Source organism: Micromonospora arida, assembly GCF_003857035.1.
In the GTDB taxonomy this organism is placed as follows: domain Bacteria; phylum Actinomycetota; class Actinomycetes; order Mycobacteriales; family Micromonosporaceae; genus Micromonospora; species Micromonospora arida.
Genome location: NZ_QGSY01000136.1, coordinates 1 through 57,671, shown reverse-complemented (window position 1 = coordinate 57,671; position 57,671 = coordinate 1). Strand labels below are relative to the sequence as shown.

Here is a 57,671-nt window from a genome sequence, read left to right as displayed (position 1 = left end):
CTCGATCGACTCGACCTGTGGGCGACCCACCACCACGAACTTGTCCGCTGGGATCTGCACTCCGGCGCGGGCGTACCGGTCGATCGCCGCCTGCCCGGCCACGAAGATCCGGTCGAAGATCCCCGACACCGGGTTGGCGCTCGGCGCCTTGTCGCTGTCGCCGTGGTGCAGCTGGATGTGGGTGAGCTGGGTGAAGCGGACACAGTGGCTGTTCTTCGCACCGTGGTTGACGTAGAACGCCGCCCGCAGGCTCGGCACCAACGCCTCGTCCATCGCCCCCAGGGTGGGGCAGTAGACCACCGGCGCGTCGGTGGCCGCCGCGATCGGGGTCAGGAACTCCGGCTCACGCAGCACGACCAGGAACGGCCGGCCGATCCGTTCCAGGTAGGGCAGCCACATGGTGACCTGGTATTCCGAGCCGGGAGGCGCGGAGAAGTAGAGCAGGAACTCCGGCTGGTGCCGGCGCAGCGCGGCGGCCACCGACCCGCCACCGGCCCGCGGCCGGAACCGTCGCCGGGCCAGGTCCAGCGCGACCGCACCGGCGCCTGCCCCGACCAGCAGGCTGGCGGCCAGGGCCACACCGGCCGGCAGGGCGAGCGCGGCGGCGAGCGCCAGGGCGGCGAGCAGCCCGAGCAGGGCCGTGCCGAGCCGGTCGGCGATCAGCGGCGTCCAGGCGCGTACCGGCAGATTGGCCGTCCGGATCTCCAGACCGCCGGCGGTGCGCAGCGGCCCCACCAGCAGCACCAGCCCCAGCAGGACCAGCCCGGTGGCGACCAGCGCGAGGTTGAGCCCCTCGTCCAACCGCCGGGAGTAACCGACCAGGATCGCCGCGGCGATCAACGCGGTCTCCGCCACCAGCTCGGCGCCGGGCCGGATCCGCTGCTCGGCGGCCGAGGCGGCCAGCGCGGCGACGGCCAACGCCAGCCCCCAGCCGGTGGCGCCGGTGAGCGCCAGCACGACAAAGGCCAGCACGGCCAACCCGGTGGTCAGGCACCGGGCGGCCAGCTTTCGGACCAGGTCGCCGCGCATGTCGCTCCGTTCGTGGTTCCGCCGCCGTCGGCGTCAGTTCGCGGACGTCGCGCCGGCCGGCGTCTCGACCCGACCCGACCCGGACTGCGCCGGCACGCTCGGCGTGGGCCCGTCACCGGGTGCCCGGCGTACGTCGATCACCTGGCCGGTCAGATCGGAGATCAGCACGTCCAGCGACGACTGGGCGACGGCCTCCGCGGCGAGCAGGGTGTGCTCCGGCTCCTCGCCGAAGGCCCGCGTCCGCATCGGGGTGGCGGTGCGCTCCGGGTTGATGCAGTTGACGCGGACACCGACGTCGGCCCACTCGTCGGCGAGCGCCTGGGTGAGGTTGACCAGGGCGGCCTTGGTGGCCGAGTAGAGCGCGTAGCGGGCCCGGCCCCGGGTGTAGGAGCTGGAGGTGTAGAGCAGCAACTGGCCCTTGGTCTGCTGGAGGTACGGGAGGGCCTGGCGGGCGATGGTCACCGGGCCGACGAAGTTGACCTGGAGCAGCCGGTCCATGGTCTCCTCGTCCATCTCGGCGAGGGCGCCCTTCTCCAGGATGCCGGCGGTGACCACCACGTGGTCGATCCGGCCGGTGGCCTCGAAGGCGGTCGTCAGCGCGGCCTCGACGTCCTCGGCCCGCTCCACGTGGGTGCCCGTGCTGGAACGGCTGAACGGGAAGACCTGGGCGCCGTAGCGCCGGGCCAGCTCGGTCAACTCGTGGCCGATGCCGTAGCTGCCGCCGAACACCACGATGGTCCGGCCGGTCAGCTCCTCGCTGTAGCTGCGGTGGTCGGTCAGTCGGGGCGCCTGCGCGGCGGCGAGCTGGAAGAGCTTGTCCGCCAGGTGCACGTCGACCGGGTGGGTGACCTTGATGTTCTCGTCCGAACCGTCGATCACCTTGATCGGGGTGCCGGGAAGGTAGCGCAGCACCACGCCGCAGTCGTCGGTGGCGGCGAAGTCCGGGTCGTCCTCGGCGATCTGGTACGCCGCCCGGATCGTGGGGGAGCGGAACGCCTGCGGGGTCTGACCCCGGCGCAGCCGGGAGCGCACCGGGATGTCGGTGATGCAGTCGTTGTCGTCGACCTGGATGATCGTGTCCGCGGAGGGGATGGCCACGTCCACGGCGTCGTAGCTCCAGAGCGCGTTGACGCACTCGCGCACGATCCGGCCGCTGAGCAGCGGGCGCACCGCGTCGTGGAAGAGGATGTTGCAGTCTTCCGGGCCGACCGCGTCCAGGGCGATCCGGGTGGTGGCGTTGCGGGTGTCACCGCCCTCGATCACCTTGGTGACCTTGCGCAGGCCGGCCTTCTCGACGATCTGCCGGGCGTCCTCGACGTGGCCGGTGGCCATCAGCACGATGATCTCGTCGATCTCCGGTGCCGCCTCGAAGACCGCCAGGGTGTGCTCGATGATCGGCTTACCGGCGATCTTCAGCAGCTGCTTCGGGATGCCGAGGCCCAGGCGGGTCCCGGTGCCGCCGGCCAGAACCACCGCCACTGTCCGTGAGGGCCGCCATGGCGTCGGGGTCTCCGCTTCGGCGTCCGGGCCAGGGGTCTGGTCCTGCGTCATTGCCGGATCCTCACTCTCAGGGATGCGTTAACGGAAGTTTCCGCCCGAGCGGCGACGGAATGAACCTTAACGCGCGGACCGCGTCGCCCCAACGCGGGCGACGCGGTCCTCAAGTGCATGTCGATGCCGGACGTTCGCTGGAACTCTACTTGCTGTTCGCGTACGCCTCGTAAGCCCGGATGACCTCGTCGGTGGGGCCATCCATCCGGATGACGCCCGATTCCAGCCAGATCGTCCGTTCGCAGGTGTCCCGTACGGAGGAGAGCTGGTGGCTGACCAGGAACACCGTCCCCGCGCCCTCCCGCAGCTCCCGCACCCGCTGCTCGCTGCGCTTGCGGAAGCCCTTGTCGCCGGTGGCGAGCGCCTCGTCGATGAGCAGCACGTCGTGCTTCTTGGCGGCGGCGATGGAGAACCGCAGCCGGGCCGCCATGCCCGACGAGTACGTCCGCATCGGCAGGCTGGCGAAGTCACCCCGCTCGTTGATCCCGGAGAAGTCGATGATCCCGGCGGCCTGCTTGGCCACGTCATCGGGGTGCATGCCCATGGCCAGGCACCCGAGGACGACGTTGCGTTCCCCGGAGAGGTCGTTGAGCAGGGCGGCGTTGACGCCCAGCAGCGACGGCTGACCCTGGGTGTGGATGGCGCCCCGGTTCACCGGCAGCAGACCGGCGATGGCCCGCAGGATGGTGGACTTGCCGGAGCCGTTGCTGCCGATCAGCCCGATCGCCTCGCCCCGGTACGCGGTGAACGAGATGCCCTTGACCGCGTGCACCTCCCGGACGTTCGGCGCATGAGTGCGCTTGACCAGCCGGCGCAGCGCGGCCACCGGCGTGGTGCCGCCGGCGGCGCCCTGGTGCACCCGGTAGATGATGTGCGCGTCGTCCACGACCACGGTCGGGATGCGCTCCTGGGTTCGGGTCATCGTCGCGCTCGCCTCGGTGGGGGCGTCGAAGTGCTCAACCACGGCCGTACTCCTGTTCGCCGCGCCAGAAGTAGATGAACCCGCCGATGCCGGCCACCAGCGCCCAACCGGCGCCGACCAGCCAGAGCTGGGTCAGCGACTCGTTGAGCAGCGGCGCCTCCTCGAGCAGCGCGTACCGCGCCAGCTCGATGTAGACCAGCAGCGGGTTGTACTGCACCACTGTCGTCGCCCAGCCGGGCAGCCGGTCGAAGAGGGTGACGCTGTAGAGGACGCCGGAGCCGTACATCCAGGTTCGCATGATGAACGGCATGACCTGCTTCAGGTCGCTCGACTTGGCGCCCAGTCGGGCCACCAGCAGCACCACGCCGGCGTTGAACACGGCCTGCAGCAGCAGCGCGGGCACCATCAGCAACCACTCCCAGGTGAGCGGCTCGCCGGTGACCAGCACGATGCCGACCAGCACCACCATCGAGGCCAGCAGTTGCTGGAACTGGGTGATCGTGGTGGACAGCGGCAGGCTGGCCCGGGGGAAGTGCAGCGCCCGGATCAGCCCCAGGTTGCTGCTGATCGACTGGGTGCCGGCCAGCACCGCGCTCTGGGTGAAGTTGAAGATGAACAACCCGGTGGTCAGGTAGGCGATGAAGTTCGGGATGCTGTTCTGTGCGAGCACCACCCCGAAGATCAGGTAGTAGACCGCCGCGTTGGTGAGCGGGGTGAGCACCTGCCAGAGCTGACCCAGCTTGGCGTTGCTGTACGAGGCGACGAGCTTGGCATTGGCGTACGCGGCGATGAAGTGCCGGTAGGCCCAGAGTCGGCGGCTGTACTCGACGAGGCTGGGTCGCTCACCGGCGACCCGTAGCCCGTGCCGAGCGGCCAGCTGCGCCTGGGTCAGGCCCGTGTCGGGGTCGACCAGCGCGGTGGTGGCCATGGAAATGGCGCTCCGATCTTTCGTGCAGACGGGGGTTGCTCGCGACGATCGAATCCTAGTGGGAAATTTGCGCGGGGCGCCGCCTCGTCGCTGCGAGGACAGTAGTCCGAAACACGTCGGGACGCAACCGTACCGTCGTTGCGCTACGCTGTCCGGCGTGACCTGCGATAAGAGCCCTCGATGACCACCGAAAAGAGGCGGGCACCGGCCGGCGCGGCGGTGCTGCGCGACGAGATCACCACGGCGATCCGCCGGGCGCTGATGCAGGAGCTCGCCGCGGTCGGCTACGGCCGGCTCTCCATCGAGGCGGTGGCCCGGCGGGCCGGCGTCAGCAAGACGGCAATCTACCGACGGTGGAGCTCGAAGCTCGACCTGGTGCTGGAGGTCGTCGCCGCTGCGGCACACGGCAAGCTCCCCGCACTGGACACCGGCTCGCTGCGCGGTGACCTCGCGCTGCTCTTCCAGGTGGTGGCGCACGCACTGCGGCACCCACTGGCGTCGCAGATCATCCCGGACCTGCTGGCGGAGGCCGCCCGCAACCCCAGCATCGACGCGACCCTGCGTCAGGTGCTGCACGCCCGGCAGCAGGAGATCGGCGGTCACCTGGTCACCCGGGCCGTGCAGCGTGGCGAACTGCCCGCCGACACGGAGCTGGACGCCGCCGTCGACCTCATCGTGGGGCCGCTCTACTGGCGGCTCGCCATCGCCCGTCTCCCCCTCACCGACGGCTACCTCGACAATCTGGTCGAATCCGTGGCGGCCGGGCTCGGCGCCGCCAGCGTGCTGCCCCGTCCCCGGGCGGCCCCGATCTCCGGCTGACCAGCCCTCCGACACCCGGTCGCCGGCAGCACCGGTCTCCCCGCCCGATTCCGCTACGCTGCCCCCTTGACACCCGGCCGTCACCGTGCCGATGCCCCTCATCCGCCTGACGAGTAAGGACGCCCGTGGCCAACGTCGACAGCATCGCCGTAGCGCCCGCCGAACCGGATCCGACGCCGCGGACCGGGCAGGCATCCCGACCCGTCGGCGCTCGCGCGGGGCTGTCCCGGGTACGCGCGCTGGTGGCCGCCGCCCCGGCGATGCTCACCGACGGCGCGGTGATCGCGTTCGCGCTCTTCACGGTGCTCTACCACCTGGCCTTCCTGGGAGACCTGCGTCCGTCGGTGACCTTCCGGATCTGGCTGCTGGCCTGTGTGGTGCTCGCGGTAGTGGCCGTGCTGCGCGCCCGCCGCCGCGCCCGGGCCGGCAGCGCCCCGGCCGACGAAGCGCCGGCCGCTGCTGAGGAGCCCATCAGCGCACGGCCCGCCACCGACCGTCGTCTGCTGATCGGGGTCCTGGTCGCCGCCGCCGTGGCCGCCGTGTCCGCCGGGGCGGCCGGGACCAGCGTCAACGTTTCCTGGTGGATCCCGGCGGTGGCCGGCCTGCTCGCCGCCGTCGGTGGCCTCCTGCTGGTGCGCCAGGCCTGGCTGAGCGGCCCCGCGCCCGCCCCGGCCGCCCCGGCGCCCACCACGGGGCAGTCGGCGTACGCGCTGGTCGTCTCGGCCCTGGTCGGCATCTCCTCGTTCTTCATGGCCCGCAACACCCCGGACGACGTCTACTACGTCGGCAAGTCGGTGTGGATCGCCGAGCGCGACCTGATCCCGCTCAACGACTTCCTGTTCTCCGACAACGTCCTGCCGGCGATGGGCTCGCAACCGCCCATCCCGTCGATCGAGGTCTTCGACGGCGCGTTCGCCAACGTCGTCGGCATCCACGCCAGCTCGGCCCTCTGGTACGTGCTACTGCCGATCATGGCGGTGATCGCGGCGCTGGCGCTGTGGCGGCTGACGCACCGGTGGGCCCCGCGCCGTCCGCTGCTCGCCTTCACGGTGGCGATCGCGTACCTCTACCTCGTCGCCGGTGACGACGCCGCACTGGGCACGTTCCACCTGCTGCGGTTGCACGAGGGCAAGGGCATGTTCGTCTCGGCGGTCATCCCGCTGATGTGGCTGTACCTGACCGAGTGGTTCGACAACCGGTCGCGGCGCAGCCTGCTGCTCATCGTGGCGCTCTCGATCACCGCGATCGGCCTCACCAACACCGCGGCGATCATCCTGCCGATGCTGGTCGGCGCCGCCGGGTTCGCCATGCTGCTGGTCGGCCGCTGGAAGGCGGCCGTGGTCGCGGCGGTCGCCGCACTCGCGTACCCGATCGGCTCGCTCGTGGTCTCCCGGCTGGTGCTCGGCGGGATGACCGCGACCGGTGCGGACGACGCCTTCTTCGACGCGGCGTACACCTACAAGCGGACACTGCTGTTCGGCGTGGTCGGGGTCATCAGCGGTCTGGCGCTGTGGTGCGGCGCGTTGCTCGCCCGTCGGCGTACGCCGGCCCTGCTCGCCGCCGGCGCCGCCCTTGCGCTGAGCGTGCTGTTCGTGCCCGGAGTGCTGGAGTTGCTGAGCGCGTTGAGCGGCATCTCGGTGGTGCTCTGGCGCGTGCCGTGGCTGCTCGCCCTGCCGACGCTGATCGGTCTGCTCTGCACCGTGCGCGTGCCGGCACCGACCCCGGCGCTGCGCCGGGCGGCGTCCGGGGGGATCGCGGTGCTGCTGGTCGCCTCGTTCGCGCTGTTCGCCACCCCGATGTGGTCGTCGAAGAGCTGGGTCGAGGTGCACCCCCGCCCCACCTGGAAGCTCCCGCAGCAGCGTCAGGCGATCGCGTTCTGGATCAAGGGTCTGGACCGTCCGCAGGGTCTGCTGCTCGCCCCGAAGACGATCATGCGCACCACGCCGATCGTCACCAGCGAGGTCCGGGTCGTTCTGCCCCGCGACTTCTACCTCGTCGAGTACGACCTCAACTCCCAGTTCGCCAAGGATCGACTGCTGCTCTCCGACTTCGCCGACGGCACCGCCAGCCCGACGCCGGCCGAGCTGACGCCGGCACTGGACCGCCTCGACGTGGGCACCATCTGCGTCTACAACGGCAACCAGTACGCCCGCGACACCGCGTCGCGGCTGGGCTACCAGGAGTTCGCCAAGCGCAAGGCACCCGGTGCGATGACCTGCTTCCGGCGGCTCGGCTGAGCGCTTCACCCGCGGCGAGCGCCCGACCCCGTGATGGGGGCGGGCGCGCCCCGGTGCGGAACTTTGCCCGAAATGGTGCCGGATACCCGAGCGACACCGAGCTGTCCCCTCGCGTTAAGGTCGCAGTCACACGCAGCCGGCCGCGACTGAGCCGCTGTGCGACGGGGGAGTGACGTCGGTCCATCACGGGCACTGCCCGCAACGAAACCTTGTAGGGAGCGAACTCGTTTGTTCGGCACGTTGACAGGACGCCTCGGGGTGGCCGCCCAGAGTGCGCTGCTGGTACTGGCCTACCTGGTCATGCTCGTCGGTGGCGTATTCGGCTGGGTCGGCCTGTTCGCCGTCGCCGGGCTGGCCGCCATCATCGGCGAGTTCGCCGTCGCCCGCTGGTCACCTCCGTCGCAGTTGCTGTTGGAGAAGGTGGGCCTGCACTGGTCGTACCGACAGTTGACCCGCGACCTGGCCGCCGTGTTGCTGGTCGTCGCCGAGGTGCGGCTCAACGGCGGCGAACTGACCCTGCTGCTCGTTCTGCCGGCGGCGGTGTGGGTCGTGTCGGTCTTCGCCGGTGCGCTCTCCACCATGATCGAGCGTCGTAACCCGCTCTCCGCCATGGTGCGCAACATCGATCTGGGTCCACTGTCCAGCGCCCCCCAGCCGCCCGTCTGGGCGGCGGCGGTGGCCGGCGACCGGATGCCCCTGCTCAACCTGCTGCTGGTGCCGGCCGGCGTGGCCGCCGCGGTGCAGCACGACCCGACGCCGTTCTTCGTGGCCGGCGCGGTGGCGGTCGTGGCGACCGGTCTGGTGGGCGCCATCATCGCGCTGACCTGGCTGCGGGGTCGGGGCGCGGGGCAGGGTCCGCTGCTACCGGCGGTCCAGCGTTGGCTGGACAGCTACCGGCCGGAGGTGGCGCTCTACTTCGCCGGCCCGGCGAAGGACGTCTACCAGGCGAACATGTGGCTCGCCCCGACCGAGGCGCTCCAGCAGCGCGCGGTCGTGCTCATGCGCAGCCGGGAGGCGTTCCTGGAGCTGGCCGACACCCGGCTGCCGGTGATCTGCGTACCGGCCGGGGTCGACTTCATGAACCTCGACCTCGGCGGCATCCGCGCGGCGCTCTACTCCGCAAACGTCGGCGCGAACATCCACATGCTCCGCGAGCCGGGTACGAAGCACGTCTTCGTCGGGCACGGCGACAGCGACAAGCAGGCCAGCGTCAACCCCTACAGCAAGGTGTACGACGAGGTCTGGGTCGCCGGCCTTGCCGGCCGGGAGCGCTACGCGCGGGCCGGCGTGGGGGTGCTCGACTCGGACATCGTCGAGATCGGTCGGCCGCAGCTCGCCGGGGTGCACACCTTCGGCGCCGAGTCGGTGGACCGGCCGTTCACGGTGCTCTACGCGCCCACCTGGGAGGGTTGGCTCGACGACGACCCGTACCACACCTCGCTGGTGCTGATGGGTGAGCGGATCGTCAAGGGGCTGCTCGCCACGAACCCCCGGGTCCGCCTGATCTACAAGCCGCACCCGCTCACCGGGTCGCGGTCCAGGGCGGCGAAGGTCGTGCACGAGCGGGTCGTCACGGCGATCCGCGCGGCCGGAGGCAACCCGGACGCGTCCTCGCTGGACGGCACCGCGCACCTGGTGGTCACCGGCCGCACGCCGGCGTTGTTCGACTGCTTCAACCAGACCGACCTGCTGATCAGCGACGTCTCCAGTGTGGTGTCCGACTTCGTGCAGAGCCAACGGCCGTACGTGGTGGCCAACCCGGCCGGCCTGTCCGAGGACGATTTCCGCCGCGAGTACCCGACGGCGCGGGCCGCGTACCTGCTCTCCAAGGACTGCGGCGAGCTGGAGAAGATCGTGTCGGTCACCCGGGCCGGTGACGACCCGATGACCGAGGCCCGCCGGGAGCTGAAGACCTACCTGCTCGGCCCCGCCGAAGCGAACCCGATGGACCGGTTCCAGCAGGAGATCGACCGGCTCTGCCACTGAGCCCCGCCACTACGGCATCGCGCCCGGCCCGACACTGTCGGGTCGGGCGCGTCCGTGTCAGCCAGTAGAGCGGCCACCGTGTCAGCCCAGCAGGGCGGCCCCGGGTCAGCCCAGCAGGGCGGCCACCGCGTCGGCGGCCGGAAGGTCCGCCGGCAACGCCCGTGCCGCCACCACTGCCGCGACCGGCAGCGGGCCGTACACGTGCGGGAAGAGCTGCCCGCCGCGCGACGGCTCCCACCGCAGCGCGTCGCCCAGTCGCTCCTCCTCGACGCTGAGCACTGTCAACCCGGTCGCACCGGTGAAGTACCGCCGCGCCGTCTCGACCACCTGGTCGGCGCCGGAGAGATGAATGAACCCGTCCTGCCGGTCCACCGCGGAGCCGGTGAAGGCGCCGGTGGCGAGGGCGTCGTCCCATTCGGCGCTCGACAGCAGTTTGTAGATCACCACAGCAGCGTACGGGGCCGTGGTCGGCGCGCCCGCCCGGTTTTCGTCGGTACCGCCGCGCCCGTCGCCTCCCGCCGGGCATGCTCAGGTCAAGGGCCGCGGAGGGATGGGCGATGCAGAGCTACGACGATGACTGGACCGACAGCCAGCGCGCGTTGTACGACGAGTGCTACCAGGCCGGCAGCGATTGGGTCGACGACCCGGACACGTCGTCCGACGACGTGCAGCACGTGATCAACCTGGCCGAGGCGGACGATGACGCCTTCCAGGATGCCGAAATCGACTATCCGGCCCTGGTCGACGCGGTCACCCAGGCCAGCGGGGTCAGCGTCACCAGCGTGCCGGCCAGCCACGAGGACCCGGGCTTCCGCGGGTTCACCGACGGCGTCCGGGACGCCACCGCCGACGACACCTTCGGCCTTTAGGGCGTGAGCCCGCCCAGCGCGGGTGGGCGGCCTCCCGGTTCGCGCGCACTTCTGCCACCATTCGCAGAACAGCGCTGCGAGGGACGGGGGCACGGGTGCGGATCCTGCTGGTGGAGGACGACCGCCGGGTGGCCGCTGCGCTGTCCTCCGCCCTCACCCGCCGGGGGTACGAGGTCGAGCACGCCGCCACCGTCGCCGCCGCGCTCTCCGCCGCACCCTGTGACCTGGTGCTGCTTGACCTGACCCTGCCCGACGGGGACGGCACGGACCTGTGCCGGGAGCTGCGTCGGCGCAGCAGTCAGCTCGGCATCATCGCGGTGACCGCCCGGGGTGAGGAACGTGACCGGGTGCTGGGTCTGCGCCTGGGAGCGGACGACTACGTGGTCAAGCCGTTCTCGATGGTGGAGTTGCAGGCCCGGATCGAGGCGGTGTTGCGCCGTGCCGCGAACGCCGCGCCCGAGCGGCACCTCATCGAGGCCGGGCCGGTCCGCATCGACGTGGCCGCGCGGACGGTGACCGTCGACGGCCGTGCCGTCACGTTGACCCGCAAGGAGTTCGACGTGCTGCTCTCGCTGGCCCGCCAGCCCGGGGTGGCGGTGCCCCGCGATCGGATCCTGCTCGACGCCTGGGGCACCACCTGGGCCGACCGGCACACCGTCGAGGTGCACGTCGGGTCGCTGCGCGGCAAGCTCGGTGACGCCCGCCTGGTGGAGACCGTACGCGGCGTCGGCTACCGGCTGCGCGACGCGTGAGGAGCTGACGTGCGCCGTCGCCTGGTGATCAGCTATCTGCTGCTGATGGTCCTCGTCCTCATCGCGTTGGAGACCCCACTGGCCGCCACCATGGCCAGCCGTGAGACCGAACGGGTCCGCGCCGACCGGCTCGCCGACGCCACCCGGTTCGCCTCGCTGGCCGGCCCGGCGTTGCGTGACGGCGGGCCCGGCCCGATCGAGTCGGAGCTGACCAGCTACGACGACCTGTACGCGATCAGCGCCGCGATCGTCGACCGGGACCGGAACATCCCGGTCTCGTCGCCGAGGTGGCAGGCCAGCCCGGGGACCGCGACGGTGCTGGACGTCGCGCTGTCCGGGCAGCAGACCAGCGCCCCCGAGTCGGTCTGGCCCTGGACGACCGACCCGGTGGTGGTGGCGGTACCGATCAACGACGGGGGTGAGGTGCTCGGAGCGGTGGTGATCGTGACCCTGGCCGGCCCGATCCGCCGAGCCGTCGTCGCGTGGTGGCTGCTGCTCGCCCTGGCCGGTCTGCTCGCTGTGCTGGCCTGCGTGCTCACCGCGTTCGGGCTGGCCGGTTGGGTGCTGCGCCCGGTCACCGAACTGGACGCGGTCACCCACGAGATCGCCGAGGGCGACCGGGGCGCCCGGGTGCAGCACCGGCTGGGGCCGCCGGAGCTGCGCCGCCTCGCGGCCAGCTTCAACCACATGGCCGACGTGGTCTCCGACGTGATGGACCGGCAGCGTGCCTTCGTCGCGCACGCCAGCCACCAACTACGCAACCCGCTCACCGCGCTGCGGCTGCGGGTGGAGGAGTTGGGGCCCAGCCTCACCGACCCGGACGGTCGGTCCGAGCACCGGCTGGCCCTGGAGGAGACCGACCGGCTCGCGCTGGTGCTCGACGCGCTGCTCACCCTCGCTCGGGCCGAACGCGAGGAGAACGAGCGCGTCACCGTGGACGCCGCCGCGGTGGCCGCCTCCCGGGTGGCCGCGTGGGCGCCGCTGGCCCGGCACCGGTCGGTCGCGTTGCGGCTGGCCACGACCGACGCCCCGGCGTACGCCCAGACCGTGCCGACCGCCGTCGACCAGGCGCTGGACGCGCTCATCGACAACGCGGTGAAGTTCAGCGGGGCGGGCGGAGCGGTGACGGTGACGGTGGCCCGCCGCGACGGCGGGGTGGCGCTGGAGGTTCGCGACTCCGGCCCCGGCATGACCGAGAGTCAGCTCGGGCAGGCGACCGAGCGGTTCTGGCGGGCCCCGGACGTGCAGAACGTCGACGGCGCGGGGCTTGGTCTGACCATCGCGGCCGTGCTGGTGGACGCCTCGGACGGGCGACTCACCATGCGCCCGGGGGAGTCGCGGGGGCTGATCGCCGCACTGTGGTTCCCGACGCCGACCCTTCCGGTGGAGCCGGCGGTGGAGGAACCGGCCGCCGACCTGCGGCCCTCCCCTGCGCGGTGAGGCCCGGCCGTCACGGTTTGGTGGCGCGGTACCAGGACGCGGCGCCGGGGTGCAGCGACAGCGGCGCGGTGACGATCGCCGAGCGAGGGCTCATCCGTCCCGCCGCCGGATGGGCGGCGGCCAGCTCGGCCCGGCGGTCCATCAGCAGCCGGGTCACCTCACGGACCAACGGCTCCGGCAGGTTGGCCCGGACGATCAGGTAGTTCGGGTTGGCCACGGTGGTCACCGCGTCCACCCCGTACACCGAGCGGGGGATGTCCCGGGAGACGTAGACCTGGCCGTAGCGTGAGCGCAGCGGCTCGGTCCACTCGCTGAGGTCCACGATCCGGATGGCGCTGGCGTCGGCCAACTCCTGGATGCCCCGGACCGGCAGTCCACCGGAGAAGAAGAACGCGTCGATCCGCCCGGAGCGTAGCGCCGCCACCGAGTCGTCCAGTCCGAGCCGTTCCCGGTGCACCTCGTCACCACCGAGGCGGGCCACCTCCAGCAGCCGGGTCGCGGTGATCTCGGTGCCCGAGCCGGCCGCGCCGACGGAGACTCGCCGGCCGCGCAGGTCGGCGACCGTGCGGACCGGGCCGCCGCTCGTGGTGACCAGGTGCAGTTGGTCGTCGTACACCCGGGCGATGGCGTCGACAGCGGAGCTTCCCGCCGTGCTGGTGGGCAGCACGTCGGCCTGGGTGAAGCCCAATTCGGCCCCGCCGGAGCCGACGAGCTGGACGTTCTCCGCCGAGGCGGCGGTGATCACCACGCTGGCCCGTACGCCGGGGAGTTCCCGGTTGAGGATGGCCGCCAGGGACTGCCCGAACGCGTAGTAGACGGCGGTGGGGCTACCGGTGGCGATCCGGATCGACGTCGGCTCGGTCGGGGCGTCCCGGCAACTGGCGACGGCCAGGTTCGCGATCAGCAGCACCGCCGACAGGGTGGCCAGGCCGGCGCGGCGCGACGAGGTACGACTCACGCGGTGCACTGTGCGCCGTCGGGCGGGTGCGCGCAAGCTCGGGGTCGGCGGCGTGCCGGACGGTCGGAACCCGATCAGCAGGCCGCGCGACCCGCCGGCGCTACGCCCGCACCCCGCGCCGACGCCGGGGTCACCCCGCGCGCCGTCGCCGTCCCGGGTTCCGCCAACGGGCCGCGCGCCGGCTCCAACGCCGCACTGCGCAGGATCCGCTGCCGGTCCGGGCCGTCGGCCACGCTGACCAGGAAGCAACCGGTGCCGGGGCGGAGCCGGGCCGGCACGTCGAGCACGGCCGCACCCCGGATCAGCACCGCGGCCAGCTCCCGGTCGGTGAGCCGGACACCGAGGATGTGCCGGCGGACGTGCCGCCCGGCGGCCAGCAACGCCGAGCGCCAGGCTGCCTCCGCCAGGCGGGTCACCAACCGTCGGCGGGCCGGTGAGGCGCCGGGCAGCGGCCCGCCGAGCAGCTCGCGTCGCCCCTGCCACCAGCCCGCGTCCAACATCCGGGTGTACGCCCCCTGGTGCTCCCGGGGCACCCACAGCCGGTGCAGCTCGTAGCGGCGGCGCAGGCCGCCGACGGCCACCTCGTGGGTGACCGGGATGTCCAGCCGGTTGAGCAGTTGCCGCATCCGCTGCGCGGCGTCCTCCCGGTTGAACTCCACCCCGGCGGTGTGCTCGGCCCGGACCGCGCTGGGCCGGGCGGCGGTCGGTGGTGGCGTGCAACGCAGCAGGCAGGCAGCCTCGAACGCGTCGCCCAGTGTCAGCCAGCCCAGCGGGGATGGGGTGGTCGGGGTGTGGGGCCGGTCGAGCAGGGCGGGTTCGTGGGTCAACGGAGGCTCCCTTGTCGGAGTCTGGGTTGCCCTACCCTGGCCCCTGGCACGCCGTTACGGAACTCCTCCGGCCCAGCCTTGAGCAAATCTTGCGGCTGCGGTGCCGCTAAAGGTCGGTGACCACCAGATCCACCTGGCGCACCCGGCCCGCGGCGGTGGCCTGCTCCAGCACTGTGTGCTTCAACTCCCGCAGGGTGCCCACCAGCTCCGCAGCGGTGCGCGGCCGGGCGCCGGCGACGAGCAGGTCCCGGACCAGACGCCCCTTGGTCGCCTTGTTGAAGTGGCTGACCACCGAGCGGACCGGCACGCCGTCGACCTCCCGCTCGTGCAGAACCCGCACGGTGACAGTGCGCTCGGCCAGCTCACCGCGCGGCGTCCAGGTGGCGGCGTACGCGCCGGAGCGCAGGTCCAGCACCGGGCCGCGCCCGGCGGCGCCGTCCACCGCCGGCGTCAGCTCCCTGCGCCAGTACGTCGACAGCGCCCCGACGTCGGGCAGGCGGGCGCCGATCGGGCAGCGGTACGGCGGGATCCGGTCGGCCAGTCGAACCGCGCCCCACAACCCGGAGCTGATCAGGATCGACCGGCGGGCCGCCCGTTGCGCCGTGGCCGGCAACGAGGCCAGGTCCAACGCCTCGTAGAGCACCCCGGTGTAGAGCCGCTCGGCCGGCGCGGTGGCCGCTTCCCGCAGTCGGGCGTTGCGCCGCAGCTCGCCCCGCTGGCCCTCGCTGAGGCCGAGCGCCGCCCGTGCGGCCTCCTCGTCCGGCCCGGCGCTGAGCGCCACCAGGGCGTCCAGCACCCGCTCGCGGGCCGGGTTCAGCTCGGGCAGCGAGAGCCGGTCCGGGGCCCAGCGCCGTCCGGTGCCGGCGTCGGCCTTCCCCTCCGAGGGCGGCAACAGGATGAGCATGGGTCTCCTCGACGGGCGAACGGCGGCGCCCCACGCGCCGGCCCGGCCAGCGTACGACCAGCCCCTACCGCCAGGGCCGCACCGGGGTGTCGGGGTGGTACACGCGATAGCCGCCGACCTCCCGCACCGGCGCGGCGTCGGCCCGGTCGGCGAGCAACCGGCGCAACCGCCGGTCCATCGGCGAGTCGACTTCCACCACGTAACCCGGCCGCTCGGCCCGCCCCACCTGCCGCCAGTACGGCCGGTATCGGTTCTGCCCCGGCGACAGGTTTCCGTCGAGCACCCCGCAGACCACCGACTCATCCGTGTTGAAGATCAACCGGTTGCAGGTCCAGTAGTCCCCGTACACCTCGTGGGGTCCGTCGGCGCGCAGCGCGGCGGCCAACTCCCGGGCCTGGCGCTCCTCGGTCCGCGACGCCGCGGTGCCGGTGGCCGCGAACAGCACGGTGGTCACCAGGGTGGTCACGGTCAGCGCGGCCAGCACGGCGGCGGACAGCGCGCCGGTGAACCGCCCCAGCACGCTGCTGGTGCCCCGCCAGGCGGTCAGCGCCGCCACCCAGAGCGGCCAGAGCACCGCCGGCAGCGACAGTTGCAGCAGTGACAGGTACCGGGCGTTGTCGAGCGGGCTGGTCGCGGCGAGCGGACTGCGCACGTACGACAGCAGTGTCAACGCCGCGCCGGCGATCAGCGCGAGCTGCACGACCGGCCCGACCCGTTCCCCGCGTAGCCCTCCGGCCCCGCGTCCGACCCGCTCCCCACGCGGCGCTCCGGCGGCGCGACGGTACGCGAGCACCGCGAGTGCCGCGCCGGCCAGCAGCAGCACCGGGTACAGCACGCCGAACCACTGTTGCCAGCTTCCGCAGCCGTCCACCGGGCAGAGCCCGTGCGCCAGCGGCACCCCCTCCAGTAGGCCGCCCCGGACCCGGTCGGACAACGGCGGCTGCGGCCCGGCCTTGGTGCTGACCTCCCGGAACACCGACAGCGAGTCCTCACCGGGCCCGGCCCGCAGGTTGTCCACGATCATCGGGGCCACGCCGACGACCACCCCCGCCACCAGCAGCAGACCGGACCAGCCGAGCAGCTCCCGCCGTACCGCCCAGACCAGGGCCAACCCGGTCACCGCGAGGTACGGCAGGATCAGCCAGTCCGACCAGACGGCCAGTCCGACGAGCAGCCCGAACAGGCCGATCGCGAGCCGTCGGCGGTGGACCGTGCCGGCCGCCAACCCCACGGTGATCAGCAGCATCAGCAGCACCGCCGGCTTCACCTCCGGCCGCCCACCGACGACGGTGAGCTGGTCGCGCACCACCCGCTCCGGCCCGAGCGCGAGCAGACCCACCACGAAGGCGGCGAACCACGGGGTGCCGAGCCGGCGGGTCAACCGGTGGATCAGGTAGAGGAAGATCGCGTACAGCGCGAGCATCGGCAGGCGCAGCACCGGCCAGCTCGGCCCGGCCACCGCCACCAGGGGGGCGGCCAGGTACGACTCCAACATCCCCATGTAGTGCTGGCCGTAGAGGAAGACCGGGCGTTCCCGGCCCTGCCCGATGTGCAGCGCGGCGAGGCCGAAGGTCGCCTCGTCGCTGTTCGACACCGGCACCGTGAACAGCGTCAGGACCAGCCGGTAGACGACACCGGTGAGCCCGAACAGCAGCGCGACGAGCGCCGGCCGATCGAGTCGCGGGCGCCATCGCCCACGGTGCTGCTTTGGATGCGACACGACCAGCGCCCCCGTCGTCGTCCCGACCGGAGTGTTTCACGTTCGGCCGGGTCGCCGAGGTGGATCGGCGCAGCCGGGGTGGGGCCGGATCGGCTCCGTGGCGGCCGGGCGGAGCGGCGCGGCCGGGGTCGGCTCGCGTGGCCGTGACTGTCGACGTGTGGCAGGGTTGGCGGGTGCCACCCACTCCCGCCGGCCAACTGGCCGTTCCGAACCTGCACCGGGCTGCGCGCATCGAGGACGCCGTGCACCAGCTCGTCGAGCGCCGGCTGCGGCGCACCGGCTGGCGGGTCAACATCGTCGCGTACACCGGCTACGGCGCGCCAGGTTGGGTGCGGGTGATGTGTCGGGTGCTGCTGGGCCGTCCGGACACCCGCCAGCGGGGTCGGCTGGACAAGGTCCGCGGCTGGCGCAGCTTCACGACGCTGCCCAACAAGCACGTCACGGTGACCATCGAGGCCGGCGGGGTGCGCCACGAGACGCAGGCCGACCGCAGCGGCTTCGTCGACACCCTGGTCGAGGCGGACCTCCCGCCCGGTTGGGGTACGGTCCGGCTCAGTGTCCCGGACGCCGAGCCGGTCGACGCCCCGGTGCGCATCCTCGACCCGGAGGTCAAGTTCGGCATCATCTCCGACATCGACGACACGGTGATGGTGACCGCGCTGCCCCGGCCGCTTCTCGCCGCATGGAACACGTTCGTGCTCGACGAGCACGCCCGCAACGCCGTTCCCGGTATGGCGGTGCTCTACGAGCGGCTCGTCACCGCGCACCCCGGCGCCCCGGTCTTCTACCTCTCCACGGGCGCCTGGAACGTGGCACCGACGCTGACCCGGTTTCTGTCCCGGCACCTCTACCCGGCCGGGCCGTTGCTGTTGACCGACTGGGGTCCGACCGCCGACCGGTGGTTCCGCAGCGGGCGGGAGCACAAGCGGGTCACCCTGGCCCGGATGGCCAAGGAGTTTCCCGACGTGAAGTGGCTGCTGGTCGGCGACGACGGGCAGCACGACCAGGAGATCTACCGCGAATTCGCCGCCGCCCACCCGCAGAACGTGGCCGGGGTGGCGATCCGTCGGCTCTCGCCCACGCAGTCGGTGCTGGCCGGCAGCCTGCCCGCCCCGGCGGGCTCGTCGTCGGCGGGACCGGTGGGGCAGAAGTGGCTGTCCGCCCCGGACGGCGCCGGCCTGTGGCAGCTGCTGCGCGACGCCGGCCTGGTCTGATCCGCCGCCGACGGCGCCGGCCGCGCCTCGCGCCAAGACCGGCCTGTGGGCGTCCCGTCCCGGACGGTTAGTGGCTGACCTCGCAGAGTGAAATCTGTGAAGGATACTTGCGTGGCAGTCCTGCAGCACTGAACATATTTTCGTGCGTAGAGACTTTCATCGATCCCTTCCCGGGCTGGCGCTGGTAGCGGCGCTGACGCTCGGCGCGGCCCTCCCCATGGCCACCCCTCCCTCCGCAACCACGCCGCCGGGCACCGTGCCGGTGGCCGCCCAGGCAGCCTGCGTGACAGATCCGGCCACCCCGAAACGGCAGTTCCGGGGCATGTGGATCGCCAGCGTGGCCAACATCGACTGGCCCAGCCGCACCGGGCTCACCGCCGCCGCCCAACAGGCGGAGTACCGGGGTTGGCTCGACCTGGCCAAGCAGCGCCGGATGAACGCCGTCGTCGTGCAGGTCCGTCCCGCCGCCGACGCCTTCTGGCCGTCGACGTACGAGCCGTGGTCGCAGTGGCTCACCGGAACCCAGGGAGGCAATCCCGGTTACGACCCGATGGCCTTCATGGTGGCCGAGGCGCACGCCCGCAACCTGGAGTTCCACGCTTGGTTCAACCCGTACCGGGTCGCGACCCACACCGACCTCACCAAGCTGGCCGCCAGCCACCCGGCCCGCAAGAACCCGGGCTGGGCGGTCGCCTACAACGGCCAGCTCTACTACAACCCCGGCATCCCCGCCGTCCGGGCCTTCGTGCAGACCGCGATGATGGACGCGGTCAGCCGCTACGACATCGACGCGGTGCACTGGGACGACTACTTCTACCCGTACCCGGGCAGCGGTGGGGGCTTCCCCGACCAGGCCACGTACGCCCAGTACGGCGCCGGCTTCAGCACCATCGCCGACTGGCGGCGCAACAACGTCAACCTGCTGGTGCAGGAGATGAGTGCCAAGATTCGGGCGGCGAAGCCGTGGGTGAAGCTCGGCGTGAGCCCGTTCGGCATCTGGCGCAACGCCGGCACCGACCCGCTCGGCTCGCGCACCACCGGCCTCCAGTCGTACGACGCGATCTACGCCGACACCCGACGTTGGGTGAAGCAGGGTTGGATCGACTACATCGCCCCGCAGATCTACTGGCAGATCGGCCACCCCGCGGCCGACTACGCGGAATTGGTCCGCTGGTGGTCGGAGACCGTCAACGGCACCACCGTGCAGTTGCTCGTCGGGCAGGCCACCTACCGCGCCGGGGCCTCCGGGCAGGATGCCGCGTGGCAGGACCCGGCCGAACTCACCGACCACCTGACCCTCAACCGCGCCTACCCCCGGATCCTCGGTGACATCCACTTCAGCGCCAAGGACGTACGCGCCGACCGCATCGGTGCCGTCTCCCGGGTGACGACCGACCACTACCGCCGGCCCGCCCTGGCACCGGCCGGGGTGGGCGGTGCCGCGCCCGCCGCGCCGAACCTCACCTCGGCGGTACGCGGCACCGGCGGCGTGACGCTGAACTGGCAGCGTGGCGCCGCCGGCAGCACGGCCTCGTACGCCGTGTACCGACTGCCCGGCGACGGCTCGGTCGACCCCTGCGACCTGGCCGATGCCCGCAACCTGCTCGGCACGGTGCGTGCCTCGGGCAGCACCGGGACGTTCACCGACGCCACCGCCGCGGCCGGCTCGACCTACCGGTACCTGGTGACCGCCCTGGACCGGCTGCACCACGAGAGCCCGGCCAGCAACGCGCGGGTGGTCACCGGCACCGGCGGCACGTTCAGCGTGATCGTGGACAACACCACCACTGGTGGCTTCACCGCCGCCGCTACCTGGGGCACCTCGTCGTACCTCACCGCGCGGTACGGCACGAACTACCGGTTCGCCGAGCCGCAGGCGGTCAGTGACCCGGCCTGGTTCAGCGCCACGCTGCCCGCCGCCGGCTCGTACCGGGTCGAGGTCTGGTACCCGGCCGACCCCGGCTACAACAGCGCCACGCCGCACCTGGTGGCCACCGCGAACGGAACCGTGACGGCCTCCGTCGACCAGCGCAGCGGCGGCGGCCAGTGGCGGGTGCTGGGCACCTACGACTTCGCTGCGGGGACGCGCCAGGTCGTCGGGGTCAGCCGCTGGACCAGCACCCAGGGGTACGTCGTAGCCGACGCCGTCCGGCTCACCCGGCTCTGAGCCGCGTCTGTTCCCCCGGAGCGTCTCGACGCTTCGGGGGAACGGTCCCGCTCACCCGTCAGCCCTGGCGGAGCCAGACGGCACCGAGCGGCGGGACCTGGAGGGCCGCCGAGGCGACCATTCCGTGCCACGGCACGTTCTCGGCCCGTACCTCGCCCAGGTTGCCCACCCCCGACCCGCCGTAGTGGTGCGCGTCGGTGTTGAGCACCTCCTGCCAGGTGCCGCCGGCCGGCAGGCCGATCCGGTAGTCGTGCAGCGGCGACGCGGAGAAGTTCGCCACGCACACCAGCGTCGAGCCGTCCGGGGCGATCCGGACGAACGACACTGTGTTGTTGGCGACGTCGTCGCCGGCGATCCAGCGGAACCCGGCCGGCTCGGTGTCCTGTGCCCAGAGCGCCGGGGTGTCCCGGTAGACCCGGTTGAGGTCACCGACGAGTCGTTGCACACCCGCGCGGGCCGGGTCGTGCAGCAGGTACCAGTCGAGGCCGCGCTCCTCGCTCCACTCCCGGTCGTCGGCCATTTCGGAGCCCATGAACAGCAGTTGCTTGCCGGGGTGCGCCCACATGTACGCCAGCAGTGCCCGGACGTTCGCCAGCCGCTGCCAGGTGTCGCCGGGCATCTTGCCGGCCAGTGAGCCCTTGCCGTGCACCACCTCGTCGTGGCTGATCGGCAGCACGTAGTTCTCGCTCCAGGCGTACGCCAGGGAGAAGGTGAGCTGGTGGTGGTGGTGCTGGCGGTAGATCGGGTCCTTCGAGGTGTAGAGCAGCGTGTCGTGCATCCAGCCCATGTTCCACTTGAACCCGAAGCCCAGCCCGCCGTCGGCGGTGGGGCGGGTGACGCCCGGCCAGGCGGTCGACTCCTCGGCGATCATGACGACGCCGGCGTGGTGCTTGTAGACGGTCGCGTTCACCTCCTGCATGAGCGCGATGGCCTCCAGGTTCTCCCGGCCGCCGTACTTGTTCGGGGCCCACTCGCCGTGGTTGCGGGAGTAGTCCAGGTAGAGCATCGAGGCGACGGCGTCGACCCGCAGCCCGTCGACGTGGAACTGGTCGCACCAGTAGAGCGCGTTGGCGACCAGGAAGTTGCGCACCTCGTTGCGGCCGAAGTCGAAGACGTACGTGCCCCAGTCGGGGTGCTCGCCGCGCCGCGGGTCGGGGTGCTCGTAGAGCGGGGTGCCGTCGAAGCGGGCCAGCGCCCACTCGTCCTTCGGGAAGTGCGCGGGCACCCAGTCCAGGAGTACGCCGATGCCGGCGGCGTGCAGCCGGTCGACGAGGTGGCGGAACTCGTCCGGGTTGCCGAATCGGGAGGTCGGCGCGTAGTAGCCGGTCACCTGGTAGCCCCAGGAGCCGCCGAACGGGTGCTCCATCACCGGCAGGAACTCCACGTGCGTGAAGCCCAGCTCGGTGACGTACGCGGTGAGTTGTTCGGCCAGTTCGCGGTAGCTCAGGCCGGGCCGCCACGAGCCGAGGTGTACCTCGTAGACGCTCATCGGTTCCTGGTGCGGCTGCCGTTCGGCCCGCCGGGCCAGCCAGTCCGCGTCGTCCCACCGGTACGTCGAGTGGTGCACCACCGAGGCGGTGGCCGGCGGCACCTCGGCGTACGCCGCGAGGGGGTCGGCCTTGTCCCGCCACTGCCCGTCGGCACCCAGCACCCGGTACTTGTAGCGGGCTCCGGCCCGGGCGTTGGGGACGAACAGCTCCCACACCCCGCTGGAGCCGAGCGACCGCATCGGCCAGCCGTCGTCGGCGCCCCAGCCGGTGAAGTCGCCAACCACCCGGACGCCCTGGGCGTTGGGCGCCCAGACGCTGAACGCCACGCCCTCGTCGAAGACCCGTGCGCCGAGCGCTTCCCACAGTCGCTCGTGCCGGCCCTCGCGGATCAGGTGCAGGTCCAGCTCACCGAGGGTCGGCGGGTAGCGGTACGGGTCGTCGTGCGCGGTGCCGTCGACCTCCACTCGGTAGTCGAGCACGACGCCGTCGACCTGCGCCTCGAAGACACCCACGTCGTGCACCTGCTTCATCGGGTACCGCTCGTCGCCGACGAGCAGCGCGACGTCGCCGGCGCCCCGGCGCATCGTGCGGATCGTGGTGGAGGAGTCGGCGGGGTGCGGGCCGAGCAGCGCGTGCGGGTCGTGCGTCGCGCCGGAGATCAGCTGGTCCATCGGTCGTCCTTCGGGGCGGGAGCGGTCGGCGCGGAACGGGACGAGCGGGCGGCGGCCGAACGGGCGGCGGACAGCCGGGACGCCACCGTGGCCGGGGTCGTGGTGGCCGGAGTCGTCGTGGCCGGGGTCGTCGGCGCGGTGCCGCCGGAGAGGTCGTCCGGCACCTCGGCGACGGTGAGGTCGGCCGGCTCGGCGCCCGCCGGCTGCGGCTGGGTCGGCGGGGTTGGGCGACGCACTGTCAACACGTGCGCGGGTTGCAGGTACGGGTCGAGCCGTACCGCGTTGCGCTGACCCCAGTCGTAGCTGGTGCCGGTCAGCTCGTCGTGCACCGTGAACCGTTCGTGCCAGTCGAAGCCGAGCTCCGGCATGTCGAGGGTGGTGTTGCCCCACTGCACGGTGCGCGGGTCGAACGAGCAGATCACGATGACCGTGTTGCCGGTCTCCGGGTCGTGCTTGGACCAGCAGAGCAACGCCGGGTTGTCGATCTCGTGGAAGCGCAGGTTGCGGAGCTGGTGCAGGGCAGGGTTGTCCCGGCGTACCCGGTTGAGGGTGGTCAGGAACGGTGCCAGCGAACGGCCCTGAGCCTCCGCGGCGGCCCAGTCCCGGGGTCGCAGCTCGTACTTCTCGTTGTCCAGGTACTCCTCGGCGCCCGGCCGGGCCACGTGCTCGAACAGCTCGAAACCGGCGTACAGACCCCAGGAGGGCGAGAGCAGCGCGGCCAGCACCGCCCGGATCTTGAACATCGGCGGGCCGCCGTGCTGCAACGACTCGTGCAGGATGTCCGGGGTGTTGGGCCAGAAGTTCGGCCGCATGTAGTCGGCCGCCTCGATCAGCTCCTCGCAGTACGCCCGCATCTCGGCCGCCGTCGTGCGCCAGGTGAAATAGGTGTACGACTGCGTGAAGCCGATCTTGCCGAGGCCGTGCATGATCGCCGGCCGGGTGAATGCCTCGGCCAGGAACAGCACGTCCGGATCGACCGCCTTCACCTCGGCGATCAGCCAGTGCCAGAAGTCGAACGGCTTGGTGTGCGGGTTGTCCACCCGGAAGATCCGGATGCCCTCGCCGACCCAGTGCAGCACCACCCGCAGCACCTCGGCCCGGATGCCCTCCGGGTCGTTGTCGAAGTTGACCGGGTAGATGTCCTGGTACTTCTTCGGCGGGTTCTCCGCGTACGCGATGCTGCCGTCGGCCCGGGTGGTGAACCACTCCGGGTGCTCGGTGACCCACGGGTGGTCCGGCGCGCACTGCAACGCCAGGTCCATCGCCACTTCCAGGCCCTGTGCCGCCGCCGCCTGGATGAAGGCCCGGAAGTCCGCCGGCGTACCCAGATCGGGGTGGATCGTGTCGTGGCCGCCCTCGGCGGCGCCGATCGCCCACGGCGAGCCCACGTCGGTCGGCCCGGCGGTGAGCGCGTTGTTCGGGCCCTTGCGGTTGACCCGGCCGATCGGGTGGATCGGCGGCAGGTAGAGCACGTCGAAGCCCATCGCGGCCACCCCCGGCAGCCGCTCGGTGGCGGTCGCGAAGGTGCCGGACCGCCCGCCTACCGCCCCTTCGGAGCGGGGGAAGAACTCGTACCAGGCCGAGTAGAGCGCCCGCTTGCGGTCAACCCAGATCGTGTACGTGTCACCGGCGGTGACCAGCTCCCGGACCGGGTGCTCCCAGAGCAGGTCGGCCAGCGCCAGCGCCGGGTCGACCCGCTGCGCCAGCGGCAGGTCGGTGTCGACCAGCGCGGTGAGCGCGTCGGCGACCCGGGGCCGGTCGGCGGTCGGCACGAGGCCCCGGGCGGCGGCGAGCACCCGCGTACCCTCGGCCAGGTCGTTGGCCAGGTCCTCCGGCCCCTGCCCGGCGGCGATCTTCTTGGTCACCGCGTTCTGCCAGGTCAGGTACGGGTCCTGGAACGCCTCCACGGAGAAGGTCCACGAGCCGACGGCGTCCGGCGTGATGGTGGCGTGCCAGCCGTCCTGGCCGGGCTCGCCGGGGCGCATCCGGGTGAACGGCCGGCTCGCGCCGTCCGGACCAGCCCACACCACGTTGCAGCCCAGCGCGTCGTGCCCCTCCCGGTAGGCGCGCGCCGACACCGGAACCGGTTCGTCGACCACCGCCTTGGCCGGGTATCGCCCGCACGAGACGACGGGGGAGACGTCTTCGATCGGGAACCGTCCAGTCACCCCGCAAACCTACTGCGCGAGATCCGTTCGCGCGCGGCCAAGCCCCGGACGCTGGCGGGTACGGGAAACTGGGCGGCGCGAAGCGGTCACGGTGGCCGACCCGCAGGCCGCAAGATCGCGCAACATCCTGGTTGTAGTGGTATCAGTGCGCCGGCGATGCCACTACATCCTGGTTCGAGCGTGACCTTGACGCCCCGCTCATCCAAGATCCAGAGAGCCCGCTTGATCGGGTTGTCGGACGAGTTGTACTGGCGGGCGAGTTCAGCGATGGTCGGCAACTTGTACGACACCTTCCGGTGTTGGCGGGGGCACATCACCGAGCCGAGGGTGACGTAGCCTCCGGCCATGATCGAACGGGTGAGAGTCGCGGTTGTCGGGGTCGGGAACAACACGTCGGCACTGGTGCAGGGGCTCGCTCTCTACCGCCAGAGCGGCAGCCTGGTCGGGATCCGCCGGCCGATGATCCACGGGCTCGGGGTGGGGGACATCGACGTCGTGGCGGCCTTCGCGACCTCCGAGGAGAAGATCGGTCGGGACCTGACCGAGGCGATCTTCCTGGCGCCCAACAACTTCCCCCGGCTGGACTGCGACCTGCCCAGAGCGGGTGTGCCGGTCACGAAGGGCCTCGTCGACGCGGGCGAGGTGCAGCGGGTGGCGACGGCGCTGGTCGGTGCGGAGGTGCTGCTCTACTCGGCGCCGAGTGGCCGGCCGGAGATCGCCCAGGCGTACGCCGCGGCAGCTCACACGGCCGGTGTCGCCTTCATCAACACCACCTCCGACCCGGTCGCCCGCGATCCGCGGCTGCTGGACAGCTTCGAAGCTGCCGGTCTGCCGCTGCTCGGCGACGACCTGGCCAGCCAGTTCGGCACCTCGGTGCTGCACAACGCGCTGCTGCGGCTGCTGAAGGAGCGGGGCCTCACCCTGGTCAGCTCCTACCAGGTCAATCTCGGCGGCACCGAGGACTTCCGCAACCTGGTCGAGAACCCCAACACCAAGAAGCAGTCCAAACTCAACGCCTTGTCGGGGGCTGACAGCGTCGAGGTGGCTCCGCTCGGCTACCTGCCGCACCTCGCGTCGCAGAAGGTGGCTCACCTCAACCTTGAGGCGCAGGGTTGGGGTGAGACGGCGGTGAGCCTCGACGTGAAGCTGAAGGTGCACGATCCGAGCGGTGCTGCCGGCGTCAACATCGACCTCATTCGCATCGCGGCCAGCGCGCTACGGAACGGACGTGGTGGTCATTGCGCCGACGCGACGTCGTTGCTGAAATCTCCGCCTGGAACGGCGATCTGAGCGGTCGCCCTCGTACCGCGTCAGGGGGACCGCGGGGCGAGGCGTCGACCGTACGAGTGAGGGCTGCCCGGCCGGGGTGTCCGGGGAGGGCGACGGTGAGTGAATGGGCGAATGGCAGTCCTCGCTATCGTCGTCGGCGGTGGCATCGGTGCCACCCTGCGTTACCTGCTGGGGCTGGGCCTCGCGCCGTCCACGCCACCTGATTTCCCCTGGGTCACCTTCATGATCAACATGGTGGGTGCCTTCGCTCTCGGCGCGGTGATGACGCTGCTCGCGGCACACCGGCTGCCCGGCCCGTGGGGCAAGCCGTTCCTCTCGACCGGGCTCATCGGCGGGTTCACGACCTGGTCGCACTTCATCGTCGAGAGCGATCAGCTGATCGGGGCGCGACGCAGCGGAGTGGGCATCATCTACCTCGTCCTGTCCATCATCGTCGGAGTGATCGCGGCGGCGCTCGGGGCCCGCCTCGCGGAACTGCGGGTGGGGCGTCCGGCGGGACGGAGCGCCTGATGTGGGTGGGAATCGGGGTGTTCCTGGCCGGCGGGCTCGGGGCACTGAGCCGCGCCGGGGTCGACGCGCTGGTGAAGCCATGGTGGAGCCGGCGGGTCACCGGCTCCAGCAAGGCCTTCCCGGCGAGCACCTTCCTGATCAATGTCTCCGGTGCCTTCGTGCTCGGCATCGTCACCGGCTACGCGGTAAAACACACCGCCGGAGGCGCGCAGGACTTCAACGCGATCGTCGGCGTCGGCTTCCTGGGCGCCTACACCACCTTCTCCACAGAGGAATGGCACACCCTGGGACTGCTGCGCAAGAACGCCTCTGTCGAGGCCTTCAACATGCTCGGCAGCCTCTGCGCCAGCCTCGTACTGGCGGCGCTCGGCCTGTGGATCGGCAGCCTGCTCTAGCCCGCGCCAACCTGACCACCGCAGCGCGCCCGGTCGATGGACGACACCGACGCGTCGTCAGTTGCCGATCTTGTCCAGGTCGACGAGGTCCTCGTCGGAGAGCGACAGGCCCGCGCCGGCGACGTTCTCGCGCAGGTGCGCGACTGTCGACGTACCCGGAATGAGCAGGATGTTTGGCGAGCGCCGCAGCAGCCAGGCCAGGGCGACCGACATCGCCGTGGTGGCCAACCTGGCCGCCACGGCGGACAGGGCCGCGGACTGTAGCGGGCTGAAGCCGCCGAGCGGGAAGTAGGGCACATAGGCGACGCCCTGTTCGGCGAGCGTGTCGATCAGCTCGTCGTCTTGGCGGAAGGCCAGGTTGTACATGTTCTGCACGCACACGATCGGCGCGATCGCCTGCGCCTCGGCGACCTGCTGCGCCGTCGCGGTGCTCACACCCAGGTGCCGGATCAGGCCCTGCCGCTGAAGGTCGACGAGCGTCTCGAACGGTTCGGCGAGCGAGCCGGGTTGCGGGCCCTCGGCGTTACCGAGCCGTAGGTTGACCAGGTCGAGCACCTCGACACCGAGGTTCTCCAGGTTCTCGTGGACTGCCCGGCGGAGGTCGTCGGGATTCCGGGCGGGGGGCCAACCGCCCTGCTGGTCGCGGGTGGCGCCGACCTTGGTGACGACGTGCAGCGATTCGGGGTACGGGTGCAGAGCCTCCCAGATCAGCTTGTTGGTGATGTGCGGCCCGTAGGCGTCGCTGGTGTCGATGTGGGTGATGCCGAGCTCGACGACCTCGCGCAGGACGGCGAGCGCGCCGTCGGGGTCGGCGGGCGGCCCCATGACCCAGGGGCCGGCGAGTTGCATGGCGCCGTAGCCGAAGCGGGTGACGCTCAGGTCGCCCAGCATCCAGGTGCCCCCGGGAAGGGAAGGGTTGCCGCCGGAAAAGGTGCGGGCGTCGTCGGGAAGGGAGGTGGAGCGCATGGTCAGACCTCGGATTTCAGGTGGAGTGCGGCGCGATCGGCACCCCTCAGGTGCCTGCTTCACTATGGTCAGGTAACTTCCTGACAGGAAGTAGGCACTTTCAAGTGCGTAACACACCGACCGGTGGGAGCGGCGCGGATGGTGACGACGACGGCGGCCCAACAGAGAGCACAGACCAAGGCGGAGTACGACACCTTCCTGGCCGGGTGCCCCAGCCGCAAACTGCTCGACCGGATCTCCGACAAGTGGGTCACGTTGATCCTGGCCGCGCTGGGCAGCGACGGCTCCCACCGGTTCGGCGCTGACTGCGCCGGCGAACCCCGCCCGCTGCGCTACTCCGAGCTGTCGCGCCTACTGGCCGGCGTCAGCCAGAAGATGCTCACCCAGACGCTGCGCGCCCTGGAACGCGACGGCCTGATCACCCGCACGGCGACACCGACCGTGCCCGTCACTGTCACCTACGAGCTGACCGCTCTCGGCCTCTCGCTGCACCAGATGATGCGCGGCCTCAAGGGCTGGGCCGAGACGCACATGGACGAGGTGCTCGGCAACCGCGCGACGTACGACACCCGCGCCTCGGCAGATTGACAGGGCGGGTCAGCCCGCCGCGCGGACCGAGCGGTACACGTCCAGGGTCTGCCGGGCGATGGCGTCCCAGGAGAAGTGCTCCACCGCGCGACGCCGGCCGGCCAGGCCGAACCGCTCGGTGCGCGCCGGGTCGGCGAGCAGCGTGTTGATCGCGGCCGCCAGGTCGGCCACGAAGCGGTCCGGGTCCAGTGGGGTGCCGGAGCCGTCGGTGGCCTGCTCGATGGGCACCAGCAGACCGGTCTCGCCGTTGGCCACCACCTCGGGGATGCCGCCGGTGGCGGTCGCCACCACGGCCGTCTCGCAGGCCATCGCCTCCAGGTTGACGATGCCCATCGGCTCGTAGACCGACGGGCAGGCGAAGACCGTGGCGTGCGTGAGCACCTGGATCACCTCCGCCTTGGGCAGCATCTCGGCCACCCAGACCACGCCGGAGCGGTTGGCCCGCAGCTCGGCGACCAACTCCTCCACCTCGGCGGCGATCTCGGCGGTGTCCGGCGCGCCGGCGAGCAGGACGAGCTGCGTGTCCGCCGGCAACTCCCGGGCGGCCCGCAGCAGGTACGGGAGCCCCTTCTGCCGGGTGATCCTGCCCACGTAGACCACGCTGGGGCGGGAGGGGTCGACGCCGAGCCGGTCGAGCACGTCGGTGCCCTGATCCGGGGCGTACTGGATGGTGTCGATGCCGTTGTAGACCACCCGGACCCGGTCGGGGTCGATCTGCGGGTACGCGGTGAGCACGTCGTTGCGCATCCCGCCGCTGACCGCGATCACCGCGTCGGCGGCCTCCATCGCGGTGCGCTCGATCCAGGAGGAGAGCGCGTAACCGCCGCCGAGCTGTTCGGCCTTCCACGGCCGCAGCGGCTCCAGGCTGTGCGCGGTCACCACGTGCGGCACCCCGTGCAGCAGCTTCGCGGTGTGGCCGGCCAGGTTCGCGTACCAGGTGTGGCTGTGCACCACGTCGGTGCCGGCCGCGCCGGCGGCCATCTCCAGGTCCACGCCCATCGTGCGCAGCGCGGCGTTCGCGCCGGTCAGGCCCGGCGGTTCGGCGTACGCGGTGACCCCCGGCTCGGTGCGCGGCAGGCCGAAGCAGTGCACCCGTACGTCGGCGAGGCGGCGCAACTCCCGAGCCAGGTACTCGACGTGCACGCCCGCGCCGCCGTAGACCTCCGGTGGGTACTCGCGGGTGAGCAGATCGACGCGCAGCGGGGTGGGTGCGTTCATGACCCCGCACCCTAGTGCAGAAGACTCCCCGTACGAGTGGTGAAGTGGGACGCGGGTGGATAGCGTCGGGGCATGGCTGCCAAGGTGCTCGCGATCGTCCTGGCGGGTGGGGAGGGCAAGCGCCTGATGCCACTCACCACGGATCGGGCCAAGCCGGCCGTCCCGTTCGGCGGGATGTACCGCATGGTCGACTTCGTCCTCTCCAACCTGGCCAACGCCGGCTATCTCAAGATCGTCGTGCTGACCCAGTACAAGTCCCACTCCCTCGACCGACACATCACCAAGACCTGGCGGATGTCCACGCTGCTCGGCAACTACGTCACCCCGGTGCCCGCGCAGCAGCGTCGTGGCCCGTGGTGGTTCGCCGGCTCGGCCGACGCCATCTACCAGAGCTTCAACCTGATAAACGACGAGCAGCCCGACTACGTGATCGTCTTCGGCGCCGACCACATCTACCGGATGGACCCGCGGCAGATGGTCGAGGACCACATCGCCTCCGGCGCGGCGGTGACCGTCGCCGGCATCCGCCAGCCGCTGTCGACCGCCGACCAGTTCGGCGTCATCGAGGTCGGCGAGGACGGCAAGCGGATCCGGGCGTTCCGCGAGAAGCCCACCGACGCGGTCGGTCTGCCCGACGCACCGGACGAGATCTACGCCTCGATGGGCAACTACGTCTTCACCACCCGGGCGCTCTGCGAGGCGGTCGAGCGCGACGCCGAAGACAAGTCCAGCAAGCACGACATGGGCGGCAGCATCATCCCGATGCTCGTCGAACGCGGCGAGGCCAACGTCTACGACTTCCGCGACAACGAGGTGCCGGGCAGCACCGACCGTGATCGCGGCTACTGGCGGGACGTGGGGACGCTCGACTCGTTCTACGACGCGCACATGGATCTGATCAACGTGCACCCCGTCTTCAACATGTACAACTTCGACTGGCCGATCTACACCGAGCAACCGCCGTGGCCGCCGGCGAAGTTCGTCCACCAGTGGGGTGAGCGGGTCGGCCGCGCGGTCGGCTCGATGGTCTCCCCGGGTGTGGTGATCTCCGGCTCGCTGGTGGAGAACTCGATCGTCTCGCCGAAGGTGCGGGTGCACTCCTGGGCGCACGTCGAGGGCTCGGTGCTCATGGAGGGTGTGGAGATCGGCCGGCACGCCGTGGTCCGGCGGGCCATCCTGGACAAGAACGTGTTCGTCCCGGAGGGCGTCGAGATCGGCGTCGACCTGGAGAAGGACCGGCAGCGCTACACCGTTTCCGACAACGGCATCGTGGTCATCGGCAAGGGCCAGAAGGTCGTGCCGTGACCGACAGGCACTCCCCGAGGAGGATCCCGCAGTGACCCACCCCCGTGCCGGCCAGCCCGCCGAGCCCGCCGACCTGGTCGACGTGCCGCGCCTGGTGACCGCCTACTACGCCGAGCATCCGGATCCCGCGGACCCGGCCCAGCAGGTCTCCTTCGGCACCTCCGGCCACCGCGGCTCCAGCCTGCGCAACGCGTTCAACTCCGACCACATCCTCGCGGTCACCCAGGCGCTCTGCGACTACCGGCGCGAGCAGGGGCTGGACGGGCCGCTCTTCCTCGCCCGGGACACCCACGCGCTCTCCGCGCCGGCCGCGGTGGACGCCCTGGAGGTGCTCGCCGCCAACGGGGTCACCGTGCTGGTGGACAGCCGCGACGGCTACACCCCGACCCCGGCGCTGTCGCACGCGATCCTCACGCACAACCGCGGGCGGACCAGCGGGCTCGCCGACGGCATCGTGATCACCCCGTCGCACAACCCGCCCGACGACGGCGGTTTCAAGTACAACCCCACCAACGGTGGGCCGGCCGACACCGACGTGACCCGGTGGATCCAGGACCGGGCCAACGCCATCCTCGCCGCAGGGCTCAAGGAGGTCCGCCGGATCACCTACGCGCGGGCGCGGGCCGCCGACACCACCGGGGAGTACGACTTCCTCGCCAACTACGTCGACGACCTGCCGGCCGCGATCGACATCGACGCCATCCGCGACGCGGGGATCCGCATCGGCGCGGACCCGCTGGGCGGGGCGAGCGTGGCGTACTGGGGTGAGATCGCCGAGCGGCACCGCCTGGACCTGACCGTGGTCAACCCGACGGTCGACCCGACCTGGCGGTTCATGACCCTGGACGGCGACGGCAAGATCCGGATGGACTGCTCCTCGCCGAACGCGATGGCGTCGCTGATCGCCGCGCGGGCCGACTACCAGATCTCCACGGGCAACGACGCCGACGCCGACCGGCACGGCATCGTCACCCCGGACGCCGGGCTGATGAACCCCAACCACTACCTGGCGGTGGCGATCGGGCACCTGTTCCGCACCCGCACCGAGTGGGGGCCGGCCGCCGCGGTGGGCAAGACCCTGGTCTCGTCGTCGATGATCGACCGGGTCGCCGCCGACCTGGGCCGGCCGCTGCTGGAGGTGCCGGTCGGCTTCAAGTGGTTCGTACCCGGCCTGCTGGACGGCGCGGTCGGCTTCGGTGGCGAGGAGAGCGCCGGGGCGTCGTTCCTGCGGCGCGACGGCTCGACCTGGACCACCGACAAGGACGGCCTGCTGCTCTGCCTGCTCGCCGCCGAGATCCAGGCCACCACCGGCCGCAGCCCGAGCGAGCACTGGGCGGAGTTGGCCGAGCGTTTCGGCGCGCCTGCGTACGCCCGGATCGACGCCCCGGCCACCCGGGAGCAGAAGGCTGTGCTCGGCAAGCTCTCCCCGGAGCAGGTAACCGCCACCGAGCTGGCCGGTGAGCCGATCACCGCGACGCTGACCACCGCCCCCGGTAACGGCGCGGCGATCGGCGGCCTCAAGGTCAGCACCGAGTCCGGCTGGTTCGCCGCGAGGCCCTCCGGCACCGAGGACGTCTACAAGATCTACGCCGAGTCCTTCCAGGGCCCCGACCACCTCAAGAAGATTCAAGAAGAAGCCAAAGCCCTGGTAGACCAAGCCCTGACCCAGTAACCCGCGCCCCCGAACGCCCGCCTTGATCATGAGGTTGTTGCCCTCCGCCTCGGCGTGTCGCAGCAACAACCTCATGGTCGACGGCGACAGAACGGGCGAGGGGGTGGGTGTGGTCAGCAGGGTGGGGGGATTTCCTGTTGGGCTCGTCGGCGTAGTTCCTCGGGGAGCAGCTCACGGAGCTGCTCGGGGAGGAACGGCAGGTCGAGCAGAGTCATCTTCAACTGGTTGCGCTCCTGGTAGCGCAGCGGGTCGAAGCGGACCACCAGGCCAGCCTTGCGGCGGTACGTGATGTCCACGGCCCCCTCCGTCGCCGCGTCGCGGAACACCAGCCCGTCCATCTCCACCACGACCGGCGACGAGTCGGGTCGGAGCTCCAACCGGATGTTCTCGTCCGGCGAGAGCACCACCGACCGGGAGATGCCGGCCATCGGCGCTGACGGCGTGATCACCACCGAGTCGGCGGCGGGGGAGATCAGTGGGCCGCCCGCGGCGTAGCTGTAGGCCGTCGAGCCGATCGGGGTGCTGACCACAACGGCGTCACTGCGGTAGTAGCCGTACTGCTGGCCGTCGATGGCGAGGGTGACGCTCACGAAGCCGGAGCCGGGCTGGCGCACCAGCGCGATGTCGTTGAACGCCACGACGTCGTCACCGCACACGTCGCAGGCCAGGCAGGCGTGCGACTCGATGGTGAAGTCCTTCGACAGCAGCCGGCTCAACGCGTCGGGCAGCTCCGGCGGCTCGATCTCGACGAGAAACCCCAGATGACCCAGGTGTACGCCGAGCACCGGCTTCGGGTCGTGGATGGCGGAGCGCAGCGCACCCAACATGGTGCCGTCGCCGCCGATGCTGATCAAGGCGTCGGCGCGGGCCGCCACCTCGTCCGCCGGCACCGGCACGATGCAGGACGAGACGCGGTGCTGGTCCTCCTCGCGCACCATCAGCGTCTTGTGGTGACGCTTCGCCCACCGTTCGATGATCCCGACCACCTCGGTGACATCCCGGGTGGGGTGCAGCACAAGTCCCAGCCCCGACACCCGTACAGCTCACCACATCGGCGGCGACCGTACCCGCCGTACACCGAAGGTGCGCCGACGGTCCGCGGACCGTCGGCGCACCTCGCCGCGTCAGGGGCGGGGCTGCCCGGTGAGGTGGGTCAGCGAGCGGGCGACCAGGTCGTCGCGGTCCGCCGGAGGCAGACCCTCCAACCCGAAGCCCAGGTACACCGTGTCCCCGGTGACCACCACCGAGCCCTCCTCGAACGCCTGCTGGCTGCGCGACCAGTCGTTGGCGTTGCCAGCGGAGCCGGGCGGTGGGCCGGCCACCGTCCAGCCACCCAGGTCGGCCGACTCGAACGAGGTCTCCGCCACGGTCGACCCGTCGACCAGCACCCGGGCGTCGTCCAGGAAGACGCCGAGACCCTGGGTGCCCCAGTCCGAGGCGTACGTGATCGACACCTCGACCTGCTTACCGGCGTAGCCCGACAGGTCGACCACGAACTCCTTCCAACCTCCCGACGACCCGCTCGCCGCGTTCCAGCTGCCGGTGCTCCCGGTGGGGGAGCAGTCCGCGCCCTGGTAGTGCGCAAGGAACGGATGCAACTGCTCCACCCAACCCTCGACGCAGCTGTCCCCGGTGACCGTGCTGGTCTTGCCGTTGGCGTCCGGCAGGGTCGTCCAGTCGTCGCTACCCACCTCGTGCGCCTCGACGAACATGAAGTCCCAGTCCTGCTCGATCTCGTAGGAGGTGAAGAAGCGCAACTCTCCGCTGCTCGCCCCGGTGAGATCCACCGTGCGCGTGAGCCGCTTGTACGACTCGTCGGTCTGCCCGCTGTACAGGTACCACTCACCCGTACGCGGATCGAACGGCGCGCCGCCCGGTCGGGTCCAGCCCACCGGCGCGGAACTGGCGAACTGCGGGAACTCGTCCGGCGGCAGGAAGCTCGACGTGGTCAGGAACGACGCGGTGTGCGCCTGGTTCTCCGCCGAGCCGGAGGCGTTCAGCTGCCCGTCGAAGCCGGTGAACGCCGCGTCGGTCCCGACGACCGGGAACGGCTCCCCGTCCGGGCTGGTTCCGCCGTCGCTCACGTAGGTGTGTGCGCCCAGCCAGTACTGCTGGAAGTCGTTCAACAGCGGCAGACAGCTGGCGGCCTCGGCGTCGGTGCACTCCGGTGGCGCGTCCGGGTGATAGACGTACGACCCGTTGGCGCCCTGTGCGAACAACGCGTACTGGCCGCTGACCAGCAGTTTGCCGCCCTCGTTCAGGTAGTCCCGAACGGCCAGCTCAGTTTCCAGCGCCGCCCTGGCCGTCGTGCCGGCCACCTGACCGGGGGAGCGCATGATCACGTCGTCGCCGGTTTCCCAGACCACCGCCTCGTAGTGCGACAGCACGCCGAGCGGGTGCGGCGCCTTGCGGCCCATCGCGTCGAAGTCGTACACGTCGCTGGTGCGCCCGGCGGCGCTCAGCGATGCCGCGACCTCGTCGGCGTACTTCGCGGTGGTGCCGGTCTGCGCCGGGCTGAGGCCGGTGACATCCTCCGCGGCGAGGACCAGCACGTCCCCTCCGACGTCGGTGTGCACCCGGTAGGTGAAGTGTTCGCTGGCGACCACCCCGGACCGGGGTTTGTTGCCGGTGAACCAGACCTCCACCCGGTCGCCCGGCTTCGTGCCGCCCACCCTGCCGCGAAGCTCCGCGTAGTAGTCGTCGTGCGTGCCGCCGTACCGCTCACCGCCGCGCCACTCCCGGACCGAGACGGTCTTCGGCCGCCCGCCGTTGACCGTGTAGTGCATCTTGACGTTCTTCAGCGCCCGCCGGGTGATCGCGGCGACCTGCTGGGTGCGCCCGTACGACGTGTCGAAGGCGTCCACCACGAAGTCCGGGGTGCTCCGTCCGACGACCGAGACCGGCTCGTCCGGGTCCGCCGCCGACTTGGCCACGGCCAGCGCGAAGGGCAGGTTCTTGCCCACCTCCCCAGCGATCAACTCCTCGTCGTCGGGGAAGATGAAGCCGCTGACGCAGTCCTCCGGGCGCCACTCGTCGTCGGGGTCGACCGCCGAGGCGGCCTCACACGTGGACATCTCCGGGGTGAAGCCCAGCGTGCCGTACCGAACGGTGGCGTGGCTGTCGGTGTCACCGTTCGTGGTGTACAGCTCGGCGGAGATGTCCGGGTCGTAGCCGGGCACCGCCGGGTGCGCGTCGTCACCGGCCATCGCCTTGTAGATCTCGTCGTCCGGGGTGGGAGTGCTCACCTGCCAACCGAGGCCGTAGAGCAGCAGCTCGGCCGCCGAGTGGTAGTTGACGAAGAACTCGAACCCGACCCGCTTGAAGAGCCGGTCCAGCGCCTTGGTCTCCGGCTCGGAGTTGGGGCCCGGGCCCCGGTAGGTCTCGCTGTTCGGCTCCGGTGACGAACCCTCGTTGTCGTACCCCCACTTGTAGCTGAAGTTGCGGTTGAGGTCGACGCCGTCGCCGGAGCCGATCTGGCCGTCGCCGTTGTTGTCCCGCAGGTTCTTGCGCCACAGTCGGTTGCCGGGGGTGAACGTGAAGTCGTAGCCGTCCGGGTTGGCGACCGGCAGGAACCACAGCTCGGTCGTGTCCAGGAGTCGGGTGATCTCCCGGTCGGTGCCGTAGCTGTCCAGCACGTGATGCATCAGCCGGCGGGTCATCTCCGGCGTGATCCACTCGCGGGCGTGCTGCGCGCCGGCGTAGAGCACGGCGGGCCGCTTCCCGTCCGCGACGGTCGGCGCGTTCTTGGTGACCTTCACGGCGACGATCGGCTGCCCCTGCTGGCTGCGGCCGATCGTCTCCACCTTGGTCAGCTTGGGATACCGGGCCGCGGTGGCGTTCAGCTCGTCTCGCAGGCCGCCCGGCTCACCATAGGGACGGAAACTCGTCCAGCCGGCCGCGGCCTGCTCCCGCAGCGCCTGCGACGCGTCCTTGCCTCGCACCTTCTTCACCGACAGCGGTACGCCCTTGTCAGTCAACCGCTTCGCCTGCCGTCGGCTGAGGACCGTCTCGACCGTCGTACGGCCGGACGCGTCCGCCTTCGCGTCGTGGCCGAGGTCGACCCCCGCCGCGCGCAGTTGCTCCCGCTGTTTCGCGTCGACAGTGCCGACGTACACCTCCAGGCCGTCGCGGACGCCCGGGTCGGACGGCGGCCGCGCGCTGGCCGGTGGGGTCAGTGCCAGTGCGCCGAGCAGGGTGACCACGCCGGCGATCGCCAGTCGTCTCGGTCTCATCGCGCCTCCTTGGGTGAAGGACCTGTAGGCGCGAGCCTTCGGTGTGGACTGATCGCTGTCAATCGGTCGATGGGCGCAAGGTCGCTGCCCGTGTCGACGCGGCTGCCGCACGTGACGGCTGCGGGCGCTGCGGGTTGTCTGCCGCAAGATGCCTGCGCGGTGACCGAAGTCTGCCGGTCGTCGGGAAACGCTTATTACCACATCAAGCCGACAAATAGCCCGTACGCTCGCTCGTGTCCGAAGTGGTGTCGCCGCAATCAGGCGAGGGAAGGGTTCGATGCGTCAGATCCACAATGTGGTCCAGCGGGAAGCGGTCGTTACTGGGCGGTGTAGCGCCTGATGCGCGTGTCGTCGCACCGCCCCGCGCGTGTGGTCGTGGGGGTCGCCCGTCTTCTGGACCTGATCTGCGTCAGCGGCATGCGGGTTCGCAGGGCCGTCCGCGGCCTGGCGAGCGCCGGCCGCTTCGCCGCCCGGGGTGACAACTTCACCTTCGACCCGGACGGCATCTACACCTACGAGACGATCGAGGTCGGCCGTAACGTCGACCTCGGTCACCGTCCGGTCATCATGGCCGCTCGATCCCGGATCCGGATCGGTGACAACGTCATGTTCGGGCCCGAGGTCACCATCCGGGGCGGCAATCATCGGATCGACCGGGTCGGCGCCCCGATGATCTCCGTCGAGAAGGCTCCCTCGGACGCGGCTCTGGACCGGGGAGTGACGATCGGCGACGACGTGTGGGTGGGCACCCGTGCCGTCATCCTGCACGGAGTGACGATCGGTCGGGGTGCGGTGATCGGGGCGGGCGCTGTGGTGACGCGTCCGGTGCCGCCCTACGCGGTCGCCGCCGGCAACCCGGCGCGAGTGATCCGGCTGCGCTGGCCGGTGGAGACGATCATCTCGCACGAACAGCAGCTCTACCCGCCGGAACGCCGGCTGGCCCCGGCGGAGCTGGCGGCGTTGTCGGACCTTCCGGGGTCTGAAGTCCGGCCAGTCTCATCCGCAGCTGCCGGTCGCTGATGTCGCTCGGCCGGCCCGTCAGCACCATCTCGTAGTCGCACAATGACGAAGCGTGACGGCCGCTGTCGAGAGTCGTTGGACCGGATGACCACTCAACGGGGCGTGAAGGCGGGACGAATGCGACTACTCATCACCGGCGGCGCGGGATTCATCGGCTCGAATCTGGCCCGCGCGGCGGTCCTGCGCCGCACCGTCTCCGACATCCGGATCCTCGACGATCTCGCAACGGGGCGGATGAGCAACCTCGATGGTCTCGACGTCGACACCACTCCGGGTTCGATGCTCGACGACGAGGCGCTGGACCGGGCGATGACCGGCCGGGACGCGGTGGTGCACCTGGCGGCGCTGCCCAGCGTGCCGCGTTCGCTACGTGATCCGATCGCGTCACACCACGCCAACGCCACCGGCACACTGCGGGTGCTGGAGGCCGCTCGCCGGCATGATGTGAACCACGTCGTCGTCGCTTCGTCCTCCTCGGTCTACGGCGCGAACCCGGTGCTGCCCAAGACCGAACTCGCCTGGACCCGCCCGCTCAGTCCGTACGCGGTGAGCAAACTGGCCACCGAGGCCTACGCACTTGCTTACCAGGCGTCCTTCGGCCTGCCTACGCTCGCGTTCCGGTTCTTCAACGTCTACGGCCCGGCCCAGCGGCACGATCACGGCTACGCGGCTGTCATCCCCCGCTTCGTCTACGCGGCACTGCGCGGTGAGCCCGTCGAACTCCACGGGGACGGTCGGCAGTCACGCGACTTCACCTATGTCGAGACTGTCTGCGCGGTGCTGCTCGACGCGGTGGAGCGTTCGGTCTCCCATCCGCAGCCGGTCAATCTCGCTTTTGGCGCCCGGGCGGAGTTGCACACGGTGGTTTCCGAGTTGGAGCAGATCATCACCCGCCCGATCACGCGGCGGCACGTGGCGCCGCGCCCTGGGGACGTCCGACACTCCGAGGCCGACAACAGGGTGCTCCGCTCGCTCTTTCCCGACGTGGTGCCGACCCCTCGCATCGACGGTCTACGGGCCACCGTGGAGTGGTTCGAGGCGCATGTGTTGAAGCAGCAGGCCTGATGGTCGACCGGCCTCCGGCCGCCGGTGCGGCCCCGACCGTCCTGGTCGGCGGCACCACCGCTGCAACCCCTTCAGAGGTACCGACCGCGACGGCGGGGCCGGAGTTACACGAGGGCGACACGTCGATGGCGCGGCGGTCGCGTGGTCGCGCGCTGGTCGCCGGCATCGCCTCTTCGCTCGCCGGCAAGGCTGTCGGCCTGGTCGCGCCACTGCTGATCACCCCGATAGCCTTCGGCTATCTCGGGGCCGAGCGGTACGGCATGTGGATGGCCATCACCTCACTGACCGCGATGGCGCTGTTCGCCGACTTCGGACTCGGAAACGGCCTACTCACCAGGCTCTCTCGGTTGTACGCCACCGGTGAGCGGCGCGCGGCAGCCCGGGAAATCGCTAGTGCCTACGCCGTACTTGGTGCACTGGCGGTGGCCCTGCTGCTGGTGTTGCTGGTCGCTGTCCGGCTGGTTCCCTGGTCGGCGCTGCTGAACGTCGCGGACCCTGTGGTGGCTCGGGATGCCCGAGCTGTGGTGTTGCTCTGCTTCGGCGCATTCCTGGTCAACATTCCGTTGGCACTCATCCAGCGGGTGCAGTACGCCCACCAGCAGGTTGCGCAGAGCAACCTCTGGCAGGCCGCTGGCAGTCTTGGTTCGGCGGGCCTGGTGGTGGCAGCTGTCGCCACGGACGCCAGTCCGGCGCTGGTGATCGCGGCCGCGGTGCTCGCCGTGCCCCTGATGAACCTGGCGAACTCGATCTGCTATTTCGGTTGGCAGCAACCCGCCTTCCGACCACGCGTCAAGGATGTTCGTGCGCCGGTAGCGCGCGGACTGCTCAGGCTGGGTTCCCGCTTCTTCGGGCTCTCCTTGTTGAGTTCCATCGCTCTCAACCTCGACGGCTTCCTGGTCGGTCGGGTGCTCGGTCTGCACGCGGCCGCCAACTACGCGGTGATATTGCGGATGTTCGCGGTACTGGCCCTGTTCGTGACCCTGGTCAACCTGCCGCTGTGGCCAGCCAACGGCGAGGCGCTCGCTCGGGGCGATGTGGGATGGGTCCGGCGCAGCACCCGACGGATGGTCTACCTGTCCGCCGCGGCGGTGACTCTGCCCGCGCTGTGCCTCGTCCTGAGCGGCAACGACATTCTGCAGTTCTGGGTACGTTCGGACGACCTCGAACAGGTGCCGACACCGCTGTTCGCCGCGCTCGCCGTGTGGTCGATTCTCGTTGCGGTCGCGGCTCCGCTGTTCATGGTGCAGAACAGCATCGGACTGCTGGGGCCGCAGTTCGTCGGTTGGGCGGCCTGCCTTGTCGTCGCCGTGCCGCTGAAGATCCTTCTGGCGGGCCGGGGTGGCCTGTCGGGTGTCGCGCTCGCCTCGGCGCTGTCGTACGGGGTCACCGTACTTCCAGCCGCCGTCGTCGGGTATCGCAAGGCGTTGGCCAGCGTTCCAGCGAAAAGGTCGAATTCGATCGAGATGGAGCATGATGGTGAGTACACTCCGCGGCATCGTCGCAGCCCTGCGTGATCGGCGAGCGGCGGCCCGTGATCCGGAAGAGTTCGCGCGTTCGATCGGGGTGAACATGCGCGGACGGGTGCGCTTCTACGGCGTCAACCGGAGCATGTTCGGCTCTGAGCCATGGCTGATCACCTTGGGCGACAATGTCTACATCACGGCCGGGGTGCAGTTCCTCACTCACGACGGTGGCACTCTCATTCTGCGCAGAGAACATCCCGATCTTGAATGGACCGCGCCGATCAGTATCGGCGACGACGTCTACATAGGTGTGCGATCGATCATCATGCCGGGTGTGCGAATCGGGAATCGGTGCATCATCGGGGCTGGCTCGGTCGTGACCCGTGACGTTCCGGACGGCAGTGTCGCCGCCGGCGTACCCGCCCGCGTTCTCCGAAGCACGGACGAGTACCTCGCCGCGATGAAGGCCAAGTCACTCGGCTGTGGCCACCTGCCGGCTCAGGAGAAGGCTGCCGTGATCCGCGAGATCTACGGCGTATCGGGCCCGCGCGACCACCGGACGGTGCCGGCGACACCGAGGGGCGACAACGGGACACGCAGACCGCCGGCTCCAGCCGAGCCGACGGTCTGATCGTGCTGCGTTACTCACCGCTCCGTCGTGGAGCGACGGCCGGTTGGCCGCCCGCGTGGTCCTGGCCGCTCCGGACAGTGGCGCGACCGGTCACGAACGCGCTGACCGTCGGTGCCCAGGCGCGGTAGTCGAACGCTGAGGCCCGTTCACGGGCAGAGTGGCTCATCTGCCACCACTGTGCGTCATCCAGGGCGAGTGCCCGCCGGAGACCCTCCCGGACGTCATCGGCGCCCGGCCCCGCCAGCACGATGCCTTCTCGGCCATCGCTGATGTACGTCGCCAGATCGCTGGTGTGGTTGAGTAGAACCGGGCAGCCGGCGGCCAGGCTCTCTGGAACCTTCGACGGAAAGCCCGCCTCCGCGTAGCCCCCAGGGGGCCGGATCAGCACCGAGAAGTGCGCCGCGCGCAGTTCGGCGAGAACCCGGTCGCGCGACACCCGGCCCAGAAAAACGAGTTGGTCGCCGAGGTCCGCCACCGCCTTGCCGTCCAGGTCGGACACGGCGGTGGCCTGCTCCTGGGTCATTCCGGCTATTGTCAGCCGCACCCGTTGGCGATCCGTCTCCGGCAGCCGACGGATGCCCTCCAGCACGCCCGCGAGATGATCCTTGGACCCCGCGGTGCCGGCGTACAGCAACCGCAGACCGCCCTGCAGTGACGACGGCGCCGGCTGGTCGTAGTCGGCGCAGTCGACCTGTGGCGGAACGACCAGGGTGGCGCGATCCGACCGTGCGAAGCGTCGTTGCAGCGTCGTGGAGATCGCGATGACCCGATCAGCCAACCGCGCAGCGAGAAACGAGTGCCACCGGTGCCGGATGAAGTAGGGCGCCAGTCGCCCGTGGCGAAACTGTGCCGGGTCGTGCCGTTCGAGCACGTCAACCGTCAACGGGCAGCGCAGCGTCAGCCGCAGCACGGTCCAGGTGCTCAGGTTCCACAACCCGAGTGGAATGCAGACCCCGGTGAGGTCGCCGGTGGGTATCCCCGCTTGTCGCAGGGCCCTGAGCACGCGCAGGGGGCGGCTCTGTCGGTGCGCCCATCGACGGAATCGGCCGCCTCCGCCAGCAGCGGAGAGCGTGATCAGCCGCAGCTCGGGTGGCAGGGCGACCGATTCCGGCTGGCGGTCGTTCCCGGGCCAGTCATTGATGATCAGGGTTGACGCACCTGGAGGGGTGGCGGAGCGGGCCAACTGGAGCAGTCGGTTCGACATCGCGTCACCGTGCGGGAACCGATACGCCGCCAGCATGACGACTCGTGGAACGGGCTCCATCGGGGCAATGGTCGGCTGAGCTGCAGAGGTGAGGGTCTCGTAGCTTTTCATGCTTTCCATTCGTATAAAGCGTGTCTCAGGCTTTTGGCGCCTAATGCCGGTGTTACTGTACGCACCGAGACGGTTACGGAGGTCGGGGCGCGCCGCCGATGGCCCCTGGTCGACGATGGAGTGTCAGTGAAACCAGCCAGGCGGATCGACCAGAGCCCGAGTGCGCGGCCCGTGCGGGCACGGCCGATCGTTGTGCAGCATTCGGCCGGCACGCCTGGTGCCAACGGGCCACTGACCGCCGTGCGGCGGGTGCTGGACTCAGCGTTGAGTGAGCAGTACGAGTTCGTCCGCATGCATCAGTTCGGCGGCAACGGTGGCCTCAACGTGCCCCTGTTGCGTCAATGGACGCGACTCCTGCGCCGGGTACGTCCCGACCTGGTGCACGTGCGCGGCCTGCAGAACGAGGGATTTCACGGGGTGCTCGCCGCCCGGATGGCCGGCTGCCCACGGATCCTGGTCACCGTGCACGGCACCGTGCGGGACCTGAAACACGGCGGCCACACGTGGCGTCGCGCGATGCTGGCCCACGGTGCTGAGCCGTCCACTCTGCGGATGGCCAGCCACTTCGCCACCGTGTGTGAGTATGCCGCGGGCCGGAGTTTCCTGCGAGCGTACGAGGACAAGTTCGTCGGCGTGATTCCCAACGGGGTTCCGCTACCCGCCCATGTCGACGCAGATGCGAGGAACGGCCGACGCGCCGACCTCGGTTTGGCCCACGACGACCTGGTCATGATCGCGGTAGCGCGGTTGAACTGGGACAAGGGATTCGGGGTCCTGGCGGACGCGCTGCGCCGACTGCCACCGCAGGCTGGCCCTCGGGTCCTGCTGGTCGCCGGCGACGGGCCGGACCGGGTCGGGATCGCCCAGGCCCTGTCCGGCGTGCCCGGTACCGAGGTACGGCTGCTCGGCAATCGGCTCGACGTGCCGGACCTTCTCTCGGCCGCTGATGTTTTCGTCTTCCCCACCCTGCACGAGAACCTGTCCAACGCCTTGTTGGAGGCAATGGCGCACGCGCTGCCCGTCGTGGCCTCGGCCGTTGGTGGCAACGTCGAGGTGCTCCGTCAGGGCGGTGGTCACCTCGTCAGGGCCGGAGATCCGGAGGCGTTCGCCGGAGCCCTCGGGCCGTTGCTCTCCGACGCTGCCGAACGTCGACACGTGGGGGAGACGGGCCGCAAGGTGGTGCAGGACGCATACAGCCTGCCGGTCATGCTCCGGTCTCTCGATGGCGTCTATCGCCGCATCCTGGAAGGAGCGGTGTGACCGACAAGCCGCATCCCCACGTACTACTGCTGGGTTTTACCGTTGCGGACGACCTCTTCCAGCACATCGTGGCGCGAGACGTCGTCCTGCCTACCCAGACCCACACGTTCGCATGGGCCCTGGTCGAGAGCGTTCGCGCGGCAGGATGTCCGGTACGACTGCTCTCCGCGGCCCCCGCGTCGACCTTTCCACGGAATCGGCAGATCCGCTTCAGGTCAGGGCGGTTCGAGCAGGCCGGCGTGCAGGGAGAGTTGCTGGGTTTCGTCAATCTGCTCGGCCTGAAACACGTGACGCGGTTCCTGGCGGCCGTACGTGCAGGTTCGCGCGCGTTACGCCAGCACGGCGACGACGTCCTGCTCATCCACGGCGTCCACACGCCTTTCCTGTGGTTCGGTGCCCTGGTCGCATGGCGAGGCTCCGCACGGGTTGTACCCGTCCTGACCGATCCCCCCGGGGTGGTACTCCCCGATGACGGCCGGATCGTCCGGGCGCTGCGCCGGCTGGATCACTCGTTGGTCCGCATGGCGCTGCGTCGGTGTTCCGGCGTCGTGGTGCTCACCGCCGCGCTTGCCGAGGATTTCGCGCCTTCGCTTCCGCGTCTTGTCATGGAGGGAATCTGCAACCCGCCGGCTGCCCAGGCAGCACCGTCTGACCCCGCTGGTTCGCTCGACGCGGACGGGCCCTGGGCGGCGAGTCGAGCGCCGGTAGCTGGCTTCCGGGACGTGGTGTATGCCGGCGGCCTCACTCGGGCCTACGGCGTCGACCGCCTGGTCGAGGCGTTCCGCGGCATGGACGATCCCGATCTGCGTCTGTTCCTGTTCGGTAGGGGAGAGCTGGAGGAGTGGCTGCGGACGCAGGCGAAGGCAGACCCCCGGATAGCCCCACCCGAGTTGCTTGACCGCGGTGGGTTGGTGCGGCGCCTCGCTCGCGCCTCGGTTCTGGTGAATCCGAGGCCGGTGGATCAATCGTTCGTCCGGTACTCGTTTCCGTCGAAGCTCATCGAGTACCTGTCCACCGGCATTCCGGTTGTGACCACCCGGCTGCCCGGCATCCCGGCCGACTACGATCCGTATCTCTGCTTTGCTGAGTCCGACACCGCCAAGGGTCTGCGCGACGCCCTGCTCCGGGTGCTCGCCATGTCTCCTGCGGACAGGGGCGCTATCGGCAGGGCCGGAGCCGCATTCGTACGACAGACGCGGGGGCCTGCGGCACAGGGCGAGCGGATTCGGTCCTTCCTGGTCGAACTGATGACCGCTACCCACCGTCATGGCCGCGTGTCGACGGGGAAGGGTGAGCTACCGCAGCACCCGCTCGGGCGGCGCTGAGCCCTTCACGCTCCGGGTGAGGGCGGTCCACAGGTAAAGGAACAGCAGAGTGGCGAGACCGATCACCGCCGGGCGCGACATGCCGAGTTGGTTGTTCGCGGGAATGTAGGCGACGAGCAGACACATCTGAACGAAGATCAAGGTCGGCAGGATGCCGCCCGCGAGGTTCACCTCGCGCCAGAGCCGGGCGAAGAACCAACCAAGGAAGGCCATGAAGAGCACGGTTCCCGGGAAGGTGAGATCCGAGGCCAACCAGGGATAGATCGTCGACCAGTACATGCCTGCGGGCCATCCGGTCCGGCCCTCGGTGCGGACCGGGTAGGCCGGGTACTGGTCGGCCTCGATGCCGAGGTACTGGCTGCCGTACGAGGTGATCGCCGGAGTGCTGCCCAGCCCGTGGGACCAAACGAACGGCGTTTCGAGGTTGTACGCGAGGCCGAGATAGCCATGGGTTGGGTAGATCACCAGCGCGGCGAGACCCGTAGCGACCTGTTCACCGGCAACCCGCTCAACTGTCGGATTGGCACGGACGCGGTCGTGGGTGCCGAACTGGTCGACCCGATCGGCCTGACTGCTCATCATGTAGGCGCAGAAGAGCGCGAACACGACTGCCACCAGCACTGTCGCACGCCGCCGCTTCACCCTCTGTGCGGCGCGGTCGCGATTTCGCGACGAGGCGATGAGAAGCCCGGCAGCAATCATCAGGACGAAGTCCCCGAGGCCCTTGAGTGTGCCGATGTAGAGAAAGAAGAGACTGTAGACCCCGATGCCCGCCAGCCCGACCAGTCGCAGACCACCCGACAGCCGTCGCCAGTGGACGACCAGCAGTGGGACAAGCGCGGTGCCGAGAACGCCGAGCAGGGTCAGTACCTGGATGACCGGGTTCGTCCGTCCGTTGTCCTCCTGCTGCTGGTAGACAGTGAATTTGTTGAGGTACGCACCTGCGGGGTCTTGCAGGCTGGCGATGATGCTGCCCGGGCCGGTCGCCCCGTATTCGAACAACAGGGCCAGGCCGAAGAGCACGTAGTAGATGCCGCCAGCCAGGACCAGCCGGCGCGCCCGCAGCACGTCGGTGGACCGTGTCGTGCTGGCCCTCGGCCGAAAATCGCTGCGGAAGAGCTGGGCGACATAACCGACGGCAAAGGCGCCGGTAGCGCTCATCACGAACAGCCACAGCGTGCCTGGGTTTGGTACCTCCTGCGCCAATGCCCCGGCCCAGAAGAGGCCGAATGTCCCCAGCATCCAACCGCCAGCCAGCAGCAGTGGCAGCCAGGCCCGCAAGGAGCCACGGAACAGGACCAGTGGATTGTGGTTTGGTCCTGGCAACGCCGACGGCGGCGCGAATCGACGTTTGGTGAGGTCTGGTGTTGTCGTGCTCATCCAGCTGTGCTCCCGCGTCAGTGGTCCGCTCCGCCGGGTGCCTCCCGGTAGTGGTCGTTCCGCTCGTCCCCGCTGTGCGCCGCCAGGCTCGCCGTCCGTGGGCACACGCAATGACCAACGACGTGTCGCCTCTGGGGTAGGCCAGGTCGCAGACGGGGGCGTACCGGATGGGGGCGTCACCAGTGCGTAAGGGTGTTATAGCAAGGGTCGGTCCGTTACTTCGGATGTTTCATGAATTGGACGTCAGTTGGGCCGCCGGTAAAGGGGCGGTCGTTTCTTCTTTGTCATACTTTACGACGACTTAGCGGAGACGCGCGTATCTGTTGAGCCGACATGTCGTTGTCCCCGGTGCTGCAACCGGCCGAGACGGCCCTTGCTCCGGACGGATGCGTGGGCGATGCCCCGGCTCCTTTGTCGAGTCGTCGGGTAGCGGACCGGCGAATCGACGACACGGGAGGACCAATGACTTTCGCGACCACCGGACGCCGCGTGCTCATCACCGGCGGTACGGGTTCCTTCGGCCAGACCATGGTTCGCCGGCTCCTCGCACGCGGCGTCGGCGAGGTGCGGGTGCTCAGCCGCGACGAGGCCAAGCAGGACGCGATGCGTCGGCTGCTCGGTGACGAACGGGTCCGCTACTACGTCGGGGACATCCGGGACTACGACTCGGTGCTCAAGGCGAGCCGGGGTATCGACTACATCTTCCACGCGGCCGCTCTCAAGCAGGTGCCGTCGTGTGAGTTCTTCCCACTTGAGGCGGTACGGACGAACGTGCTGGGCAGCAGCAATGTCGTCGAGGCCGCCGAGCGTAACGGTGTCGGCTCGGTGGTGGTCCTCAGCACCGACAAGGCCGTCTACCCGGTGAACGCGATGGGCATGAGCAAGGCGATGATGGAGAAGGTCGTCCAGGCGCACGCCCGGAACAACCCGAACAGCGCCACCACGGTCTCCTGCGTGCGGTACGGCAATGTCATGTACTCGCGTGGCTCGGTGATCCCGCTCTTCATCGAGCAGATCAAGGCGGGCCGGGCGCCCACCGTGACCGACCCGGGAATGACCCGGTTCGTCATGTCGTTGGCCGACTCCGTCGAGCTGGTCGAGCATGCGTTCCAGCACGCCCGTACCGGTGACATCTTCATTCGTAAGGCGGCGGCCTGCACCGTCGGCGACCTGGCCGAGGCGGTGTGTCAGCTCTTCGACGTGCCCGCCAAGCTCGATGTGATCGGCGTACGGCACGGCGAGAAGCAGGCCGAGACGCTGGCCAGCCGGGAGGAACTCATCCAGGCCGAGGACTTCGGGGACTTTCTCCGGGTGCCGCTGGACGGTCGCGACCTCAACTACGCGCTCTACGTTTCCGAGGGAGAGTTCGGCGACGGGCTGACCGAAGACTTCAACTCGTCGAACGCGCCGCAGCTCGGCGTACCCGAGATTGTCGAGTTGCTCAAGACGCTGCCCGAGGTGCGGGCGGAGCTGGCCCTGCGGGACCCGGTGTTGGCGTGCTGAGGTTCGCCGTCACGGGTGGCGGCGGCTTTCTCGGCTGGCACGTCCGGGTGCTGCTGCGCGTGCTCGGCTGGCCGGAGCCGACAGTGCTCAGCCGCGCCGATCTGGCCGACCCCGGCGTGACCGCGGCGAAGATCGCCGGCCACGACCGTCTGCTGCACCTGGCCGGCGTCAACCGTGGAGAGCCGGCCGAGGTCGCCGCCGGCAACATCCAGCTCGCCGCCCAGCTCGCCGACGGGCTCAAGCACTGCGCGGACCCGCCGGCGCGGGTGGTCTACGCCAACTCGGTGCAGTCCGGCAACGGCACACCGTACGGCGACGCCAAGGCCGCTGCCGCCCGGGTGCTGGCAGACACCGGCGTCGACCTCGACGACGTGTTGCTGCCGAACCTGTACGGCGAGCACGGTCGTCCTTACTACAACTCGGCGGTGGCGACCTTCTGCCGGCTGCTCGCCGAGGGTGGGCGGCCCGAGGTGCACGCCGATCGCGAGCTGAGCCTGGTGCACGTCACCGACGCCGCGGCGCGTCTCATCGGGGTGCCAGGCGGCGGATCGTGGGATCCGGCCATGCCGGCGCTGCGCATCGGCGTCCAGGCTCTCGCGGACCGACTCACCGGGATGGCCGCGACGTACCGGACCGGGGAGATCCCGTCCCTGCTGAGCCGGCACGACGTACGGCTGTTCAACACGTACCGGTCGCACTGCTTCCCGGCGCACTACCCGATCACACTGCCCCGGCGGGCCGATGCCCGTGGCGAACTGGTCGAGACGGTGAAGGTACACGGCGGGGCGGGGCAGACGTTCTGCTCCACCACCCGTCCGGGGATCACCCGGGGAGAACACTTCCATCTGGCGAAGGTGGAACGGTTCGTGGTGCTGCGCGGCTCGGCCGAGATCAGCCTGCGCCGGGTCGGCGACTCCGAGGTGCTGCGGTTCCCGGTGAGCGGCGCCGAGCCGGCCCTCATCGACATGCCCACGATGTGGGTGCACAAGCTGGTGAACACCGGCGCGGACGAACTGGTGACGATGTTCTGGACCAACGAGCTCTTCGACCCGGACCGGCCGGACACCTGGGCCGAGACGGTGGAGGCGGCCGCGTCGGCGCCACTGACGGTCAGCGCGTGAGGTCGACCGCTCACGTGACAGCAGAGAGAGGACGGGCATGACCCGGATCATGACGGTGGTCGGCACCCGACCCGAGATCATCAGGCTTTCCCGGGTGATCGCTCGACTCGACGACACGGTGGATCACACGCTGGTGCACACCGGGCAGAACTGGGACACAACCCTGTCCGACGTGTTCTTCAAGGAGTTGCGCCTGCGGGAGCCGGATCGGTTCCTCCGCGTCGACACCTCATCACTGGGCCGGGTCCTCGGCGGGGTGCTTGTCGGCATGGAGGCGGCGATCGCCGAGGTGCGGCCGGACGCGCTGCTGGTGCTCGGTGACACCAACAGCTGCATCGCCGCACTGATGGCCCGCCGGATGAGGGTGCCGGTCTACCACATGGAGGCCGGCAACCGGTGCTTCGACCTGAACGTGCCGGAGGAGACCAACCGGCGCCTGGTCGACCATGTGGCCGACTTCAACCTCGTCTACACCGAACACGCACGGCGAAACCTGCTCGCCGAAGGGTTGCACCCGCGCCGGATCCTGCACACCGGCTCGCCGATGCGGGAGGTGTTGGAGCACTACCGGACGCCGATCGCCAGCTCGACCATCCTGAGTCAACTGGAACTCGCCCAGGGTCGCTACTTCCTCGTCAGCGCGCACCGGGAGGAGAACGTCGATCGCCCCGACCGGCTCCAGCGGCTGCTGGACTGCCTGGTCGCGGTTCGCGACCGGTGGGGCTTCCCGGTGCTGGTCTCCACCCACCCGCGCACCCGTAAGCGGCTGGAGGCACTGGCCCCGGATGCCACCGGGCTCGACGGCATCGCCTTCCACGACCCGTTCGGGCTGCTCGACTACGTACATCTGCAGACGAAGGCCTACTGCACCCTCTCGGACAGCGGCACGATCAGCGAGGAGGCCGCCATCCTGGGCTTCCCCGCGGTGACGCTGCGCGAGTCGATCGAACGCCCCGAGGCGCTCGACGCCGGCGGCATCATCATGACCGGCCTGGACCCGCAGGGCGTGGTCGAGGCTGTCGAGGTGATGGTGGCGCAGGTCGCCGCGGAGGGGGTGCCCTGCCCGGTCGACTACCAGGTGCCCGACACCTCCCGACGCGTGGTCGACTTCATCCTCTCCACCGTGCGCCGACACCACGACTGGGCGGGCATCCGCCGCTGACCAGCAGCACCGACACCAGGGCCGGCCACCACGAACCTGTGGTCGCCGGCCCTGGTGTCGGTGTGCCTGGTCCCGGCCCGCGCGCGCGGGGTGCGGTGACCGCGGGGCCCTTCAGCCAACGGAACGGGGTGACGCCGCCGCGGCGTCACCCCGTGCACCGCCGCCGCTGCGGCGGGGTCGATCAGTGCGGTTGCAGGGGTACGCCCAGCGGACCCTTCGCCATCGGACCGACCGGCTGGGCGCAGAGCAGCGCGAGGTGCTCGACGATCTTCGCCGTGTCGTCGTACGGGTCGAGCCCGCTGACCTCTATCGGATCGAGCGCCGGGACGGCCACGTGCGACACCAGGGGATGGAACGGCCGGGTGTCCACCTCGCCGGTGCCGAGGAGGTCTTCGTGCAGCTTCTCCCCGGGGCGAAGGCCGGTGTAGACGATCGGAACGGAACTGGACGCCTGATCGGCCATCTGTCGGGCCAGGTCGGTGATACGGACCGGGTCACCCATGTCGAGCACCAGTGCCTCGCCGTCCTGACCGATCTCGGCGGCCTGGAGCACCAGGTGGACCGCCTCCTGGACGGTCATCAGGTAGCGGGTGACGTCGGGGTGGGTGACGGTCAGCGGCCGTCCGTCCTCGATCTGCCGTTGGAACGCGGTCACCACCGAGCCGCGGCTGCTCAGCACATTGCCGAACCGGACGCTGAGGAAGGTCCCCGGGAACCGGGACCCGGCGTGTGCGGTCAGTCGCTCGGTGATCCGTTTCGAGTAGCCGAGGACGCTGATCGGGTTGGCCGCCTTGTCGGTGGAGATGTTGACGAACTTCGCCACATCCTGGCAGGCGTCCAGCACCGACAGGGTTCCCCAGACGTTCGTCTTGACCGCCTCGCCCGGGTGCCGCTCCAGCAGGGTCAGGTGCTTGAGCGCCGCCGCGTGGAAGATGACCTCCGGTCGGCGCTCCCGGATGATCCGCCGAATGCCCTCGTCGTCCCGCAGGTCGGCGAGGATCAGCTCGGGGCCGTCCAACATGGCCCGGCCGACGAGCGACATCTGGAGGCTGTGCAGCGCCGACTCGTCCCGGTCCAGCATCATCAGCTCACCAGGGTTGGCCTTCATCACCTGGCGGCAGAGTTCGGAGCCGATGGATCCGCCGGCGCCGGTGACGAGGATCCGCCGCCCGGTCAGGCTGTTGGTGCTCAGCGGCAGGTCACCGACCACCTGACGGCGGCCGAGCAGATCGTCGATCTGCACGTCCCGGACGTCGGTGACGGTGATCCGGTGGTCGACCAGGTCCCGCACCGGGGGCAGCACCTTGAACACCGCGCCAGCGTCAAGGGTCGCCCCACGGATCTGGCGGATCAGCGCGGCGTCCGCGTTGGCCACCGAGAAGATGACGGCGGTGGCACCGGTACGCCGGACCGAGGTGGCGACATCGTTCCGTCCGCCCAGGACGCGGACCCGACCGATGCGCAGGTCGCGCTTGTCCGGGTCGTCGTCGAGGGCGCCGACCGGTAGGTACCGACCGCGCGGGTCGCTGAGCATGGCCCGGAGCAGCCCCTGGCCGGCATCTCCCATCCCGAACAGCAGCACCGGCGTCGACGACCGGACATCCGGCCGCATGGCGAGGTCGCGGCGGTGCCGGTACGCGAACCGGGCGCCGAGCATGAACAGCAGGGCGAGCGCGCCGCCGACCAGAGGGGTGCTCGCCGGAACCGGTCGCTCGCTGGACGGCAGCAGGCCGAGCAGCACGATCCCGGCCGTCGTGATGGTGGTGCCGGCGACGCCTTGGACCTCCTGCAGGCTGCCCAGCGGGTGTCGTCCGGAGTAGAGCCGACGCAACGCCGCCACTGCCACGTGTATGACCGCCGCGGCCGTCCCGACCGCTGCGGCTCGGCCGAACTGGCCGGGAGGAAGCTGGAACTCGGATCGGGTCCAAGCGGCGGCGACTGAGCCGCCGACCCAGGCGGTGGTGTCGGCCGCGAGAAATCCGATGGCCCGGCGGCGAGCCCTGGCTCGCCGCGTCCGCTGGTCCAGCCGCTCCGTGTGCTCCGTGTCCTGGGGCATGTACTGGCTCCCTGTCCCGTCTTCCGACTACTTCCGCCGCCCGGCAGAAGGAGCTTTGCGCTCCTTGTCCTTGTTACAGGGCGAAGCGGCACTGTTGGCCGTTTTCGGGTTATCTGAGCCGAAGATCCGGCTATCCTTTTGGCCGCCCAGTGAGCCTGGCCGCTGTCACGGTCAGAGCCGCCGCCGTCCGGTTTCGCCCACCGGTGCTGCGGCGTGAGCTGCTGGGTTCGGCGGCGCCACCGGCGCGCTGGTCACCGATCGGACGGGACGTGGTCCCGGACCGCCTTCTCCAGGTGCCTGGCGAGGGCAACGCTGCCGACCCGTTCCGAGAGTCGTTCCAGGTAGAACTGCCGGCCGCTGCGGCCCAGCTCTTCACGTTTCTCGGCGCCCAACTCGTACATCCGACGGATCGCGTCGGCCAGGGCGTAAGGGTCGCCGGGGGGAGCGACGAATCCGGCACCGGACTCGTCGACGAGCCGGGCCGCGTCACCCGCCAGGGCGGCGACGATGGGACGGCCGCACGCGAGGGTGCTCTGCACCTTGCTGGGCATGATCGAGCGGAGGAAGGGCTGATCGCGCAAAGAGATCAACTGGACGTCCGCGAGTGGCATCAGCTCGACCATCCGCTCGATCGGCTGCTGGCCGAGGAAGACCACCCGGCCGGGTGCGTACCGTGCGGCCGATTCGCGTAGCCGCCGCTCTTCCACGCCGCTGCCCGCGAACACGAGCGTCAGGTCCGGGATGTCGGCGAGGTACTCCAGTGCGTCGACGGCGACATCGAGCCCTTGGAGGTTCCCCATGCTTCCCGCGTACATGACGACGAAGCCCTTCAGCCCGAGGGAGCCAGCCATCTGCGGATCGGGTGTTCTCGGGCGGAAGACCCGCTCGTCGACCCAGTTGTAGACAACCGACAGTTTGTCTCGCGGGACTCCGCGGCTGTTCAGGATGTCGGCCATACCCGGCGCGATGACGGCAACCGACGATGCGTTCCGATGCGCCGAGTCGCAGAACCGGTTGAGCAACCGGATTATCAGGTCGGTGCGACGGCCAGGGCGGACATAGTCGCTCTCCGCCAGGGTGTCCGGCCAGAGATCCTCCATGAGGATCACGTACGGGCGTCCGTGCAGCCAACGGGCCATCATCGCGGGCAGCGCCACAGTCGCCGGCGAAGAGTAGACCAGCCACACGTCGACTTTGCGGAGCAGATCCAACCGGGCCGCCGCCGAGGCCGCGAAGCTGAGATAGTTGGCAGCCCGTCTGACTGCTGACCGGTCGTGGCTGGGCACCAGCGGCACCCGGTGCACCGAGACCCCGTTCATCTTCTCGAACCGGTACGGACGGATCCGGTACCCCGGAGACAGTCGGCCGGACGGATAGTTCGGGAAGCCGGTGAGCACGTGCACCTCGTGCCCAAGTGCGACGAGCGACCGACTGATGATCCCCGGCAGGACGGCAGAGCCACCCTCCGGGTCGTACCACTGCGTGATGATCCCGATTCTCACCGCGGTGTCACCGCAGCCGGAGCAGCCAAGGAACCGATCAGGCCAGCCGAGCCCGACACGAGGGCGAGAGTCATGGAGAACCTTCCTGTTTGGGCGGAGCTACTTCGTCAGATACCGGTCGGCCCCGGCCGCTCCGCTGGTGTCCTGCGGTTGCGAGTCACCTGTTCTCGGTCGCGCGAGGGCCTCGGCGCTCGGTGACGAGGCGGGTGTCGGCCCGGTCCCGGCGGTTCTCAGCCGCTCCCATGCCTCGGGGCGCAGCTGCGGCGCCAGCCCCTGGTCGGCGAGCCAGCCCGGCACCTGTCGCTTGCCGAACAGGAGCATCTCCACGCGACGGGCATGCGCGTTGGCGTTCAGACTCGTCCGCCCGTACGCGGTGAAGCAGCGCGTCGCGTACCGCGCCACCCGCGGTGGAAGGTGCAGTGGCTCGCGACCACCGAGAAGGCGGAGCAGGAGCCCGGTCGTCATGCCGTTGTAGGGCTGGAGAACGATGGGCGGTACTGATCCGTCGACGAGCCCGAGATGGGTGATCGCCGTGGCGACATCGTCGATGAGGACCTGGGGCGTTGGTGCGGTGCCGTCCCCGGCGACGCAGCTCGCGCGCGACTGTGCGAGCCGGATGAGGGCACGGGTGTTCGGCCGATCCACGTCGTGCACCCAGGTCGACCGGTAGATGACAGTGTCGATGCAGTCCTCGCGCCGCAGCAGGCGTTCACCGATTGCCTTGGAACGCGAGTACGGCGAGAACGGCATCGTCCGTGCTGTCTCGTCGAGCGCCATCTGCCCCTGCGCTGCCGCAGAACTGACGTGGACCAGTCGCCTGGCGTTGACCAGAGCGCTGGCTCGGGCGACCAGTGTGGGTAGCAGGGTGTTTCCGCCGTACAACTCCGCGCTGTCCGGGGCGGACCCGTTCGGTAGTCCGGCCGTGTTGATCACGATCTGGGCGCCGTCGAGCTGCGCGGCGAGTGCGTCGACGACATCCTCGTAGAGATCTGCGGGCACCGAATCTGCGCGAAGAGCGTGGGTGAGCGGCCACGACAAGCGCGGCGCGGCGACGGGCTGGACCTTGACGCCCCGGTTGCCCAACTCGGCGACGACCGCTCGACCGACGAAGCCGCTGCTGCCGAGCACCGCGACCTTGTCGATCGGCCGGCTCCCTGGGCGGCCGGCGAGGTCACCGGCTCGTTGAACTGACAGTTCTGGCATGGATCGTCCTTCCTTCCGACGAAGGCTGTCGTCGCTGGGCGGCGAGCCACCCCGGGGCAGCGAGGTAGGCGGCGAGGATCGCGAGGGCCGTGGCGTCCAGTGCGGCGCGGGTGATCGGCCCGCTGAAGGACGCGGCAACCAGGCAGGCGGCCACCGCCGCCCCGGCGACGGCCGTCGCCACGGTGACCCGCTGGTGTGACCACCCGCCGTCGGTCAACCGCTGGTAGGCATGGTGGCGGTGCGGGTGATACCAGGCCTCGCCGTTACGGATACGGCACAGGAGCGTCCAACCCGTGTCGGCGAGATAGAGGGCGAGTGGCGCCACGGCCGCCTCGGGCGGGGTGCCGCGAACGACGGCGTACGCGGCGATCGTGGCGAGCGCGCCGCCGAGGGCGTAGGACCCGACGTCACCGAGAAAGACCCTGGCGACCCAGGCGTTCCAGGGGAGGAATGTCAGGGATGCGGCGGCGATCAGACTGCCGGCCGCGGTCAGCAGCGGGAGGTCTGTAAGCACTCCCAGCACGGCGTACACCACTCCGCCGAGGATCGCGTGCACGGCCGAGATGCCGTTGATGCCGTCCATGAAGTTGAAGGCGTTCACATACGAGGTCAGCCAGGCCGCCAGGGCGAGTACCAGAAGCACGTGGACGTACAACGCCTGCCCACCGGGCACCAGGACCAGGGCCGTGCCCACGCCGGCGAGCAACTGCAGAAGCAGCCGGCTGCGGATCGGGACACCCCGGAGGTCTTCCAGGAGCCCGATCGCCGCGAAGAAGAGCAGCGGTACGGCGATGGATCGTGCGTGCTCGTTCAGGAGAAGTGCGAGCCCTGCCGCGGCGGCCACTCCCACGCCACCGCCGCGCGGGATCGGTGTGCTGTGCGAGGAACGCTCCGACGGTATGTCGAGAACCGCGGCTGCTCTCAGCAGGCGAAGGATCAGTGGCTGCAGCAGGGTGCCGACGGCGAGTGCGAGCACGATTCCGCCAGCGAGCGGAACACTCAGCATGGCGTGGTTCCTGCGGAAAAGAAGTGAGGATCCTCTTTAATATGTACGAGATTCACCACTTGAGCCTTTAGGTTGAACCGGTGATATAGGGATGAATCAATAATAGAAGTCGCTTCTATGAGTAAACGACCGTTCCCGGTATTCGGTGTGGAGCACGCAGCTGAAACTGCTCACGGTGCCGTGGAAGACGTCCGGCAGCCCGGTGCGGGCGCTGACCTCGTTGGTCACCCTGCCGGCGGCGGCGGCGGACGTGACGGTGGCCGCCTACCGAGTGCGGGACGAGGCGGCTGGCCTGCTCACCCTCGTGGTGCGGCAGGCATGGTGGTGGAGCCTGGCCCGCCGGGGCCGTCGTTCAGCAGCCGGGTGAGCAGGGTCCGCAGCGGGATCGACTCACCGTCGCGACCCCCCGCTCCGACGACCAACGGCGCCGGGCTGGGCTGCGGGTCGACGCCGAACAGTCGGGCCCGCAGACCGCCCGGCACGGTCAGCAGGTGGAACCGGCCAGCCACGTCCACCGCGCGGGTTTCGGCTCGATCGACGTACCAGCCGGTCAGCCCCGTGCGGTAGCGCCCACGCCCGTCGTATCCCCGGGCGACCAGGCGCGTGGTGGGCAGCCCTCGCCGGGTCGCCTCGGCCACGAACCAGGCCACCAGCTCCGCCGCCTCCGCGTGCTCGGCGGCCCGCCGCCGCGCGTCCGCGTCGGCGTGTGCCCGCACCGCCTGCCGCTGCTGATCCCGCCACTCCCGGGCGTCTCGCTCACCCACGACGCCGACGGTACGCGAGCCGACTCAGACGAGCACGGCCCGCAGCGTCTGCCGGGCGATGCGGGCCATCACCGGATTGGTCTCGACGTAGTACGGCAGCGCGTTGATCGCCTGCTCCAGGGCCCAGCCGCGCCCCCGCTCCCACGTCGCGTCGTCCACGCCCAACGCCCGCCGGTACGTCTCGCGGGAACCCGCGTCGAACAGGTTCCACGCCGGCATCAGGTCCACCGCGGGGTCGCCCACGCCGACCGCGCCCAGATCGATGACGGCGGCCAGCCGGCCGTGGCGGACCAGCAGGTTGCCCGGCATCAGGTCGCCGTGGATCCACACGTCGGCGGGGTCGTCGCGGCGCGCGTCCCGGCACCGCTCCCACACCTCGCTGAGCGCGGTGGTGTCGGTGAGCGCGCCGCTGACCGCGAGCGCGGCCCGCACGCCGGCGTCCTCGGCTGCCAGCCGCCCGCCGCGCCCGTTACCGGACCAGATCCGCCCGCCGGTGTCGATGCCGCGCAGTGCCGTCACCACGCCGGCCAGGTCCCGCGCGAAGACGTCGAGGTCGGCGATCCGGTCGGGCTGGGCCGTCTGCCCCGGAATGAACTGGTACGCCGTCCACGGCCCGGGGTACCCGTCGCCCGGCTCGCCGAGGCCGAGCGGTTCGGGCACCGCGACCGGCAGGTGCCCGCCGAGCAGCACGGCGTGCTCCTGCTCGCGCCGCAGCTCGGCGCGCAGCTCGGGATCGGTCGAGGGGAGCAGCGGAAACCGCAGCACGATGTCCGGGCCGAGCCGGAACAGGGCGTTCACCGTGCCGGTCGAGGGGAGCGGCCGGACCGGCAGGCCCCGCCACCGCGGAAACTGCTCGGCCACCAGCGCGGACACCACGTCCACGCTCACGTCCACCTGATCGGCGTGCATCCTCACCGCGAGATCATCACCCCGAACCTCGCGGCCACGCGAGCGGATTTCCCCGAGGCCGCGCCGTCCGCTCCTACGGCCCTTCGCCTCCCGCTCCGGCTCCATCCCGCGCCGGCCCGCTTGCCGCGCCGGCCCGCTTGCCGCTCCGGCCCGCTTGC

46 protein-coding genes (1 of these 46 running past the window's edge) are annotated in these 57,671 nt (G+C 70.4%); 23 read left to right on the top strand and 23 right to left on the bottom strand.

Going from position 1 to position 57,671, the window contains the following annotated elements:
• The 4 genes from DLJ58_RS08395 to DLJ58_RS08380 form a co-directional block, all read right to left on the bottom strand.
• A protein-coding gene (locus tag DLJ58_RS08395) for a CDP-glycerol glycerophosphotransferase family protein (RefSeq protein ID WP_124854627.1) crosses the window boundary here: on the bottom strand, nucleotides 1-1,029 show its 5' portion. The gene continues 642 nt to the left of window position 1, outside the view; only the first 1,029 of its 1,671 coding nucleotides appear in the window; it begins with the start codon at nucleotides 1,027-1,029; its stop codon lies off the left edge, out of view.
• 33 nt (nucleotides 1,030-1,062) lie between these two features.
• Nucleotides 1,063-2,580 (bottom strand): bifunctional cytidylyltransferase/SDR family oxidoreductase, encoded by a 1,518-nt coding sequence (locus DLJ58_RS08390; protein WP_124854626.1) that lies wholly within the window; start codon nucleotides 2,578-2,580, stop codon nucleotides 1,063-1,065.
• A 145-nt stretch (nucleotides 2,581-2,725) separates the two neighbouring features.
• Nucleotides 2,726-3,502 (bottom strand): ABC transporter ATP-binding protein, encoded by a 777-nt coding sequence (locus DLJ58_RS08385; protein ID WP_036412239.1) that lies wholly within the window; start codon nucleotides 3,500-3,502, stop codon nucleotides 2,726-2,728.
• Between the two features lie 34 nt (nucleotides 3,503-3,536).
• Complete coding sequence (locus DLJ58_RS08380) at nucleotides 3,537-4,430, bottom strand: ABC transporter permease (RefSeq protein WP_124854625.1); 894 nt, start codon at nucleotides 4,428-4,430, stop codon at nucleotides 3,537-3,539.
• Between the two features lie 180 nt (nucleotides 4,431-4,610).
• Between DLJ58_RS08380 and DLJ58_RS08375 the strand changes: the two genes are divergently transcribed.
• From DLJ58_RS08375 to DLJ58_RS08365, 3 genes are all read left to right on the top strand, one after another.
• Complete coding sequence (locus tag DLJ58_RS08375; protein ID WP_124854624.1) at nucleotides 4,611-5,249, top strand: TetR/AcrR family transcriptional regulator; 639 nt, start codon at nucleotides 4,611-4,613, stop codon at nucleotides 5,247-5,249.
• Between the two features lie 125 nt (nucleotides 5,250-5,374).
• Nucleotides 5,375-7,486 (top strand): DUF6077 domain-containing protein, encoded by a 2,112-nt coding sequence (locus tag DLJ58_RS08370; protein WP_124854623.1) that lies wholly within the window; start codon nucleotides 5,375-5,377, stop codon nucleotides 7,484-7,486.
• Between the two features lie 228 nt (nucleotides 7,487-7,714).
• Nucleotides 7,715-9,472: a CDP-glycerol glycerophosphotransferase family protein gene (locus DLJ58_RS08365; RefSeq protein ID WP_208740929.1), complete on the top strand. Its 1,758-nt coding sequence runs from the start codon at nucleotides 7,715-7,717 to the stop codon at nucleotides 9,470-9,472.
• 105 nt (nucleotides 9,473-9,577) lie between these two features.
• On the opposite strand, the gene DLJ58_RS08360 is transcribed toward DLJ58_RS08365, so the two are convergent.
• Complete coding sequence (locus DLJ58_RS08360) at nucleotides 9,578-9,916, bottom strand: DUF952 domain-containing protein (RefSeq protein ID WP_124854622.1); 339 nt, start codon at nucleotides 9,914-9,916, stop codon at nucleotides 9,578-9,580.
• 113 nt (nucleotides 9,917-10,029) lie between these two features.
• On the opposite strand from DLJ58_RS08360, the gene DLJ58_RS08355 reads away from it, so the two are divergent.
• From DLJ58_RS08355 to DLJ58_RS08345, 3 genes are all read left to right on the top strand, one after another.
• Nucleotides 10,030-10,341, top strand: coding sequence for a hypothetical protein (locus DLJ58_RS08355; protein ID WP_124854621.1), 312 nt, complete (start codon nucleotides 10,030-10,032; stop codon nucleotides 10,339-10,341).
• 95 nt (nucleotides 10,342-10,436) lie between these two features.
• The gene (locus DLJ58_RS08350) at nucleotides 10,437-11,093 is read left to right on the top strand and encodes a response regulator transcription factor (RefSeq protein ID WP_091401433.1); all 657 of its coding nucleotides are present in this window, start codon (nucleotides 10,437-10,439) and stop codon (nucleotides 11,091-11,093) included.
• Between the two features lie 9 nt (nucleotides 11,094-11,102).
• Complete coding sequence (locus DLJ58_RS08345) at nucleotides 11,103-12,533, top strand: sensor histidine kinase (RefSeq protein WP_124854620.1); 1,431 nt, start codon at nucleotides 11,103-11,105, stop codon at nucleotides 12,531-12,533.
• A 10-nt stretch (nucleotides 12,534-12,543) separates the two neighbouring features.
• Here the strand turns inward: DLJ58_RS08345 and DLJ58_RS08340 are convergent, their stop codons facing one another.
• The 4 genes from DLJ58_RS08340 to DLJ58_RS08325 form a co-directional block, all read right to left on the bottom strand.
• Nucleotides 12,544-13,500, bottom strand: a complete 957-nt coding sequence (locus DLJ58_RS08340; protein WP_124854619.1) for a TAXI family TRAP transporter solute-binding subunit — start codon at nucleotides 13,498-13,500, stop codon at nucleotides 12,544-12,546.
• Between the two features lie 65 nt (nucleotides 13,501-13,565).
• Complete coding sequence (locus tag DLJ58_RS08335; protein ID WP_244218840.1) at nucleotides 13,566-14,318, bottom strand: hypothetical protein; 753 nt, start codon at nucleotides 14,316-14,318, stop codon at nucleotides 13,566-13,568.
• A 106-nt stretch (nucleotides 14,319-14,424) separates the two neighbouring features.
• Nucleotides 14,425-15,222, bottom strand: a complete 798-nt coding sequence (gene yaaA / locus DLJ58_RS08330) for a peroxide stress protein YaaA (RefSeq protein WP_112585555.1) — start codon at nucleotides 15,220-15,222, stop codon at nucleotides 14,425-14,427.
• Between the two features lie 64 nt (nucleotides 15,223-15,286).
• Nucleotides 15,287-16,942 (bottom strand): ArnT family glycosyltransferase, encoded by a 1,656-nt coding sequence (locus DLJ58_RS08325; RefSeq protein WP_124854618.1) that lies wholly within the window; start codon nucleotides 16,940-16,942, stop codon nucleotides 15,287-15,289.
• A gap of 173 nt (nucleotides 16,943-17,115) precedes the next feature.
• Here DLJ58_RS08325 and DLJ58_RS08320 point away from each other — a divergent pair, with 173 nt between their 5' ends.
• Nucleotides 17,116-18,156, top strand: coding sequence for an App1 family protein (locus DLJ58_RS08320; protein WP_124854636.1), 1,041 nt, complete (start codon nucleotides 17,116-17,118; stop codon nucleotides 18,154-18,156).
• Nucleotides 18,157-18,298: 142 nt separating this feature from the next.
• On the top strand, nucleotides 18,299-20,323 hold the full coding sequence (locus DLJ58_RS08315; protein WP_341869898.1) for a family 10 glycosylhydrolase: 2,025 nt from the start codon (nucleotides 18,299-18,301) through the stop codon (nucleotides 20,321-20,323).
• A gap of 58 nt (nucleotides 20,324-20,381) precedes the next feature.
• Here the strand turns inward: DLJ58_RS08315 and glgB are convergent, their stop codons facing one another.
• Together glgB and DLJ58_RS08305 are read right to left on the bottom strand one after the other, a co-directional pair.
• Entirely contained in the window at nucleotides 20,382-22,484 is a 2,103-nt protein-coding gene (glgB, locus tag DLJ58_RS08310; protein WP_124854617.1) for a 1,4-alpha-glucan branching protein GlgB, read from the bottom strand.
• The gene (locus tag DLJ58_RS08305) at nucleotides 22,472-24,652 is read right to left on the bottom strand and encodes an alpha-1,4-glucan--maltose-1-phosphate maltosyltransferase (protein ID WP_244218839.1); all 2,181 of its coding nucleotides are present in this window, start codon (nucleotides 24,650-24,652) and stop codon (nucleotides 22,472-22,474) included. Before DLJ58_RS08305 ends, glgB begins: the two co-directional genes overlap by 13 nt.
• Nucleotides 24,653-24,997: 345 nt before the next feature.
• On the opposite strand from DLJ58_RS08305, the gene DLJ58_RS08300 reads away from it, so the two are divergent.
• The 3 genes from DLJ58_RS08300 to DLJ58_RS08290 all read left to right on the top strand — a co-directional run bounded on the left by DLJ58_RS08300 (nucleotide 24,998) and on the right by DLJ58_RS08290 (nucleotide 26,847).
• Entirely contained in the window at nucleotides 24,998-25,942 is a 945-nt protein-coding gene (locus DLJ58_RS08300; RefSeq protein WP_124854616.1) for an inositol-3-phosphate synthase, read from the top strand.
• A 111-nt stretch (nucleotides 25,943-26,053) separates the two neighbouring features.
• Nucleotides 26,054-26,452 carry a fluoride efflux transporter FluC gene (locus DLJ58_RS08295; RefSeq protein WP_124854615.1) on the top strand — a complete coding sequence of 133 codons (399 nt, stop codon included), beginning with the start codon at nucleotides 26,054-26,056 and terminating at the stop codon, nucleotides 26,450-26,452.
• Entirely contained in the window at nucleotides 26,452-26,847 is a 396-nt protein-coding gene (locus DLJ58_RS08290) for a fluoride efflux transporter FluC (protein WP_124854614.1), read from the top strand. Before DLJ58_RS08295 ends, DLJ58_RS08290 begins: the two co-directional genes overlap by 1 nt.
• A 57-nt stretch (nucleotides 26,848-26,904) precedes the next feature.
• On the opposite strand, the gene DLJ58_RS08285 is transcribed toward DLJ58_RS08290, so the two are convergent.
• Complete coding sequence (locus DLJ58_RS08285; protein ID WP_124854613.1) at nucleotides 26,905-27,813, bottom strand: aldo/keto reductase family oxidoreductase; 909 nt, start codon at nucleotides 27,811-27,813, stop codon at nucleotides 26,905-26,907.
• Nucleotides 27,814-27,951: 138 nt separating this feature from the next.
• On the opposite strand from DLJ58_RS08285, the gene DLJ58_RS08280 reads away from it, so the two are divergent.
• Nucleotides 27,952-28,401 (top strand): winged helix-turn-helix transcriptional regulator, encoded by a 450-nt coding sequence (locus DLJ58_RS08280; RefSeq protein ID WP_124854612.1) that lies wholly within the window; start codon nucleotides 27,952-27,954, stop codon nucleotides 28,399-28,401.
• A gap of 9 nt (nucleotides 28,402-28,410) precedes the next feature.
• Here DLJ58_RS08280 and glgA read toward each other — a convergent pair whose 3' ends face one another.
• Nucleotides 28,411-29,619, bottom strand: a complete 1,209-nt coding sequence (gene glgA / locus DLJ58_RS08275) for a glycogen synthase (protein WP_124854611.1) — start codon at nucleotides 29,617-29,619, stop codon at nucleotides 28,411-28,413.
• Between the two features lie 72 nt (nucleotides 29,620-29,691).
• Here glgA and glgC point away from each other — a divergent pair, with 72 nt between their 5' ends.
• Nucleotides 29,692-30,924, top strand: a complete 1,233-nt coding sequence (glgC, locus tag DLJ58_RS08270; protein WP_030489244.1) for a glucose-1-phosphate adenylyltransferase — start codon at nucleotides 29,692-29,694, stop codon at nucleotides 30,922-30,924.
• Between the two features lie 31 nt (nucleotides 30,925-30,955).
• The gene (gene pgm, locus DLJ58_RS08265; RefSeq protein ID WP_124854610.1) at nucleotides 30,956-32,596 is read left to right on the top strand and encodes a phosphoglucomutase (alpha-D-glucose-1,6-bisphosphate-dependent); all 1,641 of its coding nucleotides are present in this window, start codon (nucleotides 30,956-30,958) and stop codon (nucleotides 32,594-32,596) included.
• A gap of 113 nt (nucleotides 32,597-32,709) precedes the next feature.
• Here the strand turns inward: pgm and DLJ58_RS08260 are convergent, their stop codons facing one another.
• Together DLJ58_RS08260 and DLJ58_RS08255 are read right to left on the bottom strand one after the other, a co-directional pair.
• Entirely contained in the window at nucleotides 32,710-33,621 is a 912-nt protein-coding gene (locus DLJ58_RS08260) for an NAD(+)/NADH kinase (protein ID WP_425271300.1), read from the bottom strand.
• A gap of 99 nt (nucleotides 33,622-33,720) precedes the next feature.
• Complete coding sequence (locus tag DLJ58_RS08255; RefSeq protein WP_124854608.1) at nucleotides 33,721-36,828, bottom strand: M14 family metallopeptidase; 3,108 nt, start codon at nucleotides 36,826-36,828, stop codon at nucleotides 33,721-33,723.
• A 417-nt stretch (nucleotides 36,829-37,245) separates the two neighbouring features.
• Between DLJ58_RS08255 and DLJ58_RS34840 the strand changes: the two genes are divergently transcribed.
• From DLJ58_RS34840 to DLJ58_RS08235, 4 genes are all read left to right on the top strand, one after another.
• The gene (locus DLJ58_RS34840) at nucleotides 37,246-37,848 is read left to right on the top strand and encodes an acyltransferase (RefSeq protein WP_279635850.1); all 603 of its coding nucleotides are present in this window, start codon (nucleotides 37,246-37,248) and stop codon (nucleotides 37,846-37,848) included.
• Between the two features lie 117 nt (nucleotides 37,849-37,965).
• Nucleotides 37,966-38,913, top strand: coding sequence for an NAD-dependent epimerase/dehydratase family protein (locus DLJ58_RS08245; RefSeq protein ID WP_124854606.1), 948 nt, complete (start codon nucleotides 37,966-37,968; stop codon nucleotides 38,911-38,913).
• Nucleotides 38,877-40,427, top strand: a complete 1,551-nt coding sequence (locus DLJ58_RS08240; protein ID WP_124854605.1) for a lipopolysaccharide biosynthesis protein — start codon at nucleotides 38,877-38,879, stop codon at nucleotides 40,425-40,427. The genes DLJ58_RS08245 and DLJ58_RS08240 overlap by 37 nt, the downstream gene beginning before the upstream one ends.
• Before the next feature lie 55 nt (nucleotides 40,428-40,482).
• A complete protein-coding gene (locus tag DLJ58_RS08235; protein ID WP_244218842.1) occupies nucleotides 40,483-41,007 on the top strand; it encodes a DapH/DapD/GlmU-related protein in 525 nt (174 codons plus the stop codon).
• A 10-nt stretch (nucleotides 41,008-41,017) separates the two neighbouring features.
• Here the strand turns inward: DLJ58_RS08235 and DLJ58_RS08230 are convergent, their stop codons facing one another.
• Nucleotides 41,018-42,211 carry a glycosyltransferase gene (locus DLJ58_RS08230; protein ID WP_158629562.1) on the bottom strand — a complete coding sequence of 398 codons (1,194 nt, stop codon included), beginning with the start codon at nucleotides 42,209-42,211 and terminating at the stop codon, nucleotides 41,018-41,020.
• Nucleotides 42,212-42,571: 360 nt separating this feature from the next.
• Here DLJ58_RS08230 and DLJ58_RS08225 point away from each other — a divergent pair, with 360 nt between their 5' ends.
• Nucleotides 42,572-43,582, top strand: a complete 1,011-nt coding sequence (locus DLJ58_RS08225) for a glycosyltransferase family 4 protein (RefSeq protein ID WP_124854602.1) — start codon at nucleotides 42,572-42,574, stop codon at nucleotides 43,580-43,582.
• Entirely contained in the window at nucleotides 43,579-44,907 is a 1,329-nt protein-coding gene (locus DLJ58_RS08220; protein ID WP_124854601.1) for a glycosyltransferase, read from the top strand. Before DLJ58_RS08225 ends, DLJ58_RS08220 begins: the two co-directional genes overlap by 4 nt.
• Here DLJ58_RS08220 and DLJ58_RS08215 read toward each other — a convergent pair.
• Nucleotides 44,878-46,287 carry a hypothetical protein gene (locus DLJ58_RS08215; protein WP_124854600.1) on the bottom strand — a complete coding sequence of 470 codons (1,410 nt, stop codon included), beginning with the start codon at nucleotides 46,285-46,287 and terminating at the stop codon, nucleotides 44,878-44,880. The two genes, DLJ58_RS08220 and DLJ58_RS08215, sit on opposite strands and share 30 nt — an antisense overlap.
• Before the next feature lie 462 nt (nucleotides 46,288-46,749).
• On the opposite strand from DLJ58_RS08215, the gene DLJ58_RS08210 reads away from it, so the two are divergent.
• From DLJ58_RS08210 to wecB, 3 genes are read left to right on the top strand one after another with little or no spacing between them, the layout of a single operon-like run.
• On the top strand, nucleotides 46,750-47,790 hold the full coding sequence (locus tag DLJ58_RS08210; protein WP_124854599.1) for an SDR family NAD(P)-dependent oxidoreductase: 1,041 nt from the start codon (nucleotides 46,750-46,752) through the stop codon (nucleotides 47,788-47,790).
• Nucleotides 47,784-48,911: a polysaccharide biosynthesis C-terminal domain-containing protein gene (locus tag DLJ58_RS08205; protein WP_124854598.1), complete on the top strand. Its 1,128-nt coding sequence runs from the start codon at nucleotides 47,784-47,786 to the stop codon at nucleotides 48,909-48,911. Before DLJ58_RS08210 ends, DLJ58_RS08205 begins: the two co-directional genes overlap by 7 nt.
• A gap of 37 nt (nucleotides 48,912-48,948) precedes the next feature.
• Entirely contained in the window at nucleotides 48,949-50,073 is a 1,125-nt protein-coding gene (gene wecB / locus DLJ58_RS08200) for a non-hydrolyzing UDP-N-acetylglucosamine 2-epimerase (protein WP_124854597.1), read from the top strand.
• 181 nt (nucleotides 50,074-50,254) lie between these two features.
• Here wecB and DLJ58_RS08195 read toward each other — a convergent pair whose 3' ends face one another.
• The 6 genes from DLJ58_RS08195 to DLJ58_RS08170 form a co-directional block, all read right to left on the bottom strand.
• Nucleotides 50,255-52,129 carry a nucleoside-diphosphate sugar epimerase/dehydratase gene (locus DLJ58_RS08195; protein ID WP_124854596.1) on the bottom strand — a complete coding sequence of 625 codons (1,875 nt, stop codon included), beginning with the start codon at nucleotides 52,127-52,129 and terminating at the stop codon, nucleotides 50,255-50,257.
• A 251-nt stretch (nucleotides 52,130-52,380) separates the two neighbouring features.
• Nucleotides 52,381-53,631 (bottom strand): glycosyltransferase family 4 protein, encoded by a 1,251-nt coding sequence (locus DLJ58_RS08190; protein ID WP_124854595.1) that lies wholly within the window; start codon nucleotides 53,629-53,631, stop codon nucleotides 52,381-52,383.
• A 99-nt stretch (nucleotides 53,632-53,730) separates the two neighbouring features.
• Entirely contained in the window at nucleotides 53,731-54,834 is a 1,104-nt protein-coding gene (locus tag DLJ58_RS08185; RefSeq protein WP_124854594.1) for an NAD-dependent epimerase/dehydratase family protein, read from the bottom strand.
• Nucleotides 54,803-55,840 carry an MraY family glycosyltransferase gene (locus tag DLJ58_RS08180; protein WP_124854593.1) on the bottom strand — a complete coding sequence of 346 codons (1,038 nt, stop codon included), beginning with the start codon at nucleotides 55,838-55,840 and terminating at the stop codon, nucleotides 54,803-54,805. The genes DLJ58_RS08185 and DLJ58_RS08180 overlap by 32 nt, the downstream gene beginning before the upstream one ends.
• A 296-nt stretch (nucleotides 55,841-56,136) precedes the next feature.
• A complete protein-coding gene (locus tag DLJ58_RS08175; RefSeq protein WP_124854592.1) occupies nucleotides 56,137-56,604 on the bottom strand; it encodes a hypothetical protein in 468 nt (155 codons plus the stop codon).
• Nucleotides 56,605-56,628: 24 nt separating this feature from the next.
• Complete coding sequence (locus DLJ58_RS08170; RefSeq protein WP_124854634.1) at nucleotides 56,629-57,513, bottom strand: aminoglycoside phosphotransferase family protein; 885 nt, start codon at nucleotides 57,511-57,513, stop codon at nucleotides 56,629-56,631.
• Between the last annotated feature and the right edge of the window lie 158 nt (nucleotides 57,514-57,671).

What these genes read in the sequence shown, in the direction of transcription:
- DLJ58_RS08170 (WP_124854634.1), bottom strand. Translation starts at nt 57,513, where the DNA reads ATGCACGCCGATCAGGTGGACGTGAGCGTGGACGTGGTGTCCGCGCTG.
- glgB (WP_124854617.1), bottom strand. Translation starts at nt 22,484, where the DNA reads ATGGACCAGCTGATCTCCGGCGCGACGCACGACCCGCACGCGCTGCTC.
- glgA (WP_124854611.1), bottom strand. Translation starts at nt 29,619, where the DNA reads ATGAACGCACCCACCCCGCTGCGCGTCGATCTGCTCACCCGCGAGTAC.
- DLJ58_RS34840 (WP_279635850.1), top strand. Translation starts at nt 37,246, where the DNA reads ATGCGGGTTCGCAGGGCCGTCCGCGGCCTGGCGAGCGCCGGCCGCTTC.
- DLJ58_RS08185 (WP_124854594.1), bottom strand. Translation starts at nt 54,834, where the DNA reads ATGCCAGAACTGTCAGTTCAACGAGCCGGTGACCTCGCCGGCCGCCCA.
- DLJ58_RS08215 (WP_124854600.1), bottom strand. Translation starts at nt 46,287, where the DNA reads ATGAGCACGACAACACCAGACCTCACCAAACGTCGATTCGCGCCGCCG.
- DLJ58_RS08385 (WP_036412239.1), bottom strand. Translation starts at nt 3,502, where the DNA reads ATGACCCGAACCCAGGAGCGCATCCCGACCGTGGTCGTGGACGACGCG.
- wecB (WP_124854597.1), top strand. Translation starts at nt 48,949, where the DNA reads ATGACCCGGATCATGACGGTGGTCGGCACCCGACCCGAGATCATCAGG.
- DLJ58_RS08180 (WP_124854593.1), bottom strand. Translation starts at nt 55,840, where the DNA reads ATGCTGAGTGTTCCGCTCGCTGGCGGAATCGTGCTCGCACTCGCCGTC.
- DLJ58_RS08230 (WP_158629562.1), bottom strand. Translation starts at nt 42,211, where the DNA reads ATGTCGAACCGACTGCTCCAGTTGGCCCGCTCCGCCACCCCTCCAGGT.
- DLJ58_RS08295 (WP_124854615.1), top strand. Translation starts at nt 26,054, where the DNA reads ATGGCAGTCCTCGCTATCGTCGTCGGCGGTGGCATCGGTGCCACCCTG.
- DLJ58_RS08195 (WP_124854596.1), bottom strand. Translation starts at nt 52,129, where the DNA reads ATGCCCCAGGACACGGAGCACACGGAGCGGCTGGACCAGCGGACGCGG.
- DLJ58_RS08390 (WP_124854626.1), bottom strand. Translation starts at nt 2,580, where the DNA reads ATGACGCAGGACCAGACCCCTGGCCCGGACGCCGAAGCGGAGACCCCG.
- DLJ58_RS08255 (WP_124854608.1), bottom strand. Translation starts at nt 36,828, where the DNA reads ATGAGACCGAGACGACTGGCGATCGCCGGCGTGGTCACCCTGCTCGGC.
- yaaA (WP_112585555.1), bottom strand. Translation starts at nt 15,222, where the DNA reads ATGCTCATCCTGTTGCCGCCCTCGGAGGGGAAGGCCGACGCCGGCACC.
- DLJ58_RS08280 (WP_124854612.1), top strand. Translation starts at nt 27,952, where the DNA reads ATGGTGACGACGACGGCGGCCCAACAGAGAGCACAGACCAAGGCGGAG.
- DLJ58_RS08375 (WP_124854624.1), top strand. Translation starts at nt 4,611, where the DNA reads ATGACCACCGAAAAGAGGCGGGCACCGGCCGGCGCGGCGGTGCTGCGC.
- DLJ58_RS08235 (WP_244218842.1), top strand. Translation starts at nt 40,483, where the DNA reads ATGCGCGGACGGGTGCGCTTCTACGGCGTCAACCGGAGCATGTTCGGC.
- DLJ58_RS08210 (WP_124854599.1), top strand. Translation starts at nt 46,750, where the DNA reads ATGACTTTCGCGACCACCGGACGCCGCGTGCTCATCACCGGCGGTACG.
- glgC (WP_030489244.1), top strand. Translation starts at nt 29,692, where the DNA reads ATGGCTGCCAAGGTGCTCGCGATCGTCCTGGCGGGTGGGGAGGGCAAG.
- DLJ58_RS08290 (WP_124854614.1), top strand. Translation starts at nt 26,452, where the DNA reads ATGTGGGTGGGAATCGGGGTGTTCCTGGCCGGCGGGCTCGGGGCACTG.
- DLJ58_RS08285 (WP_124854613.1), bottom strand. Translation starts at nt 27,813, where the DNA reads ATGCGCTCCACCTCCCTTCCCGACGACGCCCGCACCTTTTCCGGCGGC.
- DLJ58_RS08245 (WP_124854606.1), top strand. Translation starts at nt 37,966, where the DNA reads ATGCGACTACTCATCACCGGCGGCGCGGGATTCATCGGCTCGAATCTG.
- DLJ58_RS08300 (WP_124854616.1), top strand. Translation starts at nt 24,998, where the DNA reads ATGATCGAACGGGTGAGAGTCGCGGTTGTCGGGGTCGGGAACAACACG.
- DLJ58_RS08380 (WP_124854625.1), bottom strand. Translation starts at nt 4,430, where the DNA reads ATGGCCACCACCGCGCTGGTCGACCCCGACACGGGCCTGACCCAGGCG.
- DLJ58_RS08355 (WP_124854621.1), top strand. Translation starts at nt 10,030, where the DNA reads ATGCAGAGCTACGACGATGACTGGACCGACAGCCAGCGCGCGTTGTAC.